The sequence below is a fragment of the Salicibibacter cibi genome (assembly GCF_016495865.1).
Classification (GTDB): domain Bacteria; phylum Bacillota; class Bacilli; order Bacillales; family Marinococcaceae; genus Salicibibacter; species Salicibibacter cibi.
Genome location: NZ_CP054706.1, coordinates 919,757 through 977,427, shown reverse-complemented (window position 1 = coordinate 977,427; position 57,671 = coordinate 919,757). Strand labels below are relative to the sequence as shown.

Annotated in this window: 59 protein-coding genes, 1 tRNA gene, 1 pseudogene and 1 riboswitch (2 of these 62 running past the window's edge); of the genes and pseudogenes, 11 read left to right on the top strand and 50 right to left on the bottom strand. The window is 44.5% G+C overall.

Translation table 11 applies throughout. The features are described from left to right. On the top strand, positions 1–464 hold the end of the coding sequence (locus HUG20_RS04935) for a dicarboxylate/amino acid:cation symporter (protein WP_200088705.1). 751 nt of this gene lie to the left of the window's left edge; only the last 464 of its 1,215 coding nucleotides appear in the window; the start codon falls outside the window, past its left edge; the stop codon is at positions 462–464. A gap of 64 nt (positions 465–528) precedes the next feature. Then, positions 529–750 (top strand): hypothetical protein, encoded by a 222-nt coding sequence (locus tag HUG20_RS04930; RefSeq protein ID WP_200088703.1) that lies wholly within the window; start codon positions 529–531, stop codon positions 748–750. A gap of 49 nt (positions 751–799) precedes the next feature. On the opposite strand, the gene HUG20_RS04925 is transcribed toward HUG20_RS04930, so the two are convergent. The 8 genes from HUG20_RS04925 to HUG20_RS04895 all read right to left on the bottom strand — a co-directional run bounded on the left by HUG20_RS04925 (position 800) and on the right by HUG20_RS04895 (position 7,071). Further along, on the bottom strand, positions 800–1,429 hold the full coding sequence (locus tag HUG20_RS04925; protein ID WP_200088701.1) for an N-acetylmuramoyl-L-alanine amidase family protein: 630 nt from the start codon (positions 1,427–1,429) through the stop codon (positions 800–802). 216 nt (positions 1,430–1,645) lie between these two features. After that, the gene (locus HUG20_RS04920; RefSeq protein ID WP_200088700.1) at positions 1,646–2,152 is read right to left on the bottom strand and encodes a GNAT family N-acetyltransferase; all 507 of its coding nucleotides are present in this window, start codon (positions 2,150–2,152) and stop codon (positions 1,646–1,648) included. Next, entirely contained in the window at positions 2,152–3,978 is a 1,827-nt protein-coding gene (locus tag HUG20_RS04915; protein WP_200088698.1) for a UbiD family decarboxylase, read from the bottom strand. The genes HUG20_RS04920 and HUG20_RS04915 overlap by 1 nt, the downstream gene beginning before the upstream one ends. Positions 3,979–4,019: 41 nt before the next feature. Continuing rightward, positions 4,020–4,157, bottom strand: coding sequence for a hypothetical protein (locus tag HUG20_RS19925; RefSeq protein WP_425504095.1), 138 nt, complete (start codon positions 4,155–4,157; stop codon positions 4,020–4,022). Continuing rightward, complete coding sequence (locus HUG20_RS04905; RefSeq protein WP_200088693.1) at positions 4,135–4,524, bottom strand: DUF2332 family protein; 390 nt, start codon at positions 4,522–4,524, stop codon at positions 4,135–4,137. Before HUG20_RS04905 ends, HUG20_RS19925 begins: the two co-directional genes overlap by 23 nt. A 15-nt stretch (positions 4,525–4,539) precedes the next feature. Then, positions 4,540–6,159, bottom strand: a complete 1,620-nt coding sequence (abc-f, locus tag HUG20_RS04900) for a ribosomal protection-like ABC-F family protein (protein ID WP_200088691.1) — start codon at positions 6,157–6,159, stop codon at positions 4,540–4,542. Between the two features lie 123 nt (positions 6,160–6,282). Next, complete coding sequence (locus HUG20_RS19370) at positions 6,283–6,375, bottom strand: RAxF-45 family protein (RefSeq protein WP_281392558.1); 93 nt, start codon at positions 6,373–6,375, stop codon at positions 6,283–6,285. Between the two features lie 234 nt (positions 6,376–6,609). After that, positions 6,610–7,071: a universal stress protein gene (locus tag HUG20_RS04895; RefSeq protein WP_200088689.1), complete on the bottom strand. Its 462-nt coding sequence runs from the start codon at positions 7,069–7,071 to the stop codon at positions 6,610–6,612. Between the two features lie 183 nt (positions 7,072–7,254). Between HUG20_RS04895 and HUG20_RS04890 the strand changes: the two genes are divergently transcribed. Genes HUG20_RS04890 through HUG20_RS04880 form a run of 3 tightly spaced genes read left to right on the top strand, consistent with a single transcriptional unit; the run spans position 7,255 to position 9,708 of the window. Then, the gene (locus HUG20_RS04890; protein ID WP_200088687.1) at positions 7,255–8,004 is read left to right on the top strand and encodes a MerR family transcriptional regulator; all 750 of its coding nucleotides are present in this window, start codon (positions 7,255–7,257) and stop codon (positions 8,002–8,004) included. Continuing rightward, entirely contained in the window at positions 7,988–8,935 is a 948-nt protein-coding gene (locus HUG20_RS04885) for an ABC transporter ATP-binding protein (RefSeq protein ID WP_200088685.1), read from the top strand. The genes HUG20_RS04890 and HUG20_RS04885 overlap by 17 nt, the downstream gene beginning before the upstream one ends. Then, positions 8,935–9,708 carry an ABC transporter permease gene (locus HUG20_RS04880; protein WP_200088683.1) on the top strand — a complete coding sequence of 258 codons (774 nt, stop codon included), beginning with the start codon at positions 8,935–8,937 and terminating at the stop codon, positions 9,706–9,708. The genes HUG20_RS04885 and HUG20_RS04880 overlap by 1 nt, the downstream gene beginning before the upstream one ends. A 74-nt stretch (positions 9,709–9,782) precedes the next feature. Here the strand turns inward: HUG20_RS04880 and HUG20_RS04875 are convergent, their stop codons facing one another. The 9 genes from HUG20_RS04875 to HUG20_RS04835 all read right to left on the bottom strand — a co-directional run bounded on the left by HUG20_RS04875 (position 9,783) and on the right by HUG20_RS04835 (position 19,361). Further along, positions 9,783–10,514 carry an SDR family NAD(P)-dependent oxidoreductase gene (locus HUG20_RS04875; RefSeq protein WP_200088681.1) on the bottom strand — a complete coding sequence of 244 codons (732 nt, stop codon included), beginning with the start codon at positions 10,512–10,514 and terminating at the stop codon, positions 9,783–9,785. A gap of 1,153 nt (positions 10,515–11,667) precedes the next feature. Further along, positions 11,668–12,162 (bottom strand): hypothetical protein, encoded by a 495-nt coding sequence (locus tag HUG20_RS04870; protein WP_200088679.1) that lies wholly within the window; start codon positions 12,160–12,162, stop codon positions 11,668–11,670. 99 nt (positions 12,163–12,261) lie between these two features. Beyond that, entirely contained in the window at positions 12,262–15,372 is a 3,111-nt protein-coding gene (locus HUG20_RS04865) for an efflux RND transporter permease subunit (RefSeq protein WP_200088677.1), read from the bottom strand. A gap of 93 nt (positions 15,373–15,465) precedes the next feature. Further along, positions 15,466–16,125 carry an ABC-2 transporter permease gene (locus HUG20_RS04860; RefSeq protein ID WP_200088675.1) on the bottom strand — a complete coding sequence of 220 codons (660 nt, stop codon included), beginning with the start codon at positions 16,123–16,125 and terminating at the stop codon, positions 15,466–15,468. Next, on the bottom strand, positions 16,122–16,979 hold the full coding sequence (locus HUG20_RS04855; RefSeq protein ID WP_200088673.1) for an ABC transporter ATP-binding protein: 858 nt from the start codon (positions 16,977–16,979) through the stop codon (positions 16,122–16,124). The genes HUG20_RS04860 and HUG20_RS04855 overlap by 4 nt, the downstream gene beginning before the upstream one ends. Position 16,980: 1 nt before the next feature. Then, entirely contained in the window at positions 16,981–17,283 is a 303-nt protein-coding gene (locus HUG20_RS04850) for a YfzA family protein (protein ID WP_200088671.1), read from the bottom strand. Positions 17,284–17,360: 77 nt separating this feature from the next. Continuing rightward, positions 17,361–17,528: a YfzA family protein gene (locus HUG20_RS04845; RefSeq protein WP_246476538.1), complete on the bottom strand. Its 168-nt coding sequence runs from the start codon at positions 17,526–17,528 to the stop codon at positions 17,361–17,363. 176 nt (positions 17,529–17,704) lie between these two features. Beyond that, complete coding sequence (locus tag HUG20_RS04840; RefSeq protein WP_200088667.1) at positions 17,705–18,397, bottom strand: hypothetical protein; 693 nt, start codon at positions 18,395–18,397, stop codon at positions 17,705–17,707. A gap of 10 nt (positions 18,398–18,407) precedes the next feature. Continuing rightward, on the bottom strand, positions 18,408–19,361 hold the full coding sequence (locus HUG20_RS04835; RefSeq protein ID WP_200088665.1) for a LytTR family transcriptional regulator DNA-binding domain-containing protein: 954 nt from the start codon (positions 19,359–19,361) through the stop codon (positions 18,408–18,410). A gap of 343 nt (positions 19,362–19,704) precedes the next feature. Here HUG20_RS04835 and HUG20_RS04830 point away from each other — a divergent pair, with 343 nt between their 5' ends. Then, on the top strand, positions 19,705–20,079 hold the full coding sequence (locus tag HUG20_RS04830; protein WP_200088663.1) for a hypothetical protein: 375 nt from the start codon (positions 19,705–19,707) through the stop codon (positions 20,077–20,079). 152 nt (positions 20,080–20,231) lie between these two features. On the opposite strand, the gene HUG20_RS04825 is transcribed toward HUG20_RS04830, so the two are convergent. The 22 genes from HUG20_RS04825 to HUG20_RS04720 form a co-directional block, all read right to left on the bottom strand. Continuing rightward, positions 20,232–21,506 (bottom strand): acetyl-CoA hydrolase/transferase family protein, encoded by a 1,275-nt coding sequence (locus HUG20_RS04825; RefSeq protein ID WP_200088661.1) that lies wholly within the window; start codon positions 21,504–21,506, stop codon positions 20,232–20,234. A gap of 242 nt (positions 21,507–21,748) precedes the next feature. Continuing rightward, complete coding sequence (locus tag HUG20_RS04820) at positions 21,749–22,138, bottom strand: hemerythrin domain-containing protein (protein ID WP_246476537.1); 390 nt, start codon at positions 22,136–22,138, stop codon at positions 21,749–21,751. Positions 22,139–22,257: 119 nt separating this feature from the next. Continuing rightward, a complete protein-coding gene (locus tag HUG20_RS04815; protein WP_200088660.1) occupies positions 22,258–23,565 on the bottom strand; it encodes a Na+/H+ antiporter family protein in 1,308 nt (435 codons plus the stop codon). Positions 23,566–23,589: 24 nt separating this feature from the next. After that, entirely contained in the window at positions 23,590–25,101 is a 1,512-nt protein-coding gene (hutH, locus tag HUG20_RS04810) for a histidine ammonia-lyase (RefSeq protein ID WP_200088658.1), read from the bottom strand. Positions 25,102–25,205: 104 nt separating this feature from the next. Further along, entirely contained in the window at positions 25,206–25,649 is a 444-nt protein-coding gene (gene hutP, locus HUG20_RS04805; RefSeq protein ID WP_200088656.1) for a histidine utilization transcription antiterminator HutP, read from the bottom strand. Between the two features lie 159 nt (positions 25,650–25,808). Then, positions 25,809–27,368 (bottom strand): histidine ammonia-lyase, encoded by a 1,560-nt coding sequence (gene hutH, locus HUG20_RS04800; RefSeq protein ID WP_200088648.1) that lies wholly within the window; start codon positions 27,366–27,368, stop codon positions 25,809–25,811. Positions 27,369–27,372: 4 nt separating this feature from the next. Next, positions 27,373–29,028: a BCCT family transporter gene (locus HUG20_RS04795; RefSeq protein WP_200088646.1), complete on the bottom strand. Its 1,656-nt coding sequence runs from the start codon at positions 29,026–29,028 to the stop codon at positions 27,373–27,375. A gap of 188 nt (positions 29,029–29,216) precedes the next feature. Beyond that, on the bottom strand, positions 29,217–30,203 hold the full coding sequence (locus HUG20_RS04790; protein ID WP_200088644.1) for an agmatinase family protein: 987 nt from the start codon (positions 30,201–30,203) through the stop codon (positions 29,217–29,219). Continuing rightward, a complete protein-coding gene (gene hutI / locus HUG20_RS04785; RefSeq protein WP_200088642.1) occupies positions 30,200–31,474 on the bottom strand; it encodes an imidazolonepropionase in 1,275 nt (424 codons plus the stop codon). The genes HUG20_RS04790 and hutI overlap by 4 nt, the downstream gene beginning before the upstream one ends. Continuing rightward, a complete protein-coding gene (gene hutU, locus HUG20_RS04780) occupies positions 31,475–33,142 on the bottom strand; it encodes a urocanate hydratase (RefSeq protein ID WP_200090388.1) in 1,668 nt (555 codons plus the stop codon). Between the two features lie 197 nt (positions 33,143–33,339). Further along, positions 33,340–34,779, bottom strand: coding sequence for a helix-turn-helix domain-containing protein (locus tag HUG20_RS04775; protein WP_200088639.1), 1,440 nt, complete (start codon positions 34,777–34,779; stop codon positions 33,340–33,342). Positions 34,780–34,798: 19 nt separating this feature from the next. Then, the gene (locus HUG20_RS04770) at positions 34,799–34,978 is read right to left on the bottom strand and encodes an NETI motif-containing protein (RefSeq protein ID WP_200088637.1); all 180 of its coding nucleotides are present in this window, start codon (positions 34,976–34,978) and stop codon (positions 34,799–34,801) included. Next, entirely contained in the window at positions 34,979–35,467 is a 489-nt protein-coding gene (locus tag HUG20_RS04765) for a DUF2179 domain-containing protein (RefSeq protein ID WP_425504108.1), read from the bottom strand. It abuts the gene before it with no gap. Between the two features lie 122 nt (positions 35,468–35,589). Further along, positions 35,590–36,120: an isoprenylcysteine carboxyl methyltransferase family protein gene (locus HUG20_RS04760; protein ID WP_200088633.1), complete on the bottom strand. Its 531-nt coding sequence runs from the start codon at positions 36,118–36,120 to the stop codon at positions 35,590–35,592. Positions 36,121–36,123: 3 nt separating this feature from the next. After that, the gene (locus HUG20_RS04755) at positions 36,124–37,185 is read right to left on the bottom strand and encodes a type III polyketide synthase (protein ID WP_200088631.1); all 1,062 of its coding nucleotides are present in this window, start codon (positions 37,183–37,185) and stop codon (positions 36,124–36,126) included. Positions 37,186–37,301: 116 nt separating this feature from the next. Beyond that, a complete protein-coding gene (locus HUG20_RS19920; RefSeq protein ID WP_425504094.1) occupies positions 37,302–37,409 on the bottom strand; it encodes a hypothetical protein in 108 nt (35 codons plus the stop codon). 503 nt (positions 37,410–37,912) lie between these two features. Beyond that, complete coding sequence (gene queF, locus HUG20_RS04745) at positions 37,913–38,401, bottom strand: preQ(1) synthase (RefSeq protein ID WP_200088629.1); 489 nt, start codon at positions 38,399–38,401, stop codon at positions 37,913–37,915. A 12-nt stretch (positions 38,402–38,413) separates the two neighbouring features. Next, positions 38,414–39,136, bottom strand: a complete 723-nt coding sequence (queE, locus tag HUG20_RS04740; RefSeq protein WP_200088627.1) for a 7-carboxy-7-deazaguanine synthase QueE — start codon at positions 39,134–39,136, stop codon at positions 38,414–38,416. Further along, positions 39,133–39,558 carry a 6-carboxytetrahydropterin synthase QueD gene (gene queD / locus HUG20_RS04735; protein ID WP_200088625.1) on the bottom strand — a complete coding sequence of 142 codons (426 nt, stop codon included), beginning with the start codon at positions 39,556–39,558 and terminating at the stop codon, positions 39,133–39,135. Before queD ends, queE begins: the two co-directional genes overlap by 4 nt. Beyond that, positions 39,558–40,220 (bottom strand): 7-cyano-7-deazaguanine synthase QueC, encoded by a 663-nt coding sequence (queC, locus tag HUG20_RS04730; protein WP_200088623.1) that lies wholly within the window; start codon positions 40,218–40,220, stop codon positions 39,558–39,560. Before queC ends, queD begins: the two co-directional genes overlap by 1 nt. A gap of 84 nt (positions 40,221–40,304) precedes the next feature. Beyond that, positions 40,305–40,691, bottom strand: a complete 387-nt coding sequence (locus tag HUG20_RS04725) for a hypothetical protein (RefSeq protein WP_200088614.1) — start codon at positions 40,689–40,691, stop codon at positions 40,305–40,307. 84 nt (positions 40,692–40,775) lie between these two features. Then, positions 40,776–41,351, bottom strand: coding sequence for an LOG family protein (locus HUG20_RS04720; protein WP_200088612.1), 576 nt, complete (start codon positions 41,349–41,351; stop codon positions 40,776–40,778). A 108-nt stretch (positions 41,352–41,459) separates the two neighbouring features. Between HUG20_RS04720 and HUG20_RS04715 the strand changes: the two genes are divergently transcribed. From HUG20_RS04715 to csaA, 3 genes are all read left to right on the top strand, one after another. Next, on the top strand, positions 41,460–42,245 hold the full coding sequence (locus HUG20_RS04715; protein ID WP_200088610.1) for a class I SAM-dependent methyltransferase: 786 nt from the start codon (positions 41,460–41,462) through the stop codon (positions 42,243–42,245). Between the two features lie 98 nt (positions 42,246–42,343). Further along, positions 42,344–42,419 (top strand) — tRNA-Ala (locus HUG20_RS04710). A 91-nt stretch (positions 42,420–42,510) separates the two neighbouring features. Continuing rightward, positions 42,511–42,843 carry a chaperone CsaA gene (gene csaA / locus HUG20_RS04705; RefSeq protein ID WP_200088608.1) on the top strand — a complete coding sequence of 111 codons (333 nt, stop codon included), beginning with the start codon at positions 42,511–42,513 and terminating at the stop codon, positions 42,841–42,843. Here the strand turns inward: csaA and HUG20_RS04700 are convergent. The 3 genes from HUG20_RS04700 to HUG20_RS04690 form a co-directional block, all read right to left on the bottom strand. Continuing rightward, positions 42,840–43,274: a hypothetical protein gene (locus HUG20_RS04700; RefSeq protein ID WP_200088606.1), complete on the bottom strand. Its 435-nt coding sequence runs from the start codon at positions 43,272–43,274 to the stop codon at positions 42,840–42,842. The genes csaA and HUG20_RS04700 overlap by 4 nt on opposite strands. 144 nt (positions 43,275–43,418) lie before the next feature. Then, positions 43,419–44,726 (bottom strand): NCS2 family permease, encoded by a 1,308-nt coding sequence (locus tag HUG20_RS04695; RefSeq protein ID WP_200088604.1) that lies wholly within the window; start codon positions 44,724–44,726, stop codon positions 43,419–43,421. A gap of 62 nt (positions 44,727–44,788) precedes the next feature. Continuing rightward, positions 44,789–44,889: riboswitch (purine riboswitch) on the bottom strand. Positions 44,890–44,969: 80 nt separating this feature from the next. Further along, on the bottom strand, positions 44,970–45,662 hold the full coding sequence (locus tag HUG20_RS04690; protein WP_200088602.1) for a DsbA family oxidoreductase: 693 nt from the start codon (positions 45,660–45,662) through the stop codon (positions 44,970–44,972). A 187-nt stretch (positions 45,663–45,849) separates the two neighbouring features. Between HUG20_RS04690 and HUG20_RS04685 the strand changes: the two are divergent. Together HUG20_RS04685 and HUG20_RS04680 are read left to right on the top strand one after the other, a co-directional pair. Beyond that, a pseudogene (locus HUG20_RS04685) lies at positions 45,850–46,117 on the top strand (conjugal transfer protein); the annotation flags it as partial. 506 nt (positions 46,118–46,623) lie between these two features. Further along, entirely contained in the window at positions 46,624–47,727 is a 1,104-nt protein-coding gene (locus HUG20_RS04680) for a DNA alkylation repair protein (protein WP_200088600.1), read from the top strand. A 259-nt stretch (positions 47,728–47,986) separates the two neighbouring features. Here HUG20_RS04680 and guaA read toward each other — a convergent pair whose 3' ends face one another. From guaA to HUG20_RS04640, 8 genes are all read right to left on the bottom strand, one after another. Next, complete coding sequence (gene guaA, locus HUG20_RS04675) at positions 47,987–49,537, bottom strand: glutamine-hydrolyzing GMP synthase (RefSeq protein WP_200088598.1); 1,551 nt, start codon at positions 49,535–49,537, stop codon at positions 47,987–47,989. A gap of 172 nt (positions 49,538–49,709) precedes the next feature. After that, entirely contained in the window at positions 49,710–51,959 is a 2,250-nt protein-coding gene (locus HUG20_RS04670; protein ID WP_200088589.1) for a transglutaminase domain-containing protein, read from the bottom strand. A gap of 73 nt (positions 51,960–52,032) precedes the next feature. Further along, positions 52,033–53,190: a DUF58 domain-containing protein gene (locus HUG20_RS04665; RefSeq protein ID WP_200088586.1), complete on the bottom strand. Its 1,158-nt coding sequence runs from the start codon at positions 53,188–53,190 to the stop codon at positions 52,033–52,035. Continuing rightward, positions 53,187–54,143: an AAA family ATPase gene (locus HUG20_RS04660; RefSeq protein ID WP_200088584.1), complete on the bottom strand. Its 957-nt coding sequence runs from the start codon at positions 54,141–54,143 to the stop codon at positions 53,187–53,189. The genes HUG20_RS04665 and HUG20_RS04660 overlap by 4 nt, the downstream gene beginning before the upstream one ends. Positions 54,144–54,240: 97 nt before the next feature. After that, positions 54,241–54,969, bottom strand: a complete 729-nt coding sequence (locus tag HUG20_RS04655; RefSeq protein ID WP_200088582.1) for a DUF2306 domain-containing protein — start codon at positions 54,967–54,969, stop codon at positions 54,241–54,243. Next, complete coding sequence (locus tag HUG20_RS04650; protein WP_200088580.1) at positions 54,941–55,489, bottom strand: PadR family transcriptional regulator; 549 nt, start codon at positions 55,487–55,489, stop codon at positions 54,941–54,943. Before HUG20_RS04650 ends, HUG20_RS04655 begins: the two co-directional genes overlap by 29 nt. A gap of 93 nt (positions 55,490–55,582) precedes the next feature. Continuing rightward, entirely contained in the window at positions 55,583–56,764 is a 1,182-nt protein-coding gene (gene lhgO, locus HUG20_RS04645; RefSeq protein WP_200088578.1) for an L-2-hydroxyglutarate oxidase, read from the bottom strand. 29 nt (positions 56,765–56,793) lie between these two features. Continuing rightward, positions 56,794–57,671, bottom strand: partial view of a zinc-binding alcohol dehydrogenase family protein gene (locus tag HUG20_RS04640; RefSeq protein WP_200088576.1) — the 3' portion only. It continues 130 nt past the right edge of the window; 878 of the gene's 1,008 nt are visible here — the last part of the coding sequence; its start codon lies beyond the right edge, outside the window — the gene reads right to left on this strand; its stop codon occupies positions 56,794–56,796.

The window sequence follows — 57,671 nt, the reverse complement described above, 5'->3', positions numbered from 1 at the left end:
TTGCGCCTGCCTTCACACTGGCCTTTGGTACGGCAAGTTCCAATGCAGCGCTCCCGGTTGCCCTAAATGGTGCTGAAAAAGCAGGGCTGCAGAATGAGCTATCTCGCTTTGCCATTCCGTTTGGTACTGCATTAAAACGAGATGGCGCCGGTATCTTGCAAGGTTTTAACGCTATTTTTGTTGCACAGTTGTTCGGGGTGGATATGACGATTGAACTCGTGCTAACCATTTTTCTTAGTGCCTTACTCGTCTCATTCAGTACAGCAGGCGTTCCCGGCGCCGGGATCATTATGATGACCACCGTGCTTTCCGCAGCAAATCTTCCACTAGAAGGAATTGCCATCGTCGCCGGTATCGACCGAATAACCGAAGGATTTAGGACGTTGTTAAATGTCGTCGGAAACACAGCAAATGCAAGTCTCTTGCAACAGTGGGAGAACCGTCGAGGGGAGGCCCCTAAATAGGGACTGCTGACTAACGGAAAAAGACTGGCACATAAGCATTTTCCGTTGGTGTTGTCAAAGCTGGATGCAAGGAAATCCATCCTATAAACAAAAAACCCTTGCACTTCTGGCAACGTACGGAGGGATGACGCTGCAATGGCGTAGACATCAAAGCGGACGCGTCGAGCCCCTGCAGCGCCGGTTTTGCGCGAGGAGACTTGACCGTTCGTCCGCGGAAAACGAAGCCATGGAAGCGGCATCCCGACTTCAGCTGATAGCTGCACGTTGTTCAGCAGTCCCTAAATAAAAATAAATCAATCAAGGGTGTTCTTACCCTTGATTGATTTCTATGTTTATTAATGATAGTCATGAAGTCCTTGATAAATCGCATTTGCCGCTTCGTTACGGAAGGAATCGGTCAGCATCGTATCGGCTTCTTCTTGATTGGTGACAAACCCTAATTCAACTAAGGCGGCGGGCATGTCCGAATTACGAAGAACACTGAAATCGCTGGATTTCACGCCACGGTCGTTACTGCCAAACTCTTGCACCATGCTACTTTGCAGGTCGGAAGCTAATGTCTCCCCCTCCGAATCCGATGGATGATGAAAAGTTTCCGTGCCACTTACGGAAGCATCTGAAGCAGAATTGGCATGAATGCTGACGAAAGAATCGGCTCCGCCATCATTAGCCAAATTCGCCCGCTCGATGAGCTCCACAAAATAGTCACCATCTCTCGTCATGATCACTTCCGCCCCTGCATCTTCCAGCAACTCTTGTGTACGGTATGCCACATCATATACAAGTTCTTTTTCATATAATCCATTTCCGGTAGCTCCATTATCATTACCACCATGCCCTGCATCAATCGCGATGGTTTCACCCGAGACGCTTGCATCTGCCTTCTGGGCCGATAATCCGGTAACGCTTGCCACACTGAAAACGAAAATTGCTGCTCCTTTCAAAACAAAATTTTTCCTTCCCATAATAGATTCTCCTTTTTTATAATATATTTTCCTATTTTAAAAAAAAGAGTGTCTATCTCCAAGGGGTTTAAGGAAAAATAGTACTTTTGTTAACGAAATTAAATCAATAGTCACCCCGGATCAGATAAGATTGATCCCGAACAACTACGGTTTCGGTTTGAAACGAATGAGTACGTTGCTGATATCCAAATGTCTAAAACGAGGATCCCAGCTTTTTTATATAGATCGATGATACCTCAGGGAGATATAGTCTTCTCCCTCTAGGTTTCCATAACTCTCCCTCTCAAACTTGAACGAAAAACCTCTAGCTTCATAGAAAGGGATGCCCATATCATTGTCTTTTTCAACCGATACCCATTGTTCCCTGGCTCCGAATTCCTTTTGCTGAGCGGTAACGGCATCCAGAATCTTCGTTCCGATCCCTTCATTTCTTCTGTTCGGATCAAGGTATAATACAAAAAGCTCGCCCGTCGCCGCTCCGGTCAATCCTCCGCCACCAGCACCAACGACTTCGCCATTGTCCAAGGCAACAAAATAACCGCCCCAATGTTTGCCCGTTTCCGTGACTTCCTGCCGTATTCGATCATAGTTGTAAAATGCTTCGACCATTCTTTCAATGTACGCGCTTGGTTTGGAATAACCATATGTCGCCCAATACCCATCCGTGCATACCCGCGCAATGCCTTCAACATGTTGTTCATTTGCTTTTACGACCGAAATCATCATCGAACACCCATGAAACGGCCATTTTCAAAAAAACGTTCGATCTTATTTTCTACTTCTACATCTTCAATGAGCGGCGGAGCATGATGCGGTTTAATACGCGCATCGATAATCAACGTGTCACAGCCCCAATGTTTGTTTTCAATAAAAGCATTGACTCCGTGCATGTCATGGGATGGATTGCTGCGTGTGAACGTTGCCCAAAGAAAATTATCTTTGGTCTTACTGACGAAGTCACTGTCATCACAAACGACAACGAGTGGACAAGCAGACATGTCACTACTTTCAACAATCTCGTCGATCATCGCGTTTATTTCTTCTGTCGCTTTCTGTTCATCTTGATAGTCGTTTATTTCGACCGCTACCACACCGGGCATGACAAGTTGCGGGCTTTTCAAACGCTTCATTTTCCCCATACCAGCAGGAATTTGACGGCATAGATCACGCTTTTTATCTCCATAAGCGACTAAAACCACTTTGCTTCCGCTATTCAATCCTGTTCCCGAATAATCAAGCGTATCGATCGTGGTGTTCGTCTGGAAATGGAGGTCGCGGTGAAGGTCAATTCGCTCAAGGATGTATTGCATAAAACCAAGTTCGTCATGGATATCGATCGACTCGTCTTCTTCGGCGGTGATCCATAGATATTTCGCCAAACTTAATTGGCCGAACCCGAGAATACGGTTAGCGATTGTCAACAGCTCCATCGGTTTTTTTACCTTTTCAAACGGTGTGTACCGCTCGCTTCCAATCGCAAATAACAATGGATGTACCCCGGCAGCATCAACGGCGTGTACCTCTTTTACACCCGGAAGTTCTTGCGTGACGGCATTTCCGGTCAATTCATGAATAATTTCGCCGAAGCTTGTGTCTTCCTGGGGCGGACGGCCGACAACGGTAAACGGCCAAATCGCATCCGGTTTTCCGTACACTTTATGCACACGCAGGACCGGAAAATCATGCTTAAGGCTATAGTAGCCGAGATGGTCGCCAAACGGGCCTTCCGGCTTCGTATCCTCGGGATAAACCTCTCCGGTGATGACAAAATCAGCGTCGTGGCTAATCACATACCCGTCCTCGTAACTATGGCGAAAACGGCGGCCTGAGAGAAGACCTGCAAACAACATTTCGCTTAAACCTTCAGGAAGCGGCATGACAGCTGCTAACGTGTGTGCTGGCGGACCGCCGATAAAAATGCTGACTTTTAATGGCTCCCCTTTTTGCACAGCTTTGGTTTGGTGCACCCCGATGCCACGATGAATCTGGTAATGCATACCGATCTCTTTGTCCTGCACATAATCATTGCCATTTAATTGCGCGCGGTACATGCCGAGATTGGCATTCATAAGTCCCGGATTATCAGGATCTTCTGTCAAAACTTGTGGTAACGTTATGAATGCCCCGCCGTCATCAGGCCATGATTGGATCATCGGCAAGTCGGATATGTTTATCTCTTCCAGATCAGATACGTTCACGCTCGTCAAGCGCATCGGCAACGCTTTCATCGCCGAGAAACCGGTGCTGGCATTTTTCAAGGGATTCTTAAGCGCGCTCATTGGATCATCGCGCATGGCAATCACGTCATGCACGCCATCCCACGTTTTGCGAAACATGTATTTGCTTCGTTCCGGAGATCCGAATAAATTGGAAACAGCACGATATTTCGTTCCTTTCACATTTTCAAATAAAATCGCAGGTCCACCTTCTTCATAAACGCGCCGGTGGATAGCTGCCATTTCCAAATAAGGATCCACTTCTTCACGAATCCGGACGAGTTCACCTTGTTGCTCTAAATCGAGTACGCATTCTTCCAGGCTTTTATACATCTGGACTGATCCCTCCCCTTCGACTAACATTGTTCTCTCTATCATATCATTTTGTGACTATTATCTCGAAAGGAACGAAGATCGCCATCGTGAATATTATTGTAAAGATGAAACACATCTCTTTCTTTGCCAATACTCTCTATTACTTTTAAAAGTTCATGTTTCGTATGACACGGCATTTGATTGGCCACGTGGGCATGAAAAATGCAGATCACTGTATCTTGCGGGATTTCTTTCCCTACATCGGACTACAAATTTATTTTCCATAATGGAGATGATTTCGTTTCGATATTTTCGACAAAAATCTGTAAAATAAGGAAAGCAATCTCCTTCTTCTTCCAGTGATTCAACAATGCTGCCGTAAAAGTTTTTAAGCTCGTGCTCTTTGCCTTTATACAAAAGATAGTGGACAGCCCCGAAAAATAAATTCGGGACAGGCTGCCTTTCTCGCGTATGAGCACATAATGACAACATTTCATTATCTTTGGAAACGCATTGCGATACGGCAAAATGTTTAAAGCGTTTGGATAACATATTTTTATCCAATGATGATCCCCTCTCCTATAAATGTCGTCTTTCATGTTTCTTCTTTGCCCAGTCATAATTTCCTTCGTAATAATAGACTGTTTGATCGTCAATCCAATAAAGTTGGGAAAACTGATTCAGAAAATAGCGATCATGTGTAATCGCGATAACTGTTCCGGAAAAATCGTTAATCGTTTCTTCGATGACTTCCCGGGAAGCGATATCCAGGTGATTCGTCGGTTCATCCAGCACAAGGGTATTCACCTGTTCATTGGTGAGTTGCGCCAATCGTAACCGAACCCGCTCACCCCCGCTCAACATTGCCACTTTTTTAAAGACATGGTTCCCGTAGAAAAGAAATTGAGCGAGAATGTGTCGAGCATCAGCTTCAGCAACGTTTACACGGGATCGAAAAGCATCAATGACGGTGCTGTTTTCATCACCGACAAACACGTGTTGGGATAAATAACCAACCCGGACTTGACTGCCGAGTTTAACTTCTCCTTTATCGGCTTTTATATCACCGAGCATCATTTTCAACAACGTTGTCTTTCCCGTTCCATTGTTTCCGATGATCGCAGCTCGACCTTGAAAGCGAATATGCATATTCACATTGGTAAGCAAAGAATGGTCGTCGAACGCTTTATGAACCGCTTCTAACATAACAACATCATTGCCACTGCGGTCTGCCCGTTTCAGGTCAACGCTGAAACTTTTGTTTTTTGCCGGAGCCTTGACCATTTCCATTCGGTTTAAGGCTTTTTCCATGCTTTTTGCCCGACGATGCAAACCATCATTCGGCGGATTTGCTTGATTCGCCCAGATTTTTAAGCGCTTGATCGTTTCCTTCATCTTCTTTATTTTCTTTTGTTGGTCTTCATAAGTCTTAAACTCACGAAGGAGGCGGTTTTCACGTTCGGTCAAGTAGTCACTGTAGTTCGTTTCATATGCATGCAAGTCGCCATTTTCAATTTCAATAATATTGGTCACGACATCATCAAGGAAATAACGGTCGTGGGAGATGACCACTACTGCCCCCTTGAATTGTTGCAAGTATTGGGATAGCCATTCCACCGCGCCAATATCCAGATGGTTGGTCGGCTCATCCAGGAGAAACAAATCAGGGTCTTTCAGTAAAATAAGCGCTAGTCCAACCTTGGTTTTTTCCCCACCGCTCAACGAATGCCACGATGCATCAAGCCATTCATTGATGCCCAAACCGTTCGTCACGTCTTCAATCTGAGCATCCATTTCATAACCGCCGTGACGCGCAAATGCTTCGAGATCCTCGCCATATTGTTCAAACTCTTTCTTTGTGGCGATGCCTTCGGTCATTTTCGTTTCCAATAATCGTAAATGCTCCGCAATATCCATTAACCGACTAAATGGTTGATATAAAATAGAACGAACATGTTCCTCATAGGCTTCCGCTGGAATCTGTCGCAAATAACCGATTCGGGACCCTTTTTTCCAACTCACCCTGCCCTCATCCGGATAGATTTCCTGTGTCAACATACGCATAAGCGTAGATTTTCCGGAACCATTCGCACCAATTAAGCCTACACAATCACCATCGTGAATTTCTGTGCTTATATCATTCAAGATGGGACCTTCTCCAAACGAATGTTTTATATGTTGCAAACTTGCTATAATCATTTTTTTATTTCTCTCCTCATTAAAATTGAACATAAAAAACCATGGGAAGCACGTCTCCCATGGTGATCCGGACTTTGAACGTTCTGCCCGTGGTTTTACATTCACGTTCAGGGGAATTGATGGTTACCGTTGATTGAATGCTATGCAGTTGCTAAAACAAGACACACGTGTCCCGTTAGTCACTGCATCGGCAAAAAGCGCACGGCAAAGATACATGTATATATCTACACACTTGCGCTCAACGGTCATAAACATCAATTCCACCTCCTTTTAATGAGTTCTGCCCTATTGTATAGAATTTATATTGCAAACGCAATAGTCATGCGTCCATGATCTGGATTATTTGCCGGCAAAAACAGCGATAGCTAATTTTAACCACATTGTGGGTTTAGTCTCATTCCATTAATAAATAAGGGCGGGACCCTCGTTTCGGATCGCCCCCCATATCGTTCAGGTTTTAGTAATCAGTTCTCCGTTGTTGTCCACAATAATGACATCACATGCGGCTCGTTTAGCAATGCCTTTTGAGATGCTTCCGGTAATTGCACGTTCCGCTATTCTTCCAACCGTTTCACCGGCTATAATAAGATCGATTTGATAATTCGGGACAATATGGCGAGCAATCCTTACCTTTGGCGTTCCAACATCAAGAATCGTCTCAACTTCATGAATTCCTTTTTCTTCCGCTTTCTGTTTATACGCTTGCAATTGTTCAAGCGCTTGTTGTTTAACCCTTTCCTCAATTTTTTTATCAAACCTAGACATGGAGGCAAATGGTTTCGGATCAACAATGGTTGTAATATAAAGTTTCGCGTCTTCTTTCAATGCAAACGCGCAAGCCTGATCAAACGTATCTTCTGATGAAAATTCTTCCCCATACACACAGACGAGAACGTTCTTGTAATTTGCCAACGACAGTCCCCCTTAACTCTTTCGTACATGATAAGTTTTGGAAAAAATATCACTTACACAACGGATTGTCAAGAAGAAATATCCTGATCGTTAACTACCCGAGAAAAATAATGATTGAACCTAACGTTACGTGCTGTTTTATACTTATATTATCACACAGGAAATGAACGTGGAGGTGCTTATGTGTACACAATCGGCAAACTGTCAAAGAAGACCGGCGTAACGGTACGAACACTTGATTATTATGACGAAATCGGTTTATTGAAACCACAGAGTGCAACCGAAGGTGGGCATCGTCTATACGATGAGGAGGAGGTCATGCGCCTGGAACAGATACTGGCTTTGAAATACTTGGGGTTTTCATTGGAAAAAATCCAAGAGATTTTACATGAGTCTGCGCGCACCTGGGAAGAAGCATTATCCGAACAGCTATTGATGGTCAAAGACCAGAAAAAAAGACTAGACGAATTAGAACAATCGCTCACGGCTGTGCTGTATTCCATTCGAATTGAAGATGAAGTGAAATGGCCGTTGATCTTTGGAGCCATGCAATTGTTTCAGCAAGATCCCGATAAATTCACGCGCGTACTTGATCGCCATTTAAATCCGGAACAAAAAGAGAAGATGCTGTCCGTGAACCATGACAAAAAGAAAACGGAGGAATGGACGGCGCTCATCCTTGACATTCGGAATCATTTGCATGTATCACCGGAATCTGACATTGCACAAGAATTGGTAGATCGTTGGATGGAAGGTGTCTACAACATGTTTGGCGATGATGAAGAATTTCTGGGCAACGCATGGGAAGCGATATCTGAAGAAAGCGATGGTGTGATGTTCTATCCAATGACAAAAGAAATCGTTGCGTTTATAACGGATGCCATGCATGCAAAAGAAGTGAAGGAGAATGAGGAGAATGAAAACAGCCATTGAAATGAAAGGTGTCCGCAAAACCTATGGTAAAGATGTTGTCGCCATCGATGACCTCTCGCTGACTGTCGAAGAAGGAACGATTTATGCACTGCTCGGACCAAATGGTTCCGGGAAAACGACAACCATACGAATACTCACATCACTCGCCAACGCCGATAAAGGAAACATCGAACTATTCGATGAAAAGTTGAGCACACACAAAAACTTTTTGAGAAAGTGGATAGGATGTGTCGCTCAACAATCAGGTGTGGACCCAATGGGCACCGGCCGAGAGAACTTAATGTTACAGGGGAAAATCCATGGGTTAAAAGGCAAGGCCCTAAAGAACCGTGTAGAAGAAATGCTCACACGTTTTCATCTTCAAAAAGATGCCAACCGTCTCAGCATGAACTATTCCGGCGGCATGAAGCGAAAGCTCGACCTTGCTATGGGGCTTATTCATCAACCGAAGTTGCTTTTTCTGGATGAACCGACGACCGGCTTAGATCCCGAAGCGAGAGAAGATTTATGGAAAACAATTCGGCAATTGCAGCAAGAAGAGGGATTGACCGTGGTTTTGACGACGCATTATATGGAAGAAGCTGACGAACTCTCGGATCGTGTCGCTTTTATGAACGAAGGCAGAATAGTCGCGGAAGGAACAGCCGAAGAACTGAAAAATAAACTGGGCGGCGATACGCTCACGATTCAATGTACAGACAACGCCCAAGCCGTTCATGCGACAGAAGCCTTAAAAAAGTTCTATCAAGTTACACGCGACGAACGTACGTTAAATGTGCAATCGAAACAAGGAGCAGAAGAACTGCCGAAAATTTTAAAAGTATTAGAGAACGATCAGACTGACGTGCGTTCAGCAGCGGTATCTAGACCTGCACTTGGCGATGTTTATCTCATGTACACAGGGAAAGCACTGAGAGAGGAGAAAAAATGATGAAGTGGGTTACTGATATGTGGTGCATATTTATAAGAGGTCTGAGAATCGTCCAGCGCTCTCCCTTTATTATTTTAATGACTGTCGTCCAACCAGTGCTATGGATGTTTCTCTTCGGGCAAGTGTTTTCAAGCATGGCCGATCTCCCGGGGTTTGGCGGAAACTCGTACATGGATTATCTCGGCCCGGGCATTGTGATGATGAGTACGATGATGGCAGGCGCCTACGCCGGGATGGGGGTTATTAGTGATTATCGTGACGGGGTTTTGGATCGTTTTCTAATTTCTCCAATCCATCGCTCGGCATTATTGTTGGGAGGCTTGCTACAAGATGCATTGACGATGACGTTGCAGGCAGTGATTATGATTGTTGTTGCCATGATTCTAGGCACACAATTTTCCGGCGGACTGCCGGGAATCCTCCTACTTATATTGATCGCTGTTGTACTCGGCCTGGCAATGGGAGCGTTGTCGATGTCCGTTGGTTTAATCGTCCGCCAAGAAAAAAGCCTGACAGCTGCGGTTGGATTCACGCAATTGCCCTTATTATTTTTGTCAGGATTGTTCATGCCGCTTGATCTCGTGCCGGGGTGGATTGAAACTGCTGCAGCCTTCAATCCTTTGAATTGGGCCGTCGAAGCCGGGAGAGAAGTGGTTGGCACCCAGACGGATTGGGGACTTGCCTTCCAATACAGCAGTTACTTGCTCGTGATGTTCATTCTTTCATGCGTACTCGTTCTCGAAGCTTTTCGCGTTTATCAACGATCGTTGTAATTGGGGGCTCTCAAGTATGGGCAGCGGGATGAGTTTAAGCTCGCTGCCTTCTTACTCCCTTCAAGGTGTAGCAGCTATCTTAGGTGCCCACCATTATTTAAATCAAAGGTCGCACCCGTATAATGCCTGGATTTTTCCGATAACAAAAATATCACCGTATTCGCCACATCTTCAGACAATACAGGCGTATCGATCAGTTGGTCACTTAGATATTCACCTTTTCTCCAATCAGGAATTGTCTCCATCATTGGCGTATTCACCATCGTTGGGGCGACGGCATTCACTCGAACATAAGGCGAAAAATTCATGGCACAACTTTTCGTCAATCCTAATATCGCGGCTTTGGTAGCCCCGTAAATCGCGTCGGAACTCCCCTCGATACCTGCCACTGAAGACATATTTACGATGATGCCTTTCCGTTGTTCTTCCATCAATTTCTTGCCAAACCATTTAGAAAAAAGAACAGCCCCCTTTACATTCACCGCCATAACTTGATCCATTTCATCTTCTTGATAGTCTAATACATTTTTGGCCAAATACATGCCTGCGTTGTTCACCAGTCCATTTATGTCAGAATGATTGCCTTCTATATGCGAAAAAAATTTTGAAACACCATCATAATCACTGACATCTATCTGATATGTATATAACCCTTTTTCATGCTCTATGGATTGACTTAAATCATAGATGGAGTTGTCGATATCACAAGCAATCACTTCCGCCCCTTCATATAAGCATTGTTTGACTGTCTCTTTTCCAATACCTGAAGCAGCTCCGGTTATAATAACCTTTTGATCTTTAAGCACCTTAAAACACTCCGTTTCTTTTTGTAACTAACAAATTATAACATAAGTTTCAACGGGGACACGGCCTGTTTTGAGATTATATATATCACAGTAAAAAGGGAGTGATTTACATGCCAGAAATCAGACCGAATTCGGACATTCGAAATAAATACAACGTGATTTCTGACTTTTGCCACGATAATTCCTGAGTCTGCTTACATCACCAGGAACGGAAAAGCTGACCACTCCCGATGACTAAAGTCACGGGGTTCTTGGGGATAGAGACAACGCTTATCCAGTACACTTTTCTAAGTGACCTTATCTATCTTATGGAATAGAGGTTGCCGACAAAGCGTGGTTGTTACCATTGAGCCTCTGCCAAAATTAAAATGAAGCTTTAGAGTAGCGAAACGTTAAAGAAAAGCGTGTTTACAAATGATGTCAGATCGCAAACGTTTGACGCCATGAATCGACAGAATCCAGCATATAATGGCATCCACATCGGGTAGTTATGACGCCATAAAACAACGCATGTGTACATTTAATGGCGTCCATGGGCAACAATGACACCATGAAAGTTCCTACGCCTGATTATGATGGCGTCAAAAATGAAAAGACAAAGGCTTTCGTTCACCATATATTTCCATGAAATTACGCGTGCCCTTCTCAGAAGAAAACCACGCCAAATGACGGCCAATCACCGAATTTGAACATTGACAGATGAAGACACATGTCCATCATTTTGCTTTAACGGAAAAAAGGACGATAAATGTCATTAGGTTTTAAACTGTCATGGCTGGGATTTATGATTTTGGCGTTGGCATATTCCAAGAACTTTACGGACGTATTGCGTATGAGCAAGGCACTTCACCAAGCCAGCCACGAATGACCGCTTGTGTGCTTATCGTTCCGATATTAACGTCGGTGCAATCACTCCGACGGGTTTTTTAGATTATGCGACAAACCAACGCATCGTTTTGCTTGTTGATTGTTTTAATTCTTCAATTTTGCTATCATGAATTTCGACAAAGTTGTCCCAGCCGTCATTGCAAAGATCTATATCAATAGCGTTAAGATTCTCAGAACACTATACAAATCACGTTGAATGTAGAAGCCTCCAAAGTCGTTCCACCGTTCGGATAGTTGCTTCTTTGTGTAATCGCCCGTTATATGATTAAACTGGCTTGCTATAGGTGTCTATTTTATTGAGGGGGCGTTCTTGATAACTAAGTTTACGCTCGATCATTGTTACCAACATTGCAGGTGCACGATGAGCGATTGATCGTCCAAATCGTTTCTTTGCGTTTATCTTGCCATTTTTCTTATTTCGTGTTGTTTCTTTCGTTTTTCTTTGTAGAGACTGAAAACGTATTCGTATATCAGAACCAAGTGTAAGAATATGATTAACAAGTTTTTCATGTTCTTGTTTACGTTTGGAAGCAACTTTACGGTGTATATTTTTTCGTTTTGCACAAAGTTTTTTGTAACGCTTAGAGAACGCCCATTTACAACCCCTTTTGATCGTACCATTTGGATTGAAGTTATTAGGATTAGTTGTACGCCTTGATCGGTCCATCAAGCGTTCGATCCTACGAAGTTCTTTTGCATCTGTGATAATATCTGGTGCGAGCTCTTCGTAGTTCGACGTGTTTTCTGGAAACGATCGCAATCGTTGATGTCCCTTGGATCATTTGCGATTTTTAACATGCCTGTTGAGCAGCAAAACAACCCATTCAAAAGAATGGGTCGTTTTGCTATCCTTTCAACACTAACGATTCTCCGTAGTCATTTCCTTATCTGTTTTGGTCGCTTTCTTTTCTCTTCGCTTTTTCAAATATCGCTTGGGCCACCCCAATATATCTTCCATAATCATATACACGGAAGGAATAAGGAGTAACGTAATGAACGTCGCAAATAACAATCCGAATATGATCACCGTTGCCATCGGCGCTTGATAATTACTGGCGCTGCCTGTTGCCAATGCGAGAGGTAACATACCTGCCACGGTGGTTAGCGTTGTCATAAAGATCGGACGCATGCGATTTTTGCCGGCTTCCTGTAAAGCGTTGGCACGATCCCATCCTTGTTTCCGCAATTGTTTCGTACGGTCGATGAGCAAAATGGCATTATTTAGGACAATCCCTATGAGAATCAGAGCACCCATCGCGGAAATCGGATTTAATTCTTGTTGCGTGATTAACAGGCCAAGAATAACCCCCACGATCGTCATCGGGATCACAGACATGATCACGAGAGGATGGATCAGATGGTTAAATTGGATCGCCATCACCATATACACGAGAAAGATAGAAATTAAGAAAATATACATCATTTCCGTCATCATCTCTTGTTGTTGTTCCATTTGCCCGCCAAATCCAGCCGAATAGCCATCATCAAAATCATAATCGGCAATCATTTCCTGTACGTCTGCATTAACAGAGCCGAGGTCACGGTCTTCCAAACTGGCCATGACTTTTACAATTCGCTCGCCATCCTCATGTTCCAGTTCTTGTGGTGCTTCTGTCGTTTCCAATTCCGCAAATTCCGCTAAATCCATCGTTTCTGCTTCTTCTTCCTCTTCTCCGGGCATGAAGCTTTCTTCTTCCGGAGGAATTTCAATCGCCAAGTCTTCAAGCTCATCGAAGCTGTCTACGTCCAGATCCGAATTCATCAAGACAGGGTAGTCTTGGCCATCCAGTTCAATGTCATCAATCGGCTCATTCATGAAAGCAGCTTCTATTTGTTCACGAACTTGACCAGTCGTTAAACCCGCGTCTTCGACTTCCTCTTCATCAATAACAAACTGTTCTTCCGTTTCCAGATCGGACATGGAATGGTGAATGCCTGTGACCCCTTCGATGTCCTCCAATCCTGTTTCCAAATCATCGGCAATCTCACGAAGTCCTTCCAGACTGTCCCCTTGCACAATGATTTCTACGGGATTCCCCATGTCTTCCGCTTCCATGGACATCATGACATTTTCAATCGGATAATCCTCTTCCAATGCTTCCAAATTGTTCATGATTTCCATGTTTACCTGCGCTTGAGGCAGATTGGCTTCTTCTTCCGGTGTCATGTTTACGAAAGCCAACATCATATCCTCGTCCGCAATAACGGTGTAATCGGACACATCTGGAGTATCGGACAAGCGTTCATGCATGGCATCGGCAATGGCTTCTTTTTCCTCATCATCCGTATGGCTATCCAAATCCACCATGAGTTCAGCTTGTCTTTCCAATACATCCGGCATCATGCTCATCGGCACAAACGCAACGAGAAAAAGAGAAAGAAAAAATAGAAACGCGAATCCGGTGGACACTAGCCACCTACGCCATTTTTTCCAAGACATCCAACCGACAAAACGGCCATACATTCGCAAGATGACGTTTTCCTTTTTGTGGACTTTTGATTCTTTCATCCTGATCCACTTGTCTGACAGCACGGGGATAACGGTGAACGATATGAACACGGAACTGACGAGCGTAATCACGATGACCATAGCTAGCATCATGATGAATGCACCCACGTCCCCGCTTAAAATACCAATCGGCAAGAACACGACAACAGTCGTCAGCATTGAAGCCAGGACGGCGGTCGACACTTCTTTTGTCCCTTCGATCACGGCATCAAATTTAGGGAGCCCCTGTTGCAGTTTGCGAAAAATGGACTCCAGAATAACGATCGAAGCATCCACCATCATCGCAATTCCCAGCCCGAGAGCAAGGAGTGTCATCACATTGATACTGTAGTCCATGAGCCACATGATCGAAAATGTGAGCAACAAAGACAAGGGAATGGAAATGCCGACAATCGCTGTGGCGCGAATACTCCTTAGAAATGTGAATAATACCAATAGAGCCAAAAGTCCGCCGTACAGCACATTCGTTTGAATGTCGCTAAGATCATTCGTGATATAGTCGGCCGTGGCCAACATTTCCTCGAACTCAATGTCTGCCGGTAACTCCTCTGCTTTTATGTCCTCAACCTCGGCACGCACCGCTTCCGTCATTTCTACCTCGGTTGCATCGTCGGAACGTCCAATTTGTAAAAATACGTAGTCGTCTTCTCCGTTTTTCCACGCTGTGGTGCTTGCATCTGTCTCGACCATCTCAATGGACGCGTATTCTTCCAACGGTTCCGGCCCATCAGGGGTTGATATCTGCAACTCCTCGATATCTTCCACACTGAACATCGTGCCGTCCCATCTTAAACGAGGTTCATCATCTTCTTCCGATAATTCCCCAATGGCCCTGTTCTGATTTTCCTCTTGGAAAATTTGGACGATGTTCTCGGGATCCACCCCATCTTCTTGCAGTTGTTCATAGTTCAACTCAATGTGAATCTCTTCACTATCTTCAGCAGCCACATCTACGTCTCGAACTTCAGCAAGCGACTCGAGCCGAGGTTGAATGACTTCCTCGGATACATACGCCAATTCTTCGCTGTCTGCCCCATATAAATCATAATTCAGTTCATAGGGCGGATTCATGGAAGCCTGCATGGAAAAAACATCATCGATGTCGGATATCTCGTTTTCCAGCTCGTTCATGGCCGCTTCTACGTCGGCAAAGGCATCATCCCCTTCCCCTTCTTCAAACATGAGCATGATGGAACCATTGCCTAAGGTAATGGTTGTTTCATATGTATCAATATGCTCGATTTCGTCCAGACGATCTTCAACGGGATTGATAACATTCTCTTCCATATCCAGCGTATTCAGCTCGCCGGCATCAATTTGCACCATCCCCATATCCATCGTCATGCCGGGCATCATTTCTACATCGAGATCATTGCTGGCAAAAAGCCCAAACAATAAAACAAAGATGGACAACAACCCAACGATTAACTTTCGTTTCAACAACAACCTTAGCCAGTTCATTTCCCCACTCCATTTTTCAAAAAATTTTTCTTGAACAATAACTATACTACATGACGTTGCGTTAGAATCAATGCTTTTCAGCAAAAAATAGATCTAAAACTCTTTCTTTTTATAAACCTGAAGCGTGATCAGGAAAGAGACGATGAAAAACACCAGGGTGACCGCCAAGAAACCACTGGAAAACAACAGGTCTATATTCATCCCTTGCAGTGTATCCGGCGACATATTGCTTAAAATCGTTTCGAATAGCCAACCGCTTAGTAGATATAACCCTATTGCCGCGATAACGCCAAACATGAGCACCATATCCGACTTTTCAGTCCCTAACTGATACGTTAATGGATAAGCGATGAAACCTAAAATAAAGGCTATACCCACACCGTTCATCATCGAGTATATGGATTGATCGGTCAAAACTTGCCCTGCTATAAGTTCAGCTAAGATGAATAAAACGATCGTTACCAGCAGGCCAATGAGCATCACCATGAAGTAAAAAAGATAATGGCTTTGCACAACTTGGCTTCTTTTTATGGGCAGTGTAAGCACAAATTTATTCCAACCCGACATCGATTCGTGCTTTAATACCTCAAGTGCAGGCGTAACCATAAAAAGGATTGGCAAAAATGTCGCGAAAGCCATCATCATCTCATTTTGAGAAAAGAGGAGAATCGCCGTAATGACAACACTTAACAACAAATAATTCCAGAGGCTTTTTCCAACCGAATAATATTGATTTAAGAGTAGACCTTTCATGTATGTTCACCTCGCATTAATAGGAGTGAGATATCATCGATAGAGAAGTCTTTTTTCTTGATTTCAGAAGGCGCTTGTTCTCGGTTGGATACGAGCACGTCAATCATATCTCCGTTACTTTTATGCGTGATAATGAAGCTTGGATCAATTTGCTTCAATTCACTTTGCTCGCATTGCAAAATCGCGTAATGCTTCATCAATATCTTTTTTTGGACGTTTAACAGGATTTTCCCACCTTTTATAAAAATCAAGTCATCCGCGATTTTTTCAATATCGCTCGTAATATGCGACGACAGCAATATGCCACGCTCCCGATCTTTGCCGAACGCTCGCAACACTTCCAACAGTTCATCTCTTCCGGATGGATCCAAACCCGCGGTTGCTTCATCTAAAATCAACACTTTGGCATTATGGGACAAGGCGACCGCTACCGAAAGTTTCATCGCCATTCCCCGTGAAAACCCGCTGATTTTCTTTTTATGCGGCAAGGAAAATAGGTCAATATAATGATTGAAAGTTTCTTGGTTCCATTGCCTATAAATATTGTTAAATACATTCCCGAGTTTAACGATCGTTAGTTCTCCGGGCAGTTTCATATCATCGAAGACAACCCCGATATTTTCTTTCATATTTCGCTTATCCGGATCCATTTCTTCGCCAAACAAATGAACGGAGCCGTCGTCTTTATGAAGCGTCCCTAAGATGGATCCCATCGTCGTTGATTTTCCGGCTCCGTTTTCTCCGATAAACCCGACAATGGAACCATATGGAATCGAAAAAGAAACATCCTGTAATGCAAATTCGGAATCTGCGTATCGTTTGCTCAATTTGTCTACTTCCAGAATAGCTGACATATCATTTCTCTCCTTGTATCCATGAAATAACTTGCCAAATAATACTCATGATTGTAGCGATGATGATTAGCGCTGTCACAATGTTAAATTCAACCATGTCAAAAGGTGCAAAGGTTTCTGTAAACAGTCCATCAGGGAGTAACGCATATAAATTTCTCAAAAGATTTTCGCTTTCGCTCCTATTTGGTTCCCACGAAGATCTATCAATGAGAAAAAAGACAACGATGACAGCAGCAACAGCTAGTATTGATAAACAAATATCTTTGACTAATGAACGCCCGCTTTTTTTCCAATTATTCTCCACCCTCCCCTTAAACATTTTCTAGCAGTGATATTAAAAAAGACATCTTTCACGGCATAAAGGATCATGACAACGATGAATCATATTGTAGCTATGTTTAAAGACGGATTGCTATAAGGAGTAATCCTTTCCGTAAAAAGTTCCGATTGCACAATCCTGCCGCCGATGTCACCAGAATCATTGAACCGCGTCGGTTCCAATGCTGTTCCATCAATGGCGATAAAAAAGAGTTGAACGAGGATGAACACGACCAGAGTAATTGCCCAGCTTACGCCATAGGATCCTCTCCTCTCGCCAAAGGGATAACTCAAGTGTAAAGAAAATGTGCTGTTTCTACCTTAAAAAAGGTACAGGAAGAGGGGAAAAGGGGATGACTGGATGATTAGCGTCCACAAAAAGAGAAAGCCTCACCGCGTTGGCGAGGCTAAAAGGTTTGTTTGCGCTTATGAAGAACGAAGGCAGCTAGGAAAACAAAACCTAAAGACCAGAGGAGAAAATAAATAAAAGGAGACAAAAATGCTTCCGAAGGCTGGTCTTGAATAAGTGCTAACCCTTGGTAAAATTGGGTATTCGGCAGCATAGCCAAAATAGTGGACCATTCGTTATTCAACAAAGACTCTCGAATTATTTCCAGGGCAATAACAATAATGACGATTGGCGTCTCCCATATGCCGACTTCAATTTTATCATGGGCATAAGCACCGATAATGGTTCCAATGGAAAGCAGAATCAAAAGAGCCGGGATAATGAAAACACAAACCAATAACGATGTTATAAAGCCTAAACCATTAAAAACCGAAATGAAAAATACTAAGCTAAGCGTCATAACGGAGATGAGCAACACTTTTACTAGCGCGAGCCCGTAAAGTTGGACCCTTCGTTGCTTGAGAATCCGCCACGTTTGCTGCTCTTTTTCTTCGGCAAGCAAAAATCCCTGCATTTGGAGCGGCAACATGATTAAAGTCAAAGCGATGAGAAACATCCAAGAAGGGTAAGTTTCCAAAGAAAAGACCGCATAAAAAAATAAGAGAATGGTCACGATCACGAGAAATTGTCCGTTATAACACAAATTGATTATTTCTTTATAAAGCAATGCTTTCAGTTGTTTTCGTTCCATCGATACTCCCTTACACGTGTAACATGTCTTTTAATGTGGAATAATTGCCTTTTGATAAAGGAATACTGCTTTTTTCTCTGTCATTAAGGCTTAAACTGTAACTGTTTTTGCTCCATATCATAATTTCCCGCACACGCTGCAGATTGACGACATACGACCGGTGGCAGCGAAAGAAACCGAATGGATGCAAGCGCTCTTCCATCTCCTTTAGCGTTAACGGCGCAACAAACGTTTCGTTATTGACATGCAACCAAGTCTGGCCTTCATGGCTTTCCACATAATCGATTTCCAACGGATCAAATAATATATATTTGTCGTCTACTTTGGCGGAAATTTTTTCAAGTTGAAATGGTGTGGCCGGTGTTTGATTTTGCTCGGTATCGGTTCCATCATCGACTTCGTATAGGCCTCGTTCATTTAAGCGATACGGTTTGCCGAGTTGAATCGCTTCTTCCAGCGACGTCGTCGTCATGAGGACAAAGCGATCAGACAACTTCTCCAATACAGCGTAAAAGGCATGTTTTGTCTGGCGGTCGGCGTGAATGATGGGCTGGTCAAACAGACAAGCCTCACTCGGCATAATTAGGCAGCGAGCAAAATGCAAGCGGCGTTGCTCGGTGGCGGACAAATGTTTCGCACGCTTATCGGCGACTTGCGAAAGCTCGCAAATCGTCAACACGTTTTCTTCATTCGTTGAATGACCGTAAAGTTTCTTCCAAAAGCGAATGTGCTGTCTCGGGGTCAGTCGCGTATACAAACCGTCCGATTGGAAGAAGACGAAAACGTTTTTAGGCTGTTCCGCCAAAAAGGGTGACGAGGAAAGGAATAAGGAATGGAACGATTCAAGCCATTCGATATCACCTTGGACTACCACAGGCTCCCCACGTTCAACGGTAAATTCAATGTCCGGCAGTAGGAGGCTATTATTGTTAAAGACAGCAGAAGTCTGAATCGTTAATGACATGCTTAAAGGCTCCTCCGTTGTTTTGACTCTATTCTAACGTACGCGGTTTGATTAAATCTGAATGTGCTTTCAAAGCACTCCGTACCTTGAATTCACAAACAAAATTGTAACATATAACCGAATGAAAATATGTGATAAGCATGAAAATAAAAATTGCAATTTGAACATTCGTTCGCTATAATAGTTAGAATAGAATACGGATGTCAACGATCGCGAGAAACGGTATCTGGATATTGTTGCTGGAACGAAGTTGCGGCAATGAAAACAGCCTCATCATCGTTCATGTCGAACCTCAGGCATCCTATCAAAAAAATTTTAATAAACGCATGTTTCGATACTCTGTATGAAAGGCATCGTAGAAGAATCGTCCCCATTGCCGATTTCAGTGAGTTTCCCTTTTAATGAGGAGAAGATCGAAGTCAAAAAAGAATTTTTGCGGATCCTCGTCCGGCTTGAACTTGATCCTGCGCGTAATCATCTACTATCTACTTTTTTCGAAACATACTTGCAGCTTTCAGAGTATGAAGAGCATACACTGGAAAACGAAGTCAATAAGCTTGATTCCGAAGAGGAGGCGAAAGTTATGGAACTGATGCGTCTTACGAACGGCGTGGGATGGGGAAAGGGAAACAAGATGCTATCTGCACAATTTCAAAGGAAAAATTCGGGCCGTCTACCGACGCGGAACAAGAAAAAGTGTGATCTATCGATAATTTAGAATTACTTGATGAATTGCTAAAACAGATCCTCTCCGCGGAAACTTTGGAACACACTCGGTTAATTATTGAACAGGCAGCTAACGGATAATGATTTCAAATACTGAATCCCCGGGGAACTAAGCCCCGGAGAATCACTTGTCTCTTCCAACGTTCAAATAATATTTAAAGCCCTGGCTTCACGCGTCAGTTCCTCCCGAAATTTGGGATGGGCAATGCCGATGAGCAACTCGGTCCTTTCCGATATGCTTTTTCCCCTCAAGTTAACAGCTCCATATTCCGTGACGATATAGTGCACATCATTTTTCGATGTCGTCACTGCTGAACCCGGAGTAAGTGAAGGGCGAATCCGGGAAATTTTTTCATCCCGCGTTGTCGATGCCAAACAAATAAACCCTCTGCCGAATTGGGAAAATGCCGCACCTTGTGCAAAATCCGTTTGCCCTCCGGTGGAGCTATAATACCGCCCTTTGATCGTTTCGGAAGCACACTGGCCAAAAAAATCCACTTCCGTCGTGGCGTTAATGGAAATCATCGTTTGTTCACGGCCAATTACTTTCGGATCATTCACATAATCGACCGGCATCATTTTGACGGTTTCATTTTCATGGACAAAATCGTACAGCCTTTGCGTGCCTAATGCAAACGTTCCAACAACCTTTCCCGGATCATTTGCTTTCCGCGCACCACTCACAGCCCCAGCTTCCACTAAATCAACAATGCCGTCCGTCAACATCTCCGTATGAATGCCCAAATCGCTTTTTGCTTTAAGAAAATGAATCATGGCATTTGGAACGCCGCCGATGCCTACCTGAAGCGTGGCGCCGTCTGGGATGAGTTCGGCAATGTGCGCAGCCATTTGTTCATCTTTTTCAGAAGGCGCTCGGGGCACAATCGTATGATTGGGCCTGTCCACTTCAATATAGCCTTCAATATCATGCACATGAATGCGATTTTGCCCGTAGGTTTTCGGCATTTGCTGATTTATTTCCAGAAAAAAAGGCGCTTTTCCGATCAATGCCGACACGTAATCAGCGTTGGTTCCAAAGGTAAAATAACCATCTTCGTCCATCGGAGAAGCCGTGACGAGCACGAGTTGGCGATTGGTTCTTTCCCACATGATCCGTGGAACATCATGGAAATGGTTCGGAACCAAATCACAACGCCCCTCGTTAAACGCTTCTCTTGATGCTCCGCTTAAAAAATAAGCCACATGCCGAAGACTCCCGGGATATTCATTTTCAATATAAGCCCGCTTTTTTTGTGCATGCATTTGGTGAATACGGACATCTTTAAAACGGGCGGCGTGTTCTTCAAGCGTATTCAATAACTCAACCGGTTCTCCGTTTGCCATGGAGACGATGACGTCATCGTCATTATGAACAAAGTTTAGGAACATTTCGGGACTCATTTTTTTCGAATCGGTCATTTTGAAACGCCTCTTTCTTTTTTAACCTCATTATTTCTTATTGTTACGACTTGCTTCGTGATTACTTTTTCAATCTCGACAACGACAAATGAATCTATGTAGCGCATATTCAGCATGAAATACCTGCTTTTATTATAATGCAAAGCAATCAATTGTGAGCGAGCCCACAATTGATTGTCGTTAACCTTTCATTTTTTCGGATGGCAATCCGGCGACTATAAGTGAGAATCAAAGAAAACACCTTACGAGGGAGGATCTACTTGATGGAAACGAGGGTGCAGACGCTCTAACACGTCTTCCGGCAACACTTTTTCCATCATCGGAAAAATCACGCGTTCTTCTTTACGAATATGTTGCTCCAAAATTGTTCCCAGGCGATGCATCGCTTCTACACCATCATCTGTACCTGTCGTTTCCAGCACCTGTTGAACCAATGCGCGTATGTGCACGTGTTCAACTAACATTTCCGAAATTTCCGGCTCATCAAGTGATACATACCTGGCATACGCGGGGAGTAAAAGTTCTTCTTCATCGCGAAAATGTTCGTTCCCGCCACTTTCCCAAAATCGTTGCAGCTTTTGCTTGATTTCTTCAACAGTAAACGTACTTTCCTCGGTTTCCGCCCGTTTCAAAAACAGAGCGATCGCCAGTCCATTTTGATGGTGGTGAGACAATGGGTATAATGATTTATGCCGTTTGATGCCTTTTCCTTTTTTAGCGATTTGAATCCCTCCTCCTTCTATTATACCATTTAAAGGATCATTGCCGCTGCCAAACCGAAGATAAACAATGGGATATTAAAGTGCAAAAACGTCGGTACACACGTGTCCCAAATATGGTTGTGGTTGCCATCTGCACCCAATCCGGCTGTCGGTCCGAGGGTGCTGTCCGAAGATGGCGACCCGGCATCGCCGATCGCGCCTGCCGTTCCAATTAAAGCAGCGGTGGCTAACGGCGAAAAACCCATGGCTATGCTTAAAGGAACAAATAACGTTGCCAGAATCGGTATTGTCCCAAACGACGTTCCAATTCCTAGTGTCACAATCATTCCTACCGATAACATTAATAGTGCACCCATGAACATATTGTCTCCGAGTATCTCAGCTGTCGAAGCGACCAAGCGATCAATGGCTCCTGTATCTTCTAAAACGGTGGCGTAACCCGAGGCGATTAACATAACAAAAGCAATCATACCCATCATCCTAATCCCTTCATTGACAATCTCATCCCCTGATCTAAACGAAACCACCTGGAATAAGAACATGAGAACGATTCCAGATAGAGCTCCAAGTATTAGGGAATCGCTGACAATTTGTACAACAAGTGCGACTATGATTGCTATGATCGTTAAAAGATGAAATTTTGTGAATATAAGATCTTCATTCGCTCCTGCCGCGATTTCTTGATTGAATGCATCTGCTGATTTAGGCTCTTTGTCTTTGCGATACGTCACGAAGATCGCGAATAATAAACCAGCAACCATCCCCAAGCCAGGGATTAACATTGCTAACGGAATATCTGCATAACCGATGGCCATTCCATTATCATTCATTCCATCCACGATTACTCCGTGAAAAATCAGCCCGAAGCCAGCAGGAATCATCATATATGGTGCCTTCAAACCAAAAGTAAGTGAGACAGCCACCCCTCGTCGGTTCAATTTCATCTTATCGAATAATTGCAACAGAGGCGGTATCAGAATCGGGATAAACGCGATATGGACGGGCACCACATTTTGTGATAACGATGCCACAGCGGCGATTGTTAAAAGTAAAAGAGCCTTTTTTCCTTTCATCAATCCAATCAAATTTTTCACTAAAAAACCGGTGATGCCCGAGTAACCGATCATGACGGCAAACACCCCAAGCAAAATATAACTCAAGGATGTTTCAGCCTGACCGCCCATCCCTGACACCAGCAATTCAGTCGTATCAACCAAGGACATTCCGGAAACTAAACCTGCAACAAGTGCAGCCGCAATAAGGGAAAGAATGACGTTGACGCGTAATAAACTTAATACGACGAGGACGAGAACTGAAATTATAACAGCATTAAACATTGCGCTTCCTCCTTCATAATCGATTTACTGCAGTAATACCGCGTTCCGATGATTTGACGTTTCTTTTAACCAATTCTCCATCGATTGAATATCTTTTGAAAAAATTCGATCTTTCATAATCGGCTTGATAAAGTCGCGAACGTGTTTTAAAAATGTATGGGTGCTCGACGCCATTCGCTGAATACCACGGTATTCAGCGGCTTCCAACGCGCAAATCGCTTCAATAGCTAATACCTTTCTTGTGTTGGTAATGATCTGATATGCATGTCTGGATGCGATCGTTCCCATGCTTACATGATCTTCCTGATTAGCTGAAGAAGGGATGGAGTCGACGCTCGCCGGGTGCGCCAATGTTTTGTTTTCGGAAACTAACGATGCGGCCGTATATTGCATAATCATAGCGCCGGACTCCAGACCCGGAGACGGACTTAAAAAAGGCGGTAAGTCGTCGTTGAGTTGGGGATTCACTAGCCTTTCTACCCTTCTCTCCGAAATATTGGCGATTTCCGCAATCGCAACTTTTAAGAAATCCATTGCCAGAGCGATCGGCTGCCCGTGAAAATTTCCTCCGGATATGACTTTTTCTCCTTCATTGAAGATAAGTGGATTGTCCGTCGCTGCATTCATTTCAATTTCCAATTTGTCTTTGACATAGCCCAATGTTTGCCATGTCGCACCATGCACTTGCGGGATGCAACGGATGGAGTACGCATCCTGGACTCTCAACTCCCCTTGTTTCGTCGTCAACCTGCTATCCCGCAAATAATGCCTGATTCGTTCGGCGACGTCAATCTGTTCCTGATAGCCACGCGCAAGATGAATATCAGCATCAAAAGCGTCTATAATCCCGCGCAGGCCTTCCATCGTCACTGCACTGATTAAATCCGCATGATAAGCGATATTCTCTGCTTCAAGATGAGCAACTACCCCCATGGCCGTCATCGCTTGTGTCCCATTGATAAGCGCCAATCCTTCTTTTGCTGTTAAGGAGATTGGAGTGATTCTTTCTTGCTCTAAGGCATTTGCCGCAGAGACCCTTTCTTTTTTATAAAAAACCTCTCCTTCCCCCATTAACGTTAACGCCAAGTGAGCGAGCGGCGCGAGGTCACCACTTGCCCCTAAGGATCCTTGCTGCGGGACGACCGGATGAATATCAGCATTGACCAAATCGACCAGTTTCTGAATTAGCAGCGGCCGAACCCCTGAATAGCCCTTTAGCAACGCGTTCGTCCTAAGAATGAGCATTGCCCTTGATACAACTTCCGGAAAGGGCTCACCCACCCCACAAGCATGGGATTGTATTAAATTACATTGTAACGTTTCGACATCTTTTTTTTCGATCAAAACATCACTGAACTTGCCAAAGCCAGTATTAATCCCGTATACAATTTTACTCTCGGCCACGATTTTTTCAACTGCTTTTCGGCTTTCTTCCACCTTTTTAAGACTGTGGACAGAAACTGTGAGTCGTTCTTTTTCATATAAAAGCTTCTTCATTCCCTCAAGGTTCAAGGATTCTCCATCCAGGATTAACATAAAATCACCTACTTTTTTGTTTTATACGTAAAAAGGGGCTATATCAGAAACACGCCAAGCGTTCCTTGATATAGCCCCCTATCTGCTAATAACTATGGGCTCGTTTATATATGGTTGATACCTAAACCAATCGTTTCGTGTTCGGCGCCTTTGACTGGCGCGCCAATTGTTCCATAAAGGGAAACTGCGATCCATTCGCCTTCAGCGCTGTTTTCATATGGCGAACCTCTGACGACAGAAAAACTTAAGCCCACGGTCCGCAACACTGAACCTATTTGTACCTGCCCTCTCGTTACTCCCTGAAGCGCTTCGATAATCGCATGGTACAAGGCATGACCTTCCCTGTATAATTCTTTATTAATGATTTGATTATTTTTCGCAGCCGTCTCCACTGCCGCTACAACTTTATGCGCTTCCATGGAACCGACTTTCCCCGTGCAATAACACCAACCGGCATCGGCAAGACGTTCATGCTGTTTCTTATCTTCCTCATTCAAGAGTAAAAGAAGGGCTTTACGCCCGATGCGAAAGTTCTGGTTTAAAGCCATATTAACAACTCTTTCATGCCATGAATTACACACACTGTTAACTAATGACTAAGAGTAATTCACTTTTTATTTTATTCGTCTTAGGGTAGGAAGTCAATTGATGATTGCGAGGTACGAGTTTCTCAATACAAAAAGGTATATATAAGACAATGCCGAGTATTAATCCACAAGCAACGTACCGACTTTTTCTTCAACATTCTTTACCAATATTTCAGAATGAATTAATTGCTCGGCTCTATTCATATCTGGAGATAAAACCCTATCTTCCGACAAAAAGGATACATCTTTTCTTAACAGAGCAAAAGCAACGTAAGTTCCTTCTCCACTCTGATAAGGATCTAAATATTCCAGTGCTTGACAGCTGGATAACCATTCAATCCCCAAAACCTTTTCACTATTTTTTATCACCTTTCTCAACTTTAACGCAGCCGAATACCCCATACTGGCATGGTCCTCTTGACCACCTGAGGTAGAGATCGAATCAACTGAAGAAGGGTGTGCATAGATTTTATTATCTGATACAAGAGAAGCAGCAACATATTGTGGAATCATCAGACCCGAATTAAGCCCATTATCCTTTACTAAATAATTCGGTAAATCACTGTATTGCGGTGAAACTAACCGAAATGTTCGTCTTTCAGATATATTTGCTATTTCAGCCACAGCCATCGTTAAAAAATCTAGTGCCTGTGCCACGTTTTCACCGACAGGATTTGCAGACGAAAACACATTCATTTCGGCATTCTCATCAACCTCATCAAAAAAAATCAATGGATTGTCCGTCGCTGCATTCATTTCAATGTCTATAACATTTTTACAATACCTAAGGGCGTCCTTGCCTGCCCCATGAACTTGAGGTACAGCTCTAATACTTAATGCGTCTTGCGTTCGATAGCTTTTATTCTTTTCAGCAAGACGACTGTTATTAATAATCGATTTGATATTTTTTTGGGTGTTGATTTGACCTTGATGAGATTTCACCCGAGCAAGGCGTTCATCGTAAGCATAATAACTACTTTTTAGTGCTTCAAAACTAATCATAGATACAACATCCGATGTTTTTATAAGGTTTATAACATCATAAATAGCTAAAGCTCCAATACCTGTCATATCAGATGTACCGTTGATCAAGGAAAGCCCTTCCTTCTCGTGTAATTCAAGCGGTTTAAGGTTAGCTTGATTTAATGCTTTTTTTCCAGAAATGCGTTGATTATGAATATAAGCTTCACCAAAACCCAATAAAACTAAACTAATATGAGCTTGGGGAGACAAATATCCAAGAGACCCCTCCCTTGGTACTATAGGGGTAATTTTATGATTCAGCAATGTTATCAATGCTTCTACTGTTTCTAATCTGATTCCTGAATAGCCAAGCGATAGGTTTTTTACCATTACAACAATAATGCCCCTAACAATTTCGTCTTCCAAAGGTTCGCCCATCCCACAAGCATGACTAAAGATTATATTGTTTTGTAACTTTTTTAAATCAGGTGTGGAGATCGAAGTGTTGCTATTCTCCCCCACGCCTGTATTAATTCCATACATAGGAATATCTTTTTCATAAAGAGTTTTATCTAGTATAGCGCGTTGATCCTTAAGCCTTTTTTTCACCTCTTCAGATAAATACAATGTATTTTTATATCTAGCGATGCTAACCAGTTCTTCTATAGTCATATTCTGATCATTGATAGTGACTTCAATGGGAAGTCTTTCACTCATGTTATCACCTTTTTTCTCCATAATCGTTAGATATTGTAGTGTTTGAGTAGGATTCTTTGTTGACACCCTTATTTTCATAAGAGTGATTGTTGTATGCGCTTTCTGGATAATTAGTCTTATCATAATCAGCTTGACGAATAATACTCTTTAAAGTTGAAATCACTTGTAGGATGATAAAAAATAGAATCGAAAATCCTGCGACGGTCGCCATTTGTTTATTTGCATCAACCGCTGTAATTTCGCCACCACCAGTGCCTGCTGTAATGGTTAGCAAAGCCAACAAACCTAAAAGTGAGCCCCAAAATATTTTTACCTTGGCAAGGGGTTCCGGATTTTTGAAAGTGTTTCCAGTCGTGGTTAATGCAGAAACTGTAGTTGTGATGGAATCAGCTATAGTTGTAAAGGAGATAAAAATACAAAACAACATAATTAAGCTTATTAACCCTGTCCACGGAAGATGCTCTAAGAAAACGAACAAAGAAATCTCTAGACCACTTTCCTCATTCTGAATCAAATTCCAAAGTTGATTACCACCTTGCCAGTCATAAAATATTGCTGCTCCGCCAAAAACCCAAAACCATAACATGCCAAAACCAGCCGGCAAAAGTAAGTTAAAAATGACGAACTGGCGTAAAGTTCTGCCATAAGCTAATCTTGCCAAAAACATACCAATGATAGGTGCATAAGCTAAAAAAATTGACCAGTGAAATAACGGCCACTCCCTCGGCCACTCTGAACCTTCCATGGGGCTTGTCCATGTTAAACGTTCCAAAACATTGCTGAGAAAATATCCAGTACTTTGCGATCCTAAATTAAATATGAACGACGTAGGTCCGACAACAATAATAAAAGCCAATATACACAGATATATTTTAGTATTTTGATCCGACAAAAATCGAATTCCTTTTTGTAGCCCACTATAACTGGAAATAACATAAGTGACTGTTATCAAGACTACCAAAACCGACCACATAAATGGACCTGCTGTGATACCGGTCAAGTAATCTATTCCACTACCTATCTGAAGCACACCTTCGCCTAGGACAGCCGCCATGCCACCTGCAATTCCAAAAATACAAAGAATATTTACAAAGGTTCCTAAATGACCAAATGCCCTGTCTCCAAGAAGAGGATAGAGAGTTGAATTTATTGTATAAGGCAATTTCATATTGTAACATGCATAGGCAACGGCTATACCTGCCATCACATAGAGTGAATAGGGAGCTAGTGTCCAATGGACCATACTTGAAGCCATTGAAAAAACAGCAGCTTCTTCCGTTCCTGGTTGAATGCCAAGTACTTCTGGTGGTTCACTAAAAAATGTTAGCGGCTCTGCCAAACCCCAAAAAACAATCCCCGTGCCTATACCTGCCGTTAAAGAAATAGCAAACCATTGCCATTTAGTAATAGAAGGTTTAGCTTCTGATCCGCCAAACTTAATATTTCCATATTTTGAAAACCCTAAGAACAAACTTATAAAAATGAGGGCCAATACCGTGAAATTAAACAACCAACCAAAATTATTAAAGGCAAAATCCACAATTGTTGTTTGCAGTTCGTAATACGATGAAGGCCAGAATACTGCAATCAATGCAGTTATTACCAATATAAATGCAATCGGCAAAAAAACTGGCCAACGAATCTTCTTTTCTTCAACCATTTGAGACCCCCAAAAACCACAATTTGTCAAACTCTATGACCATAGCACCATATATCCATCATCATGAGCGATAACTGTTTTTAATAAGTTAGTATATATATGCGCTTACAAAAGAAGTTCTTTTTTCTTTATTATTATTTCTCAGTGTTTAGCCTATAGTTATTACCAAGGATTTATGGTAGCATTCCCTATCGCCTACAATACCCCGTCAAAAAAGAGAGCATCGTGTGCACGGCGCTTTTGACCGATAGATCACCGATATCTTTCCTCGGATCAAGACAGACGATGTCCATCGCCCTCACTTTCGGGTGTTCGCCAGCGATTTGTACAGCTTCGAACAATTCTTCCGAGTACATACCGCCCGGGGTTGCGGCCGGCGCAGCCGGCCCATGGACGATATCGAGAACATCCATGTCCGTGGTGAGATAAATCGTATCTACTTGATTCGCCAACTGCTGCAAGGCCTTATTGATCACATGATCCATGCCCTGTTTTCGAGCTTGCTTCATCGTCGTATAATGAATGCCTGCCTGGTCGGCATACGCTTTCAGCTCTTTTGCATTGAAAAAGCCATGCAAGCCGATATTGTGGACATATTTGCCTTGAATCGTTTCACTCTCTATCAACTGGCGGATTGGTGTGCCATTGGCTGGGCCGAGCGTATTGGGATCCCTTAAATCAAAATGGGTATCAAGCTGAAGGATCCCAATCGTTTCGTTTGGATGAGCTTCCTTCCACCCCTCCACCAACATCGCCGTAATAGAGTGATCTCCACCAAGGGAAAGGGGAAGCGTATGCGGATGATGTGTCCGCATCGCCAGCATCGTCTCCTGGATCTTCATGTGCGTATAACCAATATCGGTCACGTGTTGCTTCACATTCCCAAGATCGATAACTTTTAACTGAGCCAAATCGATATCTTCATCCAAATTGTAGGTTCCAAACGATTTCCATGCTTCGCGCATCATTTCCGGATTCTCACTCGCCGCCGAAGTGCTGATGGAAGACTTAGAAAGAGGCACGCCGAGGATGGTAACATCAAAGTCTTGCCAATTCGGTGCAGCCTCCCCGACATTTTCAATCCATTCATGCACTTTAAGATCTTCTGTTTTATCTGTTTGGTGGCTCCAGATTCGATTTGGCTTGTCGAGCATTGGATAAGGATAAAGCGTCATTGTAACTGTCCACCTGCCAAACGCACATGGCCGTCTTTTACGACTGTGTCCACGTGATTCATGCCATATTTGTACGATAAAGTCAGATGGTTCGGGACATCAAAAATAGTCAGGTCCCCTTTTTTACCCGGTTCAAGACTGCCGATCTCATCAGCACGACCAATGGCATGGGCAGCATTGATCGTCGTCGCAGTCATCACTTCTTCGGGAGTCATCCCCATCTTCAGGCAACCGAGGTTCATGATAAACGGCAGCGAAATGGTCGGTGATGAACCTGGATTTGCATCGGTGGAGAGTGCCATGGCCAAACCGGCATCGATCATTTTTCTCGCGTCAGCGAAATCGGCCATGAGGAAAAAGGCGGTTCCCGGAAGTAACACACCGACGACATCAGCATTCGCCATTTCCCTTATACCTTTGTCAGAAGCCTTTAGCAGATGATCGGCAGAGATAGCGCCTACTTCTGCAGCGAGCTCCGAACCTTCATAAGGTTCAATTTCGTCCGCATGGATTTTCGGCGTTAAACCGTATTGTTTGCCCGCTTCCAGAATTCTCCTTGATTGACTTGGGGTGAAAACCCCTCGTTCACAAAATACATCATTGAATTCCGCCAGATTTTTTTCAGCAACGACCGGTATCATTTCTTCAATGACACGATCAACAAAAGGTTCAGGGTTGTCTTTCTCATCCATCGGGATAGCATGCGCACCCATGAACGTAGAGACAATGTCCACCGGGTGGTCCGCTTGCAGCTCATGAGCGACTTCCAATTGTTTCAACTCGTGCTCAAGTGTTAAACCGTAGCCGCTTTTTGCTTCCACGGTCGTTACTCCGTGGATGAGGAATTGATCGAGTCTTTTCCTAGATTCTGCATATAACTGCTCGTGGCCGGCTTGTTGGGTGGCACGGGTCGTCGCATGAATGCCCCCTCCGGCATTCATGATGTCCATGTAACTCTGACCTTCAAGGCGCATCGCATATTCATTTTCCCTCGTCCCCGCGTGCACAAGATGGGTGTGAGGATCAACAAGACCGGGAGTAACGACTTTGCCGCTGGCATCTAAATGATCAGCTGCTTGAATGCGATTTTTATACTTGTTACGTATATCTTCGTCACGTCCGGCTTCTATAATTTTTCCGTCCTCAATGAGGAGACTTCCGTTTTCAATGAGGTTGAGTTGCGACATAGCTTCTTTCTTTGCCGGTTGATCTGTATGATTGGCCATGGTAATTAATTGTGCTGCATTGGAAATAAAGATTGCTTTATCCATTTATGATCCACTCCTTTTCAACATTGGAATTTGCACATCGTGGTGATTCGCCGTCTCTTCCGCAAGTTCATATCCGGCATCGACATGGCGCGCAACCCCCATGCCGGGATCGGTGGTCAATACACGTTCGAGACGTTCTCCCGCTTCTTTTGTTCCATCAGCAACGATAACCATGCCCGCGTGCAACGAATAACCCATGCCAACACCCCCGCCATGGTGGACACTGACCCAGCTGGCTCCACCAACGCTGTTGATCAACGCATTCAATATCGGCCAGTCGGCAACCGCATCGCTGCCATCTTTCATCGCTTCCGTCTCTCGGTTTGGAGAAGCGACTGAACCGGAATCAAGATGATCACGCCCGATAACGATCGGTGCTTTTATTTCTCCGCGGGCAACCAAGTCATTGATGATTTTTCCGAATTTCACTCTTTCACCATATCCCAGCCAACAAATCCTTGAAGGTAGGCCTTGGAAGCTGATTTTTTCCTGGGCCATCCGAATCCAGTTGCATAAATGCTCATTCTCGCTGAATTCTTGTAAAATGACTTCATCCGTCTTATAGATATCTTCCGGGTCTCCTGACAGAGCCACCCACCGAAAAGGGCCTTTTCCTTCACAAAACTGAGGACGGATATAAGCTGGAACAAAGCCGGGGAAATCGAAGGCACGTTCAACACCCTCGTCTTTTGCCACTTGGCGAATGTTATTTCCATAGTCAAACGTAATGGCCCCCTGATTTTGCAGTTGAAGCATAGCTTCTACATGAGACACGATGCTTCGCCGGGAGTGTTTCGTATAAACTTCAGGATCCTGTTTGCGAAGGTCAGCCGCTTGCTCCACGGTCATATCGATAGGAACATATCCATTCAAAGGGTCATGAGCAGAGGTTTGATCGGTTAAAATGTCAGGTGTAAATCCTTGCTGCAGCATTTCCGAAAGAATTTCTGCCGCGTTCCCCAGCAAGCCAATCGAAAGCGCTTCATTTTTATTTTTAGCTTTCTCCGCCCACTGTAAGGCTTCTTCTAAACTTTCCGTAGAAACATCCAAATAATTCGTTTCCAGGCGGCGACTGATGCGATGAGCATCAATTTCAATGGCGATACACACACCCCCGTTCAATGTAACCGCCAACGGCTGAGCACCACCCATACCCCCAAGACCGGCGGTGACCGTAATCGTCCTAGCCAAAGAACCCCCGAAGTGCTGTTTGCCACATTCCCCGAATGTTTCATATGTTCCTTGTACAATGCCCTGGCTTCCTATATAAATCCAGCTTCCGGCGGTCATTTGTCCGTACATCATTAACCCTTTTTGGTCCAACTGCTGGAAATGGTCCCAATTCGCCCAGGCAGGAACGAGGTTGGAATTGGCCATTAGTACCTTGGGCGCGTCCTTATGTGACTTAAACACCGCCACCGGCTTTCCAGACTGAACCAGCAACGTTTCATTGTCGTTAAGCGTTTTCAAAGTTTCTACAATCGCATCGTAACTCTCCCAATTGCGGGCAGCCTTACCAATTCCACCATATACGACTAAATTGTCCGGATTCTCAGCTACATCCGGATGTAAATTGTTATTCAACATCCGCAACGCCGCTTCCTGGATCCAGCCTTTTGTGTTTAATTCTGAACCTCTGTATTGCTCAACGTTTTTCACATGATCCATCCTTTCTGCATCAAACATTTCTTAATTTAATCTTAGCAATGAAGACTCGAACAAAACAGACGATATCCTTTAAAATTTCTATAAAAATATATAACATTAATAGATATATATATGAAAAACCGGGATATTTTATAGCATTTTATTTTGAAATGATACTTTTATGTCATAAAAAAGAACCGCTGTCCATACAGCGGATATTAATCGGAGTGTCTATAAATCCGGGGAGCTTGTCCTGTGTGCATTTTGAACACACGACTAAAATAATTGGCATTATTAAACCCAGTTGCCCAGGCGATATTTTGTATGCTTTCATCTGAAAAGCGTAGCATTTCTTTCGCTTTTTGCAGGCGAATAGAGAGCAAAATCTCACGAAATGAACGTTGATAGTTTTTAGAAAGTAAATGGCTGAGGTAAGAAGGACTCAGCTCCACATACATCGCGACGTTAGTTAAGGTTAGCCCAGCATCGGCAAACTGCTCTTCCATATAGGAAACCGCTCGCTCTATGGCGCTTGTCTTTCCTATAGAAGAGAACGTTCGTACCTGCACAAGATGATTTATAAAAAGAAACATATCCTGAACGATGCGATAAAGAACCGGACTGTATAAAATTTTATCAAAGATGGTTTTGTAATACGTTTCCATCTCTTGATTTTCGATGCCGTTGCGATCCATGAATCGCCGCACTTGTGCAAGGATACTCGTCAATCGGGTCCGCAGTAAACCGGGCTCCGGATAAGGAGGTTCCAATGCAAAAAATTCCTCATACAACCAAGTCTTTATTTCCTTTCCTTTTCCTTCTTCCAGCATATAAACCCATTTACGTTGGTCCTCCATCGTTAAAAAAGGATCGATAACTCTCCACTCACGAACTGTTTCTACATCCAACACTTGATTGTAACCAGTGAAAAATGTAATTTCCATGCCTTTGCGCAATTTTACATACGCTTGATGAAGCGATACCTCTTGCTTTTGCTCATGAACAACGACCGCTAACGGAGTGTCTGCAACCAAGGACCATTCACGCAAGAAACGTTGGGATAATGCCATCGGATCTCGATAATCATGTTTAAAGACAAGCGCAATTCGATCACTTAGTGAAAAAACAAGAGGATCATAATAAAAATCAAACTGCTCGATAAATTTTCTTAAACGGGTCAGATCACCGATATTTTCCGGTTTTAACAAAAACATAGGAAATGGATAAGGAGCACCATCCTCAATAAATAATGATTCATAACGCACTTGGTCCTGCTGCTCAACCTGACGGTCATTGACCAACGATAACTTTTCCGCCGCCTGCTGTAACCCACGTTTGACTCGAGGTGGGGACAATGGTTTAACCCATAAGTCCACGATTTGCAATTCCAATGCTTGCATAGCTCTTTCAAACGTTGGTTCAGCCGTCATGGCCATCACCTGGGCCGCACGTGGGATGTACGATTTGACTACCTCCCATTTATCACTTGCCATCATTTCCAGTTCCATACAAACAATATCCGGGGACATATTCTCCAATTCAGCTACAAAATCTGAAAGCGAATCAGCAGTTTGTATTGTTGTGATCGGCATAGAATACTTTGAGATAAACCATTGAATGCCCCGTATTTCTTCTTTGTCCCGATCCGCAATCAACAACTTATAAATAGTCCCACCCCTATTTCTTCCTAGCCTCAAATTGCACCCGTTGTTCTGCCACTTCAACCTCGTTGTTCCCTTCCCGAAAAACAGGTTTCTCCATCCTGCGTACGGGCTCATATCCATCTCTTGCTATCCTGTCTAAACATTCGGCAATCGTTTCATTTTTTTCTACTTCATAGGTTATCTTTTTCCCCATTTATCGTCGCACTCCTTTTACCCAGAAGCCACCGTTGAATTTTTTCGGTTCATGAGACACAATAAAAGCTTTTGAATCAAGTGTTTTTACGGTGTCAAACAAATCTTTTTCCGATTTACGGGAGGTCAAAATTTCCATCATCAACCGTTCGCCTTCTCTACCGTAAGCCACCCAATTCGTGACGCCATAGCCTTTGTCCCGTAAGCGATTCGGAATGTCAGGCTCGTATTCTTTCGTAATCACGTTAACAGTAATATACCCTAACGCCAGCTTTTCTTCAATTTTCATGCCGACAATGACACCAATGCCGAATCCCAGGGCGTAAGCCATCACATGGAGGACAGACGTCATGTTATCGAGCACAATGCCAAGACCGGTTACATAGATGGTGATTTCCGCCATCCCGACAACCGCGGCTCCGTAGCGAACTCCCTTTAGCGTTAACATCATGCGCAGCGTGAACAAGCTAACGTAAGCTACGTTGATCATCAAAATAATGAAAATCAACGTCCAGGCATTTTCGAGCAAAAAAGTTCCCAAGGCGGTCAACCCTCCCCGATCATGATTATTTTCCGGAAAAATATATCACGAATCTCTGGTTTCGGGAAGCATTATTTTTCGCGTGGTTCGACATGTCGATAACCGTTAAGCGCGCGTTCTTCAACGGGAATGCGAACAAAAAAGAGCATGCATGCATTGGCGATGGTAAAAATAACAGCCGTGACGTACGCTTGAAAGATCAGCGGCAACAGCAGAATTTCTGTCATTACAACGAGATAGTTCGGATGCTTTAACCAACGATATGGGCCTCTTTTAATCATGTTTTCGCCCGGTAAAATCATTACTTTCAAATTCCAGAAACGTCCGAGTGAACCCATCACCCACGCGCGCAAACCTTGTGCGCCGAGAAAGAGGATGAGCAGAACCGGCCATCCCGGCATTAGAGCAAACGCATTAAAATACGCTTCAAACAAAAGCGACAACAGAAATGCGCTATGCATCGCTACCATCCATGGATAATGTTCGCTTCCATGTTCAACGCCTCCCCTTGCCTTCATCCATGCTTCATTTTTTCGTGCAAACCATAACTCAAAACAACGTTGGGCAATGACCCACAAATATAAAATCACAAACAGTACCATTGTTTACCTCCATTCCAACCAAAGCAACTCGGAACTAAAACCCGGGCCAAGGGCAGTGACCAATCCCTCAGCGCCGCGAGGGTATTCTTTTTGCAAAATCTCTTTAAGCACGTACAAAACCGTTGGCGATGACATATTCCCGTGACTCGCGAGGATTTTTCGCGCGTGTGCCGTAAGATCCGAGTGCAAAACAAGTGTATCTTCATAAGCTTCCAACACTTTTCTTCCGCCCGGGTGCGCCACAAGTGCCGTAATGTCGTTATAATGTTTCCCCAATCGCTCTAAAAACTGATCGATATTCGGTCCTACCCATGAATGGACGATGGAAGGGATGTGTCGGGAGAAAACAACATGCAAACCTTCATCGCCAATATCCCAACCCATGACACGCTCGGAATCCCGCATCAATGTGGATTGTGTATCGGTAATGTGGGGTTGCGGGGCGCCACTCAGTTGCACCTTATCCCCTGTAACAAGCGCACATGCCACTCCATCGGCGAATAAAGACGTTCCAATTAGGTTGCTCTTCGAACGATCCCCGTGCTGAAACGTTAAACTGCACAATTCAATACATAGAACGAGCACCTGCGCTTCCGGATAAGCACAGCAATACTCGTGGGCACGTGCAAGCCCCGCAGCACCTCCGCCGCATCCCAACCCCCATAAGGGGATTCGATTCATATGTACCGGCAACTGCAATTGATTCATTATTCGTGCCTCAATGGAAGGGGTGGCGAAACCTGTACTCGTCACCGAGATAAACGCCGTTACATCTTCATGGTTCGCCCCCGCTTCTTTTATGCATGATTCAACGGCTTTAGCACCCAATTCAACGGCATTTTCTATGAACGCATCATTTTTTTCTCCAAAGCTGTGGGGCTCTTGATACCATTCCAACGGTTTCACAAACTGTCTCGTTTCAATCTGTCCGTGGTCAAATGCTTTCAGCAAGCGGTCAATGTTTCCGAAGTCGTCAGCAAAAAGTTTACGGACCATATTTGCAACTTCCGTTTGCGATACCTCATATGGAGGGATCGCGGTTGCCACCGCTTGAATCACAGGCATTCTATCGCCTCCTTGTCTCCCTAGTATGACCGTTTATACGAAAAAAATGATGATCACTAAAAAACCTTGCATACGCTTTTATGCAAGGTTTGATAGACAATCTCGGCGGTTATGGGCTATTCAAAAATATATTCAAGGTCACTTTTCAAATCCTTGAATAGAGCACTTTGTAAATGGTCTTCTTTGCTATAAAAGAGCGGTTTGTCGTATTGTTCATTCTCCAACGAATAGACTTCAATGTACGCATGGATAGGATCTATGATCCAGTATTCTTTTATGCCAGCTTTTCATACAAATGTCTTTTGATCTTTTTATCCATGTTAATTGAAGAAGGGGATACTATATTCAATGATTACGTCCGGTGAACCCTTGCAACCGGCATCATCCAACTTGTCTGGATCGCAGACGACAACAAGATCCGGCTGCACCACATCGAATACTTGATCATCAGAACGATTCTCTGCAAACAACCGCACGTGTTTAGAATGGCATCACTGGTGTGAGTGATTCATTCAACCATTCTGCACTAGTGCTTTATCCCAGAAATTATTTAATAGGTCTAGAGTGATATTGCCACCTATCTAGGGACTGCAGTGCGATTCCCTTGGATGAAGGAGGCACTGCTCTAGAGGAACAAGCGATGCTAAATAATCCCTCAAACAAAGGCCGAGACCACTACGAATGGAACAAGAAAAACAGGCCGGATCCCCTCCATGCCTGCTCCTTATTACCGATTCGTAATGGTCTCCGGGTACATATCATGGTAGAGCAAACGTTGCTCTGCCATTTGCTCATATTTGCTTCCGGGTTTGCCGTAGTTGACGTAAGGGTCAATCGAGATCCCGCCCCGCGGTGTAAATTTCCCCCATACCTCAATATATCTCGGCGCCATTGCCTCAACAAGATCATTAACGATAATGTTCATCGCGTCTTCGTGAAAATCCCCGTGGTTGCGAAAACTGAACAGATAAAGTTTGAGCGCCTTGCTTTCCACCATTTTCCTGTCGGGGATATAGCTGATATAGAGCGTGGCGAAATCCGGTTGTCCTGTGATCGGGCAAAGCGTTGTAAACTCCGGGGTATTGAATTTCACAAAATAATCCCGGTAAGGATGCTGATTATCAAAGGTTTCAAGCAATCCGGGGTCATATTCGAAGTTATATTTTGACCTTTCATTTCCAAGATGCGTCAAGTCGGAGTGGTGTTCTTCTGTCATCGTAAAGCTCCTTTATACTCCTTGTTTGTTTCCCCACAGCAACGCATGAATTTGCGGCAACACGCGCACACGATTTAATTCGGGGTCGTCCATCACCTTGTCGACGAGCCTTTCATACTTCTCTAGCAAATGATCGCGGAGCCGTGCAGGGTTTTGATTGTCCAAATCATCATTCCCGACTTGCAAATAAAAAGGTACGCCCGGGTAACGCCCGTGTACCTGCTTAGCATAGGCCAAATCTTCTTCATCGAAAATCACGATTTTCAAGTTATGGTTCCCGACACGGCGTTCGAATAATCGCCTCATGAATGTGTCCAGCCGTGACCAGTCCGTTGTCATGGCTGAACTGGGCGGTTTCGGGGAAATCGTTACATCTTCTACTTCCAATATCCAGTCTTGCCAAAATGAACCTTGTGTCTCCACGGCTGACTCGATGTCCTTTTCCTGAAAACGTTCAATCAGATCAGCAATGCCGGCATGGAGGGCCGGATTTCCGCCGGAGATCGTCACATGCGAAAAGCGATCACCGCCAACCTGCTCAAGTTGTGCCATGATTTCATCCGCAGTCATCGGTGTTGCTTTCTGACTTCCATCCCACGTAAACGCAGAATCACACCATGCACATTGGTAATCACAGCCGCCGGTGCGAACAAACATCGTTTTTTGACCGGCAACCATTCCTTCCCCTTGAATCGTAGGACCAAATATTTCTAAAACAGGAATTTTCCCACTCATTGATGCTCATCTCGCTTCGGTCGATACATCGCGTAACTTGTAGGCGTTTCACGGACGAGCACTTGCAGGCAATAAGGGCGGTTTTCTTGTTCTGCCAAGCGTTCATCGATCTTCTCCCAAAACACGCGGGCGACCACTTCTGTCGTTGGCAACCCATCTGCAAAGTCGGGATGATCGTTTAAAAGTGAATGATCATAGACCCCGTGAATCTCCTCTTTCAACGTTTTAAAATTCACGAGAAATCCCAAATCATCAAGCGTGTCCCCCGCGATCGTTAGATTGATAAAATACGTATGACCATGCGTCTCTCTGCAACGCCCTGCATCATTGTTGTCAATAAAATGGGCGGCAGCAATTTGCATGTCTTTATTCAATTCGTACCGAAAATCATGAAAGACTTGCGGGTAAAATTGTTGTAGCATTACGCATCCCTGTCCTTGCTGTTCAAATACGTTTCAAGCCCTTGCCTGCGCAATTTGCACGCCGGGCACTCACCACAGCCGTTGCCGATAATGCCATGATAACACGTAAGCGTGCATGCACGAATATAGTTTAACTGCCCTAGATCATCAGCCAACTTCCACGTTTCTGCTTTATCCAACCACATCAGAGGGGTGTGCAATACAAAGGTCTCATCTATCGCCAAATTCAGCGTCACATTCAAAGACTTCACAAACCCGTCCCGACAGTCCGGATAACCGCTGTAATCCGTCTCACACACACCGGTTACAATATGCTTGGCGCCTCGTTGTTCCCCGAAGATTGCCGCAAAAGACAAAAACAGCAAATTACGTCCGGGGACGAATGTGCTCGGCAACTCTCCATCTGCGCCTTCGCTCACTTCGATATCCTTTCGGGTGAGTGCGTTAGGCGCCAGTTGGTTCAGCAATTCCATGTCAAGCACCTCATGCTCAACCCCGACAGCAGCGGCGATCTCTCTGGCAACTTCAATTTCGCCATCATGCCGCTGTCCATAAGCAAATGTCACCGCATATACTTTTTCAAAACGTTCCAATGCCCAAAATAAACAAGTCGTACTGTCTTGCCCTCCGCTAAACACGACAACAGCGCTCTCTTTTTTCACCACAGCCCCTCCTTTCAATCCGTCCATTGCATTCAATCTCTCTTATAATACAAGAAGCATCCATAATTTTAAAGCATTCTGTTTTTATTCTATATCATAATTTTCATATACACCCGCGAACGTACGTCGATCTGAGAGCGGTGTGACTTGTTCTACGGTACGATTATCCTGTTGGACTTGAATTAAGTAATAATCTTGTCCATTGTGAGCAAGATAGAAATTCGGATTCCCGCCCCAGCTATTGTTCGATCCACTCCCGATATATTCATATAAAAACACCGGCCAATCCGTTTCCGCTTGAATATTCGTTTCCAGCGTCTGTTGCTGGGTTAAATCGCCAATGTAATTCAAGGAAAAAAAGAGCGTTACAACAATAATAGAAAAAAAGAACGCGAACGTACGAAGCCTCCGTTTTAATCGCTTTTGGTGAATCTCTTTGATTGTTTGCGATCGAATGGACCCTTCTTCCACAACGATCACCCCCCGGATTACTAGTGTGCGCTTTCACTAGTAACTCTATGAAATCAGACCGGCGGATATTCCTATCTTTTAACTCTAGCTATCTTTCCATTTCGGACGCAATTGCGGACGTTGATAGGAGGACATTTTTTCCAGCAGTTTTTGCGGGGAGGCATCAATCGTGAGCAAATCGAGATTATCTTCGTTGGAAAACCCTTCTTGCACGCTATATTGGATCATTTTCAAAAGCGGCAAAAAGTAACCTTCCACATTTAAAAGACCCATGGGTTTCTCATGAATCCCGATTTGCGCCCAACTATAGATTTCAAACAGCTCTTCAAATGTGCCTGCCCCTCCCGGCAACGCGATAAAACCATCGGACAGGTCGCTCATTTTCGCTTTCCGTTCGTGCATACCATCCACCTCGACGAGGCTCGTTAGCGATCGGTGTACGACTTCCCCGCGAAACAAGCCCTTCGGCATCACGCCAATTACTTCACCGCCGGACGTAATCATTTCATTGGCCACTTCGCCCATCAAACCAATGCTGGAACCACCATAGACAAGCCGGATGTTATTTTCCGATAAACTGCGTCCAAGTTTCCGGGCTTCCTTAGCATACGTTTTTCGTTTCCCGGTATTGGAACCTGCAAAGACACAAATCGTGTTCATTGTGTTTTTTCACCTCTTTTTTCCAATGAGAAGTTGATTTTTTTCGATGTATCCTGTATCTTCACTATAATAAGATATCCTATTCGCGCTTGAAAGGAGTTACCCACCTTGACTGATCAACACCAGATTGCCGCTAAGATATGGGATCCAACCCTCTATGATAATACGGCTCAATATGTCCTTTACTATGGAGAGGATGTTCTAAAATGGCTGGCTCCGAAAAAGGGCGAACATATCATTGATTTGGGATGTGGAACCGGGAACCTGACAGCAAAAATAGCAGAATCCGGCGCAAACGTGACCGGGATTGACAACTCGGAAGCAATGATTCGGGAAGCGAAAAAACAATACCCGGAAATCTCCTTTATCCAAGCCGACGCAACGAATTTTCAATTGGACGAACCTGTTGAAGCTGTATTTTCCAATGCCGCCCTTCATTGGATGACAGACCCGCAAGCGGTGCTTGCTTCCGTATCGAAAGCGCTAAAACCGGGCGGCAGATTTATAGGCGAAATGGGCGCAAAAGAAAACATCGCTACCATTATTGCCGCCATCAATATGGCGTTTGTCGAAATCGGTCAAGAACCGATGCCCGCCATATTCCCATGGTATTTCCCCAGTCTAGCAGAATATGCGACGTTGCTCGAAGAAAATGGATTCACCGTTGAGCAAATGGCGCAGTTTCAACGGCCGACAGCGTTAAACAACGGACCGGAAGGACTTAAAACTTGGATGCGAAACTTTGCCGATCCACTCTTGGACCCACTCAACGAAGAAGACCGAGAATTTGTGCTGGAACGAACAATTACCTATGCAGAACCGGCACTCGTTGATGACGGTACATGGTTTGCCGATTATGTAAGGCTCCGGTTTGTGGCGGTAAAAGATGATTAGATAGGAACGTCATTTCCCGGACGACAAAATCCGCAAAATTTCTTGACGCTTGTTCCCTTTCCTGTTATATTAATAATTGTTGCAAAGCTAGCCGGATCGGGGCCATAGCTCAGCTGGGAGAGCGTCGCGCTGGCAGCGCGAAGGTCAGGGGTTCGAGCCCCCTTGGCTCCACCAGTTACATAATTTGCATAAACCCACGCAGTTCCTCAATCGGGGGGCTGCGTTTATTTTTATTCGGAACCGTGGTGTAATAGGAGTGATCCCTTTGGCAACAATCGAAGATTTTACGAAGCTCGACATACGTATCGGAACCGTTCTAAAATCCGAATACCTCAGCGGTGCAAAAATTCCCGCCATTACGATGGAAATTAATTTCGGGGATGAGATAGGGATAAAGGCGTCAAGTGCACAAGTCACACAACGTTACGAACCTAGTGCATTAATCGGAGAACAAGTGGTGGCGATCGTTAACTTTCCTCCGCGAAAAATTGCCGGTTTCACTTCCGAAGTGCTCGTCATTGGCGGTGTTCCTGAAAAAGGGGATGTCGTATTACTTAAACCGGATATGCCATTGCCGAACGGAACGAGCATTTCTTAATCGGATGCTAGCAAAGGGACCATAAAATGTTGTTTAAAGTATTGGCCGTCGACTTCTTCTTGCCAGAGGATCAATACATCCAACGCTTCAACATCTTGAGCGATAGGGAGGTTCCGGGCATCCAGTGAAGCATTTGCTGTCAGTTCGTCTGCTTCTTCTGTCGCCACCCCATCATCACGATGCTTGCCTCCCTCTTGGCGGAACGCGTGCATGCGTACATCTTTTTTGTTACCCGACGTGTTTTCAAGTTTCAACTCGTACATATCAATATTCCCGGGTTGGCACAGGCGATCACTGTCGGCATCAGATGTGTCTACGATTAATCGCCAATCCTCTTCTTCTAAAGTGAGTGGAAGTTCGGCAGCCATTCCATCATTCGGGTACAAAAATAACATCATAAGCGATGAAATAAAATATATATACCGTTTCACATTTAGCCCCTACCCTTCACATGACACCAGTTTGCTGGCTTTTACCCTAATGTTGCCTGATCGATTAAAACTATACCACCGGGCACCCGTTTTAAATGGCGGAGCGCACAGAAAAAACCCGCATGCAGCATGCGGGTTTTGCCCTTACAAAAAGAAAATATAACCAGCAAACACAAAAAACAGCACATACATAATCGGATGAACGTTTTTGCCTTCTCCTTTTAAAATCATTGTAATCGGATAAAACATAAATCCGAGAGCAATGCCGTTTGCGATGCTGTACGTAAGTGGCATCACCACAACGGTGAGAAAACACGGGAGCGCTATTTCCAATTTATCCCAATCGATCAACTTAAGAGCTGCGGCCATCAGCACACCGACGACAATCAATGCTGCTGCCGTGACAGCTTCTGTAACCACCGCAAGGAGCGGCGAGAAAAAAAGCGACAACATAAACAACGCTGCAGTGACAAGCGAGGTGAACCCGGTACGTCCGCCGGCGGCAACTCCGGAGGTTGATTCAACAAAAGCTGTTGTCGTTGAGGTCCCTAGCACCGCACCAACAGACGTAGCGGAAGCATCAGACAAAAGCGCACGGCCGGCATTGGGCAATTTGTTATTTTTCACAAAACCTGCTTGGTTGGCAACTGCGTAAAGCGTTCCCGCCGTGTCGAAAAAATCAACGAATAGAAAGGTCAAAATAACGATAATTAATTGCATAATAAGCGCCGATGTCCATTCAACCTCTGTCAAACCGGTGAACGCCGCGCCAAATGTAGGGGCAAGGCTCGGAATCGAATCAACGATGGCTGATGGCATTTCTACCAAACCGGTAATGATCCCGGCTACAGCGGTTAAGACCATCCCGTAAAAAATACCACCGCGGGCGCCCAGCACCAAAAAGATGACGGTTACGACAAGGCCAAATATTGCCAAAAGCGTTGTCGGGGAAGCCATATCTCCTAGCGCCACATAGGTGGACTCATCAGGAACGACAATTTCTGCATTCTGCAGGCCTACAAACGCGATAAACAGCCCGATCCCGCTGGCTGCAGCATATTTGAGTTCTGCGGGGATAGCATTAATAATCACTTCACGGATTTTAAATAACGTTATGAGTATCATTATAATTCCGGAAACAAAAACTCCAAAAAGTGCGATCTCCCAGTCGATGCCCATGCCCAACACGACAGTATAAGCAAAAAACGCGTTCAGGCCCATCCCCGGAGCAAGAGCAATCGGATATTTCCCCCACAATGCCATAATCGCGGTACCGATGGCAGCAGCGATGGCAGTGGCTGCGAATACCGCGTTCATATCCATCCCCGTATCACCTAAAATTTGCGGGTTCACAAAAAGGATATAGGCCATCGCCAGAAACGTCGTTACACCTGCCATGATCTCCTTGCTGTATGTAGTGTTATTTTCCTCAAAACGAAAATAATTTTTCAATGATTCCGTCCTCCCTTGCGTAAAATTAAAAAACGGCCGTTGCCTTCAAGCATAACGACCGATAATAGAAATCTATCGATCATAGTCGGATCATTTACGGTGTCCGGTAGAGACTCACGAGCCATATTCCCGCGATTATATGAACCTATTTATTTTTCATGACGACGTTATTTTACAACGATGATGATACCTTGTCAATAAAAGCCGAATAATAACTTGTGTTTAATGGCTCATTATTCGGCTTTAGCATGATTCATCCGTACAACTTTCTCCTTGGCTGATAATATTGATCTTGTTTTCACTTTCTTCCTCTTGCACTTTTTCCAACACTTCCAGAAAAGCATGTGCCGGCTGCGCTCCGGATATCGCATATTTACGATTAAAAACAAAGAATGGAACACCCTGCACGCCGATGTCTGTCCCTTCTTGCATTTCTTCGCGGACAATATCTTCATACCGATCACTGTCCAACATGGCACGGACAGCTTCTCCCTCGATCCCGACTTCCTCGGCGAGGGTCACGAGTGTTTCGTGATCGCCGACATGTTTTCCTTCGGTGAAATATGCCATTAACAAACGTTCCATCATTTCTTCCATTTTGCCTTCTTCTTTTGCAAAATGGCTGAGGCGATGGGCGTCTTTCGTGTTTGTAAGCACAGAGGATTCCAGGTTATAATCCAAGCCGACCTCTTTTGCTTGGTCCGTGACTTGTTGTGTCATTTCATTTGCCTTTTCCATTGACATGCCATACTTTCCGGCAAGCATCTCCGCGTTGGTTTGCGTTTGCTCTGTGTCTGCATTAGGGTCGAGCTGAAAACTTTTAAACGTTACATTAACGTCGCCACGATGTGAAAATTGTTGCAGGCCGTCTTCGAATTTTCTTTTTCCAATAAAGCAAAACGGACAGGCGATATCCGACCAGATTTCGACGTTCATTTTTTGCCTCCTTTTTCTGTCTACGTTAACCATATACGGATGCGAAGGCGAAAACAATTAATGTGCTTCATCACTTGGGAAGGCCACCTCTCAGCTTGAGAAAATGGCCTTTTATATTTATTCCGACTCAGTACTTCGCCAATACAATATAGTGCAATATCGTTGATATAATAGGATTTCAGGAAATATCACTGAGTTTCTAGAAACTTTCTTTGCTTCATACCCTACTGCAACAGAGAAAGAGTTGGCGTATTATCTGAGGAACAATGCCCTACCAGTTATGGAGAAGGATTATACGTTTTCAGAATTGATTAATCCAGTCTTTCAAGAAAAAGAGAATCAGGTTAAAGCATGGGTTACGGTGAAATATTTAGATGAAGCTACAAAAGCAATACAGCTTTCACAATATGAACTCACATTAGAGAAAGATACTAAACTGGATGATTGTAAAATAAAAGAACAAAATAGAAAACCTTCTCTATGGTTCTCACCCAAAAAGGTCAGCTAGCCATTCAAGACACAATATATAATGTTAAAGGCGATCATTTCAATACAACATACTGTGTTTTTCAGAACGTATTTTAAAAAAATCTTGTGTTTTTCTGTCAATGACACTATACCAAAAGTCGAGGTGTTTTTTTATGATTGTGTCTCATGTCAAGGACCGAACCTGATAGCTTCCTAGATCAAGCAACCGTAGGTTTTATAATCATTATCTAGGTGCGAAAGTTGAGTCATATTCTTTTAGAAACAAAAATATTTCCAATAGAAGTTGTATATATAAAAGTAGACACTTCAAGAATGATGATGTGTCTATGCTTTTGTAATATATTAAGCTATAATGGCCACATATTAGCTTGTGCAAGGGAGTAAATATGTCTGACTATAAGGCAGTGTTCCTTTGTTATGCCATTTATTGTGGGGCGCCCTCGGCTAAACGCTATCTGAAAAGGAGGAGCATATGGCAGAATTACTAAAAAACAAGTATAATTACGAATCGATACACGAGCTGGCTTTAAGTATTAAATCCGTATATCATTCGTTTCAGGTTGATGATTTTGTCAACGACATTATGGACGAAACATGGGAAGAGTTAGGACTGAAAGCCCGTATGCGGCAAATTGCTATAAATTTAGGAAAGTATTTGCCAACCGATTATGAACAGGCGCTCGGCATCATTGATAAAGTCATTGCGGGTTATCCCGTAGGATTTAACGACTTTTCTTTTATGTACTTTCCGGATTTTGTTGAAGTCTATGGGCAGAATGAGTGCCATTGGGATTTGTCAATAGCTGCGTTAGAAAGGTATACCCCATCCTCATCTTCTGAGTTCGCCGTGAGGCCATTTATCATAAACCATGAAGGGCGTATGATGTCTCAGATGGCGGCCTGGGCAAGGTATGACAATGAGCATGTCCGGCGGCTTGCCAGCGAGGGTTGCCGCCCTCAATTGCCATGGGGACAAACATTGGCCAGTTTCAAAAAAGACCCGTCGCCAGTTCTTGGTATTTTAGAGCAACTTAAAGCTGACCCGTCGCTGTATGTCCGTAAAAGCGTAGCCAATAATCTAAACGATATTTCCAAAACACATCCTGACCTGGTTGCAGAAATTGCTACGGATTGGTACGGTAAAAACGAGCATACTGATTGGATTGTAAAGCACGGATGCAGGACACTGCTTAAAAAGGGGAACAGGGATGTGTTGGGCATCTTTGGATTTGCAGATGCTGATTATGTGAATGTTGACGGCTTCGCGCTGGGTGCTACGTCTCTTTCCATTGGGGAGGATATAGCCTTTTCCTTTAAGATTGAGGCAAAAAAAGCAACCAAGGTACGGCTGGAATATGGCATTGATTATATGAAAGCAAATGGTGAGAGAAACCGTAAAATATTCCAAATATCCGAGCTTTCTTTAAAGAAAAACGAAAAGAAGGCTTACAAAAAAAACCATTCCTTTGCAAATCTAAGTACAAGGAAACATTACACCGGCCCCCATTCGGTTACACTTATTGTGAACGGTATCGAGCAGGGTACGCTGAATTTTGAGGTATTAGCTGCTAAGTAGGCTGTTCTACCAGCAGTCTATCGATGCTGTTTTCTTTGGTCTCCTAATTTCGCGGTGTAGACAAACTCTTTTGTAGCTCTCGTAAATTGAATATTAAAGCGGCTAATCTTGGATTCCGTCAAGATGCCCTTATCATTCCTTTATGTTTCATCTTTTACTTCATCATTTGAAATTCTAATTTTAAAAATACAATAAAAGGCTATAAACCCTTGTTAGTAAGGATTTATAGCCTTTTATAATTATTTACATTATCTTACATTCACTCCCACTCAATCGTAGAAGGCGGTTTCGATGTAATATCATACACGACACGATTCACCTGTGGGACTTCATTCACGATCCGCGTCGAGATCTTTTCCAATACGTCATGAGGAATGCGCGCCCAGTCTGACGTCATCCCGTCTGTCGATGTGACTGCCCGAACACCGACCGTGTAATCATACGTACGATTATCCCCCATGACACCAACACTTCGCATGTCGGGCAAAGCGGTGAAAAACTGCCAGATTTCCTTATCCAACCCGGCCTTTTCCAGAACGTCATGAAGGACTACATCCGATTCGCGTACGATTGCCAGCTTTTCTTCCGTAATTTCCCCAAGCACTCGTATCCCAAGTCCGGGACCCGGAAATGGTTGCCGCCAAACAAAGTTTTCCGGCAATCCCAGTTCAGTGCCCAATTCTCGCACTTCGTCTTTAAACAACGTGTTTAACGGCTCGATTAAATCCAATTTCATATCCTCGGGAAGCCCGCCCACATTGTGATGGGATTTAATCGTTTGCGCCGTTGCCGTCCCGCTCTCAATCACGTCCGTATACAAGGTTCCCTGCGCGAGAAAATCCATGTTCTCCAGTTTCGATGACTCTTCTTCAAAAATATAAATGAATTCGTTGCCGATGATTTTCCGTTTTTGTTCCGGGTCGGAAACGCCTTTGAGTTTCGTTAAAAAGCGTTCCGCCGCATCGATTTTTACAACGTCAATATCAAATTTTCCTTCAAACATTTCCATCACACGCGTGCCTTCATTTTTTCGCAGCAAGCCGTGATCGATGAACATACACGTGAGCTGATCCCCGATTGCACGATGGACGAGCATCGCGGTCACTGATGAATCGACACCACCACTGAGCGCACAAAGAACTCGCCGGTCGCCAACGTTCGCGCGTATTTTTTCCACTTCAAGGTCAATGAAGTTCTCCATCGTCCATTCGCCTTTGCTGTGACAAATGCCGTAGACGAAGTTATGAAGGATGTCGTTTCCGTATTCGGTATGACGCACTTCCGGGTGGAATTGCACACCGTAGATGCCCCGACCTCTGTTGCTCATTGCAGCTACAGGCGTCTTATGGTTCGTTGCATCGGTTGTAAATCCCTCAGGGGGCTCGATGATGCGATCCCCATGGCTCATCCAAACCGTCTGCTCGGCAGGGGTTTTTTTGAATAACCCCGACGTTTCCTTTACGTCTAGCATCGCTTTCCCGTATTCACGATGATCGGCTGCTTCCACCTTCCCGTCAAAATGATGGGTCAAGAGTTGCATGCCGTAACAAATCCCGAGGATGGGGACCTGAAGGTCAAAGATGCCGGGGTCACAGGTTGGAGCTCCTTCGACGTAAGCGCTGCCCGGTCCCCCGGAAAAAATAACCCCTTTGAGATTGAGCGCGCGTAACTCGCCGGCGCTCACCGTGTTGGGATAAAGTTCACTGTAGACGCCCAAATCGCGAATTCGGCGCGTGATTAATTGATTGTATTGCCCGCCAAAATCAAGGACGGCAATGGTTTCATTCATTTCTTGGTTTTCTTGCTCCATGGAACGGCACCTCAATTTATTCATTCATGATGGTTATTTTACCAGCACCGGTATAAAGGGTCAATTTTGTAGAGAGCGTCATGTCGATTTTTCTCCACAGAAGTTTCGATAAAGTCGGCGTTGACGACCTAACGTCTCCCACGACAATACATTAGGTTCTCATAACCCGTCGTTAACGCCCTTTCGCTATGTTATCCAAAAGTTGCATCCATCGCTGTTCGATATCTGCCGGCAGATGGTCCGGTTCTTTATTTCCGTAATAAAGATCTTCATACAGCATCGTCAAAGCGCGCATATCTTCTGAGTCAAAACGAACATCAACACGCACTGCAAATTCGCTCGGTGTCTCATGTGTGGCTCTTTTCATACCGGCCCAATCGAGATACCTTAACAGAGATTCATAGGCACGGATGAATATCGACCCGCTGTCCATTCCCGAGTAACGTCTACGCAACCACGTTTGTATGATTTTTCCGCGGAATTTGAAAGCAACGATCCCGGCAAATAATAAAACGGCACCCATTCCTGCCAACAACCAGAATGGAAACGCAATTTGCTCTTCCTCCTGTTCCTCTGTATCTGTCTCCTCCTGGCCATTTTCTTCCTCTTCGGCCACACTTCCCTCTTCTTCTGCATCTTGTTCGACTTCCTGTTCGACTTCCTGTTCAAACATCATCTCTTCGTCGTTTTCATCACGATCAACATCCGCCGAAGCAAACTCTACCGAGTTGGAAAAGCCGGGCGTAGGCTCAAACGGTACCCAGCCGACATCAGGGAAATAAACTTCTACCCATGAATGGGCATTTTCGTTGGTCACTTCAAATTCACTGTACCCATCATCGCCAGTGCTTCCTTCTTCTCCGGCAGTGAACCCCTTCACCCAACGGGCAGGGATATCAAGCGTCCGCAACATGACGACCATTGCCGTGGAAAAATTGTCGCAATAACCGATTTGCGTCTCAAACAAGAATTGATCCACATAATCCTGGTCTTCGGCTGGAACCGGAATATCCGTCGTTTCATAGTCAAAGGCGGGACCGGTTAAATAACTTTCAATGGCACGCGCCTGATCATAACGGTTCGTTTCGTCTTGAACTAGCTCTTCGGCAAGTTCCCCGACCCGATCCGGAAGTTCCTCGGGAAGTTGCAAATGCTTATCCGCCACCTCTTGCGGGTCTTGTTGCGCATTCCCCGCGTCTACGTCTCGCATTTGCTCAACGGGAAATTCGGGATATTCATACGTCAGGGTGAACGCGCCGGCATTACTCGTATCCCCTTCATTGTGCCAAACCTCGGACCGGCCGCTTTCATCATTGAAGTATACGGAATAGTCACCACCCATTTCCGCATTGGCTTCTTGCAATGCTCCCTGGCTGAAAAGCAAATCCCCCTCACCCGTGCGGGAATCATTATAAGTGATATCCGCTTCAAGGGCTTCCGTTTCCGTCGCTTCTTCGTATAGATCCAACTGTCCTTCGGATTGTTCGGTCAGCTCCCCATCTTCTTCGCTTCCCCAGCCATGACCGGTGTATTCGTGCTTCGACTCTCCACGCCAATAGGTAGATGTTTCTGCTCTTGCCGTAAACACTTCCATGTCATCCATCACAAAGCCGCCACCGAGCTGTTCATCGTTATCGTCGTAGCCGATCTTACGCGTCTCGTCACCGGAAGAGGGGGAGTCCCAACTGATCACATCCACCCCGGTCGTTCTCTCAATATAAGGCGTGGGATCCGGCCATTGTTGCGCATATTTCGGGGCTTGCCAACCAATCAGAATGGAAAGAAGAATAACCGCACTCGTGATCGTCAAATAACGAAACAAATGTCCGTGTCCAAGGTTCGAGTAGCGAAGCTGAAGGCTCAAAAGTCGCATACACGCAAAAAGAACAAATCCAATGGTAACGAGACGCACAATCGCCCACGAACCGTCATAAGCCGTGAACGTATCCAGAATGCCGATATAAACGACACTTGCAATCACAAAAAAGAAAATCCGGTGAACGATGGCGACCCAATAATAGGCGAGATAACTGACAATCGCCAACAGTAAAATAAGCAAAAAGCTGCGATACATATCACTTAATTGCAACAATCCGCCGCTGAATAAAAGTGTACTCTGCTGCCAAATTTCCGCAATGAACAATGACCACCAATCGATCGACATATACGTGCCGGGCATAAACAGTACGTGCAAACTATATGTGATCACAAGTGTATAAAAACCAAGGCGTAAGAGCCAATGCATAGGGATCGCAGTAATCACAAAGAAAACCGCGGCGATTATAAGAAAAAACGGCAAAAAGCCGGTATCGCTAATTTGCGGCAACGGATAGAGCCATTCTGCCACGATGAAATACACGAGCACGTAAGCGATCCCTTCCTGAGGTTTTAAAAAAGAACTGAAACGTGCGATTAATGGCACCTCCTTCCTTCTTTTATCCCGGTGGTAAGCGCTCGAACCATCATAGAACCCCACCGCTGATGGAAGTTTCACTTTATCCCGGCATTGCGAATGATTGAGTCCCACGTCGTTTCAAAGGAAAATGAAAAGCCTCCTGCTCATGATACAAAACAAGAATATTGAGTCCACGTTGCTGCAAATGCTTGATTTCTTGCAATGTTGCAGTGTTCATTTCGGGCACTGCATAGATGATCGTTTGTAAAAAACGGAACGTATTCGGCAAAGGCGCCCTTTCACTCAGAGCTCCCCCCGAACCCCCCGGCAATGAGGGCTCAATTTTCGCGAGTTCCTTCATCACTTGGCGCATATGGGCGCGGTCATTTCCAATTGGCGAAACGACGGGTTTTGCGCCTAAAGCGGCAAAATTTAAACGTGAGTGCTTTTCAAACACGCCATTTACACTGGCAGCCGCCCATTCGACAGCCGCTTCAAAACTTTGTCCACTTTCGGCTCGTGTATCGAGTAAAATCGTGAACCCTTTCCCTTCTTCCATATCAAATTCTTTCGTTGCCAGGCTTCCGAGACGGGCAGAAACTTTCCAATCGATGCTTGATAAACGATCACCCGCAACATATTCACGGACACCGGAAAAATTGGATGTTTCCTCATGGTTAATCCTTTTAGCGCCAACGCGGTCGGTATTCGCTCTTTGCCCCCGCTCATTTTGAAGATTGAAAGGCAAGGCTTTGATACGGGGATACACGAGCATTTCACTCGCCGCAGATAGATACTTTTCACTTTTAAAAAAACCAAACGGATCTCCACTTTCCACATGTACAACATCATACGTATATGCGCCGCGTTTGTTTGCTTTCACAAGATAACTGTAGATTTTTTCCCGTGAAAACATCATGAAAAAGAAGGCATTCGAGTCGCTTTCAAGTATTAGTCCATGGGGAACAAGGTCACGAATCCCGACAAAAAAACATGGCCAGCGACTCGTTTTATAAATACTTACTTGCACCTTAACCGTTTCCCCTTGGGATAGATGCCGACGTGTCATTGAACGTTCCGCGCGCAAAAAGCGAAGGGGGAAAGCAGCCATCGCAAATCCCGCTAACAATAATGCGGATACGCTATAAAAAAGAAACCAGCTCACAAAACCGCCCTGGACCATCGCATACCAAAAAAGGATCGCGAGCAGAAAAAGTACGGCAATCATACGTCCTGCCTGCCGCCATCTACGTTTCATCGTACTGTATCCTTTCTTGTCGCCGGCACAGCGATCCGAGTGAGCATGCGCTCGATCAGCACTTGCGCTTGTCCTTGAGGAGCGAGAACGTCACTTTCCAAAATTAATCTGTGCCCCAGAACATACGGTGCCAACAATTTCACATCATCCGGGCGAACGTATGGCACCCCTTGTACATACGCATAGCTTTGGGCGGCACGCAACAGTGCAATCGTACCTCTCGGACTGACGCCAAGTTCCACCTGATCGAGGTTTCTCGTTTCACGGACAATAGCAACGATGTATTGTTTAACCGCCTCACTTACAAATACGCTCGGCACTTCTCTTTGCATCTGTTGGACATCCCGTATATCAACAACTGCCGACAGTTCGTCAATGGGATGGCCATATTCCATACGTTCCAACATGTCTAGCTCTTCCCTTTGGTTCGGATAACCGATCGTAATCCGAAATAAAAAGCGGTCCAACTGCGCTTCAGGTAACGGATAGGTCCCTCCATGCTCAATCGGATTCTGTGTCGCCATGACAAAAAAAGGCTCATATAACTCGTGCGTGTATCCATCGACGGTCACATTGCCTTCTTCCATTGCTTCCAAAAGTGCAGACTGTGTTTTCGGCGATGTCCGGTTTATTTCATCTGCAAGCAAAATATGACTCATCACCGGACCCGACCGAAATTCAAACTCTCTTGTATGTTGGTTATAGATAGAGACCCCTGTTACATCTGAAGGAAGTAAGTCAGGGGTGAATTGAATCCGTTTGAAGTCTGCCCCCGTCGCACGTGCCATCGCCCTTACGAGCATCGTTTTCCCCACCCCGGGAACATCCTCGATGAGCACATGCCTGCGGGCGAGCAACGCGGTTAATGTTAATGTGATCGCTTGCCGCTTTCCGACAACCACTTTTTCTACTGTATCTATGATATCGCGTATTTTTTCAGCATAATGATTCAAGTTGAGGTTCCTCCTCTATGTTCAGACCATCCTTTATATAGATTGTAGCATGAGTACAGAGGCGAAACCTATGAAAACACGAACAATGGAAAAAAGATCATACGGCTTTCGGTTTATCCATGTTCTTTTTCTGCCATTTGCGTTGCTCTTTGACCGAAAAATAGAAAATCAACGGTGTGATCACTATCGCTGGTGTGAACCATAACCAAATAGGCGCTTCATCGAGGGCAAACATGCGCGACGCCCCAAATACAACAAACGCCGTTATCGTCGCAATCCCACAGCTGAGCATACCGTTCAGATGTTCAACGACCCAACTCTTTCGAAAACGGGGTTGTCGCCACCAATAAACCATTTGAGATAACGCCAAAAAAACCCCCAGCGATGGAAACCAGGTGAGCAAAGAATCGGCAAGTATAAAACCATAAATGCTCATAAAAACCGCGCTCACTAACAGAGTGGCCGGAATCAACCAATCAAGTCCTTGCCGGTGTTTCCCACTATGATTTTTAAATTTTAACACCCGTAATCCGTACATGGCCGTGGAAAAACTTAAGATTGCAATGAAAATCAGAAAAAGTGAAAATGAAAAATGTCTGCTGTCAAATACGGATCGAACCAGATTCTGTACAAGGCCAGATGAACGGAGGTTCCACTGATGATGAACATACTTGTTGTGAAAATCCATCCGGTAAAGCGGTGGCGCTTGCTGCCCTTTCGAAAAAACAACGGCATCCATAACGTAAACAATGCCACGAAGCCCGCGACAACATGAAGAACCAATGAAAACGAAAACATCAATGCCCTCCTCTTTCCAATAATTCAATCGTTTCTGCACACCAGTCAATAGCTGCTGATGTGGTTTTAATGCCGCAATTCAACGTGAACACCCAATAATCGACATCGGCTTTCTCGCTTTCAGACGCATAGAGCCCTTTTTTCATATTTTGATAGACCTCTCGTTGTGCTTTTAATCGTTCCTCATACTGCTGCAAATGTTGAATCGTCACCGACGTAGGCAAATGACGGGCAAAGAACAGTTTCGCAAGCAATTCATTACGATGGGTGGCCAATTCCTCTACAGGTGCATGGAGCCACTGATGAAGTTCTTCCCTTCCTAACTCCGTGAGGTGATATTCCTTGCGATTCGGCGCTCCTTCCTGTTGTATATCATGCGCTTCTGCTAATCCTTCCTGTACGATTTTTTTCAACGTTGGATAAATTTGTCCGTAACTTAGTTTCCAAAAATGCTGAAAACTTTGGTCCATTAGCTTCTTTATTTCATATCCCGTGCGACAATCCGTCGTTAAAATCCCTAAAATAATGTACTTGGGTTCCGTTTTCATTTTGATCACCTATATCTTTTTGATATATATTAATATGATATATAATGTATGTCAATAAAAAAAGCAGAGCATCAACAGATACTCTGCAAAAAATCAATCCAGTTGCCTCACGATTTCCTTCCCGATCTCCAACGACGCGGTAGCGGCCGGGGAAGGGGCATTGCAAACGTGCAGGCTTCTTTTCCCTTTGATAAACATGAAGTCGTCAATCAGCTGCCCGTCGCTGGATAAAGCCTGGGCTCTAACTCCGGCAGGAGCAGGGACAATATCTTCCGCTCGCACGCCGGGGACCAACTTCTGCAAACCTTTTACAAATGTACGCTTGCTAAACGACCGCGCCATTTCGTTCATGCCGGTTTTCGCATATTGCCGGGCAATTCGCCAAAAACCTTCATACGTAAGGAGCTCAGTCGTATCGCGAAGGCTCGCGTCCCGCTTCCGATACCCTTCCCGTTTTAATCCGGGAACGGCATTCGGCCCGGCTTCCACTTCCCCGTTGACCATCCGCGTAAAATGTACCCCCAGAAAAGGAAAATCGGGATTCGGGACAGGGTAGACTAAATGATTAACTAGAGAGCGCCTGTCAGCTCTTAACTTGTAATATTCCCCGCGAAATGGCACGATTTTCACATCCGTATGATACCCAGCCAAGCGGGCGACACGATCGCTATGCAGACCGGCGCAATTAACCATAAATGTTCCGCTAAAAGAACCTTTCGATGTATCCACACGTACATGATCTGCTTTTTCGGTGATACCGGTAACTTCTGCACCCAATTGCACATGGCCGCCCTTTTTTTCGGCGATTCCTGCGAGTGTTTCTGTCACCCTTTTAAAATCAACGATACCGGCACTCGGTACACGAAGAGCGGCTAATCCATGAACGTGGGGTTCTACTTTCTCCAGTTCCTCTCTATTCAACTTTTCGACGGCCAGCCCATTTTGATGCCCGCGTTCATATAATCGTTCCATAACTGGAATCTCTTCTTGCCTGGTCGCAACAATCACTTTGCCGCATGTTTCAAAAAGAATGCCGTACGTACGACAAAAATCTTTCATCGATTGATTGCCTGCCGTTGCAAATTTTGCTTTCAGACTTCCCGGTTTATAATAAATGCCGGAGTGAATCACACCGCTATTATGACCGGTTTGATGCGCGGCAACCTCCTTTTCTTTTTCCAAAATAAGTATTTTTGCTTTCGGTTGCCGATCATGAATGGCTTTGCTCACCGAAAGACCTACGATACCACCGCCGATAATGATGTAATCGTACATTTGCCGTTCCTCCCGACTTTCACACAGATCTATTCATCATTCTCCACTACAATTTTTCCGATCGTTTTCCCGCTTTCAATTTTTTCATGGGCAGCGCGAAGATTTTCAGCATTGATCGGTCCCCCGCGATCCGTTAAGGTCGTGTGGATTTTCCCTTCGTCAACCAACTTACTGACTTCGTTTAAAAGGAGGTACTGTTCGATCATGTCATCCGTCTCGAACATCGAACGCGTAAACATAAACTCATAGGAAAAAGAAGCACTTTTATTTTTAAGTACATTAAGGTCTTGGTTTTTTTCGGCTTCGACAATACTTACGATATGGCCTTGCGGTGCTAAAACTTCCCCCATGTTTTCCCAATGTTGATCGGTATTGTTCAAGCAAAAAATGTAATCGACGTTCGCTTCCAGTTGCTGACGGAATGCCTCGTAATGGCTAATTATTTTGTCGGCGCCGGTGTCCTTTGCCCAATTGGCGGTTTCTTTTCGAGAAGCTGTCCCGATGACGTATAAGCCTGCCAATTTCGCAAGTTGCACGGCAATCGAACCGACCCCGCCGGCGGCACCGATAATCAAGATGCTTTTCCCTTTATTGGCGGACGGATCGATCGAAAGATTCATGCGCTCAAACAATGCTTCCCAAGCAGTAATCGTCGTAAGCGGCAATGCGGCAGCTTCTGCAAAGTCCAAGCTTTCGGGCTTTTGACCGACGATTCGTTCATCGACCAAGTGATAGTCGCTATTGCCTCCTTGCCTTGTCACGCTTCCCGCATAAAAAACCTTATCGCCAACCGAAAAAAGTTCTACATCGTTACCGACTTCTTCAATAACGCCGGCGACATCCCATCCGAGAATTTTCGGCTCCGAACCAGCCGGAGGGGCACCGCGTCTTTGTTTCGTGTCCACAG

Coding starts and splice junctions, on each gene's coding strand:
- HUG20_RS04795 (WP_200088646.1), bottom strand. CDS start 29,028: ATGGTTGAAGAAAAGAAGATTCGTTGGCCAGTTTTTTTGCCGATTGCA.
- hutH (WP_200088658.1), bottom strand. CDS start 25,101: ATGTTAATCCTGGATGGAGAATCCTTGAACCTTGAGGGAATGAAGAAG.
- HUG20_RS04690 (WP_200088602.1), bottom strand. CDS start 45,662: ATGAACGTCGAAATCTGGTCGGATATCGCCTGTCCGTTTTGCTTTATT.
- HUG20_RS19925 (WP_425504095.1), bottom strand. CDS start 4,157: ATGCCGTGTCATACGAAACATGAACTTTTAAAAGTAATAGAGAGTATT.
- hutP (WP_200088656.1), bottom strand. CDS start 25,649: ATGGCTTTAAACCAGAACTTTCGCATCGGGCGTAAAGCCCTTCTTTTA.
- HUG20_RS04815 (WP_200088660.1), bottom strand. CDS start 23,565: ATGTTTAATGCTGTTATAATTTCAGTTCTCGTCCTCGTCGTATTAAGT.
- guaA (WP_200088598.1), bottom strand. CDS start 49,537: ATGGAGCAAGAAAACCAAGAAATGAATGAAACCATTGCCGTCCTTGAT.
- HUG20_RS04665 (WP_200088586.1), bottom strand. CDS start 53,190: ATGAAACGTAGATGGCGGCAGGCAGGACGTATGATTGCCGTACTTTTT.
- hutI (WP_200088642.1), bottom strand. CDS start 31,474: ATGGATAAAGCAATCTTTATTTCCAATGCAGCACAATTAATTACCATG.
- HUG20_RS19370 (WP_281392558.1), bottom strand. CDS start 6,375: ATGTATCTTTGCCGTGCGCTTTTTGCCGATGCAGTGACTAACGGGACA.
- HUG20_RS04915 (WP_200088698.1), bottom strand. CDS start 3,978: ATGTATAAAAGCCTGGAAGAATGCGTACTCGATTTAGAGCAACAAGGT.
- hutH (WP_200088648.1), bottom strand. CDS start 27,368: ATGAGTGAAAGACTTCCCATTGAAGTCACTATCAATGATCAGAATATG.
- queF (WP_200088629.1), bottom strand. CDS start 38,401: ATGACAGAAGAACACCACTCCGACTTGACGCATCTTGGAAATGAAAGG.
- HUG20_RS04830 (WP_200088663.1), top strand. CDS start 19,705: ATGAAAGGCATCGTAGAAGAATCGTCCCCATTGCCGATTTCAGTGAGT.
- HUG20_RS04880 (WP_200088683.1), top strand. CDS start 8,935: ATGAAGTGGGTTACTGATATGTGGTGCATATTTATAAGAGGTCTGAGA.
- HUG20_RS04925 (WP_200088701.1), bottom strand. CDS start 1,429: ATGGGAAGGAAAAATTTTGTTTTGAAAGGAGCAGCAATTTTCGTTTTC.
- HUG20_RS04825 (WP_200088661.1), bottom strand. CDS start 21,506: ATGACCGATTCGAAAAAAATGAGTCCCGAAATGTTCCTAAACTTTGTT.
- queD (WP_200088625.1), bottom strand. CDS start 39,558: ATGCTACAACAATTTTACCCGCAAGTCTTTCATGATTTTCGGTACGAA.
- abc-f (WP_200088691.1), bottom strand. CDS start 6,159: ATGATTATAGCAAGTTTGCAACATATAAAACATTCGTTTGGAGAAGGT.
- HUG20_RS04860 (WP_200088675.1), bottom strand. CDS start 16,125: ATGAAAGGTCTACTCTTAAATCAATATTATTCGGTTGGAAAAAGCCTC.
- HUG20_RS04765 (WP_425504108.1), bottom strand. CDS start 35,467: ATGATCAACGTAGCTTACGTTAGCTTGTTCACGCTGCGCATGATGTTA.
- HUG20_RS04885 (WP_200088685.1), top strand. CDS start 7,988: ATGAAAACAGCCATTGAAATGAAAGGTGTCCGCAAAACCTATGGTAAA.
- HUG20_RS04770 (WP_200088637.1), bottom strand. CDS start 34,978: ATGGGGAAAAAGATAACCTATGAAGTAGAAAAAAATGAAACGATTGCC.
- HUG20_RS04855 (WP_200088673.1), bottom strand. CDS start 16,979: ATGTCAGCTATTCTGGAAGTAGACAAATTGAGCAAACGATACGCAGAT.
- HUG20_RS04790 (WP_200088644.1), bottom strand. CDS start 30,203: ATGACGCTTTATCCTTATCCAATGCTCGACAAGCCAAATCGAATCTGG.
- lhgO (WP_200088578.1), bottom strand. CDS start 56,764: ATGTACGATTACATCATTATCGGCGGTGGTATCGTAGGTCTTTCGGTG.
- HUG20_RS04835 (WP_200088665.1), bottom strand. CDS start 19,361: ATGTCATTAACGATTCAGACTTCTGCTGTCTTTAACAATAATAGCCTC.
- HUG20_RS04650 (WP_200088580.1), bottom strand. CDS start 55,489: ATGAAAACGGAACCCAAGTACATTATTTTAGGGATTTTAACGACGGAT.
- hutU (WP_200090388.1), bottom strand. CDS start 33,142: ATGGATCATGTGAAAAACGTTGAGCAATACAGAGGTTCAGAATTAAAC.
- HUG20_RS04840 (WP_200088667.1), bottom strand. CDS start 18,397: ATGGAACGAAAACAACTGAAAGCATTGCTTTATAAAGAAATAATCAAT.
- queE (WP_200088627.1), bottom strand. CDS start 39,136: ATGAGTGGGAAAATTCCTGTTTTAGAAATATTTGGTCCTACGATTCAA.
- HUG20_RS04680 (WP_200088600.1), top strand. CDS start 46,624: ATGGCAGAATTACTAAAAAACAAGTATAATTACGAATCGATACACGAG.
- HUG20_RS04865 (WP_200088677.1), bottom strand. CDS start 15,372: ATGAACTGGCTAAGGTTGTTGTTGAAACGAAAGTTAATCGTTGGGTTG.
- HUG20_RS04920 (WP_200088700.1), bottom strand. CDS start 2,152: ATGATTTCGGTCGTAAAAGCAAATGAACAACATGTTGAAGGCATTGCG.
- HUG20_RS04760 (WP_200088633.1), bottom strand. CDS start 36,120: ATGGTACTGTTTGTGATTTTATATTTGTGGGTCATTGCCCAACGTTGT.
- HUG20_RS04720 (WP_200088612.1), bottom strand. CDS start 41,351: ATGAACACGATTTGTGTCTTTGCAGGTTCCAATACCGGGAAACGAAAA.
- HUG20_RS04755 (WP_200088631.1), bottom strand. CDS start 37,185: ATGCCTGTGATTCAAGCGGTGGCAACCGCGATCCCTCCATATGAGGTA.
- HUG20_RS04930 (WP_200088703.1), top strand. CDS start 529: ATGCAAGGAAATCCATCCTATAAACAAAAAACCCTTGCACTTCTGGCA.